This window comes from Serratia sp. TSA_105.2 (genome assembly GCF_052692115.1).
Genome location: NZ_JBQZFT010000001.1, coordinates 1,243,651 through 1,298,402, shown reverse-complemented (window position 1 = coordinate 1,298,402; position 54,752 = coordinate 1,243,651). Strand labels below are relative to the sequence as shown.

Annotated in this window: 57 protein-coding genes and 2 tRNA genes (2 of these 59 only partly in view); 29 read left to right on the top strand and 30 right to left on the bottom strand. The window is 57.3% G+C overall.

Annotated elements, in window-relative coordinates; all coding sequences use genetic code 11:
• Positions 1-1,808, top strand: partial view of a DNA helicase IV gene (helD, locus tag ACUTSC_RS06175; protein WP_197768616.1) — the 3' portion only. The gene continues 247 nt to the left of window position 1, outside the view; only the last 1,808 of its 2,055 coding nucleotides appear in the window; the start codon falls outside the window, past its left edge; it ends in the stop codon at positions 1,806-1,808.
• 32 nt (positions 1,809-1,840) lie between these two features.
• Here the strand turns inward: helD and ACUTSC_RS06170 are convergent, their stop codons facing one another.
• Positions 1,841-2,299 (bottom strand): methylglyoxal synthase, encoded by a 459-nt coding sequence (locus ACUTSC_RS06170; protein WP_015377363.1) that lies wholly within the window; start codon positions 2,297-2,299, stop codon positions 1,841-1,843.
• Between the two features lie 122 nt (positions 2,300-2,421).
• Entirely contained in the window at positions 2,422-3,087 is a 666-nt protein-coding gene (locus ACUTSC_RS06165; protein ID WP_197768689.1) for a DUF2057 family protein, read from the bottom strand.
• Positions 3,088-3,342: 255 nt separating this feature from the next.
• Here ACUTSC_RS06165 and ACUTSC_RS06160 point away from each other — a divergent pair, with 255 nt between their 5' ends.
• Entirely contained in the window at positions 3,343-3,756 is a 414-nt protein-coding gene (locus tag ACUTSC_RS06160) for a CoA-binding protein (protein WP_197768617.1), read from the top strand.
• A gap of 57 nt (positions 3,757-3,813) precedes the next feature.
• Here ACUTSC_RS06160 and hspQ read toward each other — a convergent pair whose 3' ends face one another.
• Together hspQ and rlmI are read right to left on the bottom strand one after the other, a co-directional pair.
• Entirely contained in the window at positions 3,814-4,131 is a 318-nt protein-coding gene (hspQ, locus tag ACUTSC_RS06155) for a heat shock protein HspQ (protein WP_197768618.1), read from the bottom strand.
• Between the two features lie 60 nt (positions 4,132-4,191).
• Positions 4,192-5,376, bottom strand: a complete 1,185-nt coding sequence (rlmI, locus tag ACUTSC_RS06150) for a 23S rRNA (cytosine(1962)-C(5))-methyltransferase RlmI (RefSeq protein WP_171453725.1) — start codon at positions 5,374-5,376, stop codon at positions 4,192-4,194.
• A gap of 379 nt (positions 5,377-5,755) precedes the next feature.
• Between rlmI and ACUTSC_RS06145 the strand changes: the two genes are divergently transcribed.
• The 3 genes from ACUTSC_RS06145 to yccX all read left to right on the top strand — a co-directional run bounded on the left by ACUTSC_RS06145 (position 5,756) and on the right by yccX (position 7,922).
• A complete protein-coding gene (locus tag ACUTSC_RS06145; RefSeq protein WP_197768619.1) occupies positions 5,756-6,136 on the top strand; it encodes a hypothetical protein in 381 nt (126 codons plus the stop codon).
• A gap of 388 nt (positions 6,137-6,524) precedes the next feature.
• The gene (locus tag ACUTSC_RS06140; RefSeq protein ID WP_197768620.1) at positions 6,525-7,487 is read left to right on the top strand and encodes an acyltransferase family protein; all 963 of its coding nucleotides are present in this window, start codon (positions 6,525-6,527) and stop codon (positions 7,485-7,487) included.
• A 156-nt stretch (positions 7,488-7,643) separates the two neighbouring features.
• Positions 7,644-7,922 carry an acylphosphatase gene (gene yccX, locus ACUTSC_RS06135; protein WP_197768621.1) on the top strand — a complete coding sequence of 93 codons (279 nt, stop codon included), beginning with the start codon at positions 7,644-7,646 and terminating at the stop codon, positions 7,920-7,922.
• A gap of 34 nt (positions 7,923-7,956) precedes the next feature.
• Here yccX and tusE read toward each other — a convergent pair whose 3' ends face one another.
• Positions 7,957-8,286: a sulfurtransferase TusE gene (gene tusE, locus ACUTSC_RS06130; RefSeq protein ID WP_004928095.1), complete on the bottom strand. Its 330-nt coding sequence runs from the start codon at positions 8,284-8,286 to the stop codon at positions 7,957-7,959.
• Between the two features lie 111 nt (positions 8,287-8,397).
• Positions 8,398-9,057 carry an FtsH protease modulator YccA gene (yccA, locus tag ACUTSC_RS06125; protein ID WP_004928091.1) on the bottom strand — a complete coding sequence of 220 codons (660 nt, stop codon included), beginning with the start codon at positions 9,055-9,057 and terminating at the stop codon, positions 8,398-8,400.
• Between the two features lie 229 nt (positions 9,058-9,286).
• On the opposite strand from yccA, the gene ACUTSC_RS06120 reads away from it, so the two are divergent.
• The 8 genes from ACUTSC_RS06120 to ACUTSC_RS06085 all read left to right on the top strand — a co-directional run bounded on the left by ACUTSC_RS06120 (position 9,287) and on the right by ACUTSC_RS06085 (position 16,827).
• Positions 9,287-9,374 (top strand) — tRNA-Ser (locus ACUTSC_RS06120).
• Between the two features lie 227 nt (positions 9,375-9,601).
• Positions 9,602-9,814 (top strand): hypothetical protein, encoded by a 213-nt coding sequence (locus ACUTSC_RS06115; RefSeq protein WP_060419649.1) that lies wholly within the window; start codon positions 9,602-9,604, stop codon positions 9,812-9,814.
• 818 nt (positions 9,815-10,632) lie between these two features.
• Positions 10,633-11,229, top strand: a complete 597-nt coding sequence (locus tag ACUTSC_RS06110; protein WP_369803984.1) for a fimbrial protein — start codon at positions 10,633-10,635, stop codon at positions 11,227-11,229.
• 48 nt (positions 11,230-11,277) lie between these two features.
• Positions 11,278-11,973: a fimbria/pilus periplasmic chaperone gene (locus ACUTSC_RS06105; protein ID WP_197768622.1), complete on the top strand. Its 696-nt coding sequence runs from the start codon at positions 11,278-11,280 to the stop codon at positions 11,971-11,973.
• A gap of 14 nt (positions 11,974-11,987) precedes the next feature.
• Positions 11,988-14,483 carry a fimbria/pilus outer membrane usher protein gene (locus tag ACUTSC_RS06100; RefSeq protein WP_443003688.1) on the top strand — a complete coding sequence of 832 codons (2,496 nt, stop codon included), beginning with the start codon at positions 11,988-11,990 and terminating at the stop codon, positions 14,481-14,483.
• A 15-nt stretch (positions 14,484-14,498) separates the two neighbouring features.
• Entirely contained in the window at positions 14,499-15,563 is a 1,065-nt protein-coding gene (locus ACUTSC_RS06095; protein ID WP_197768624.1) for a fimbrial protein, read from the top strand.
• A 135-nt stretch (positions 15,564-15,698) separates the two neighbouring features.
• Positions 15,699-16,223, top strand: a complete 525-nt coding sequence (locus tag ACUTSC_RS06090; RefSeq protein WP_145958023.1) for a hypothetical protein — start codon at positions 15,699-15,701, stop codon at positions 16,221-16,223.
• Between the two features lie 82 nt (positions 16,224-16,305).
• Complete coding sequence (locus ACUTSC_RS06085) at positions 16,306-16,827, top strand: LuxR C-terminal-related transcriptional regulator (RefSeq protein ID WP_197768625.1); 522 nt, start codon at positions 16,306-16,308, stop codon at positions 16,825-16,827.
• Between the two features lie 53 nt (positions 16,828-16,880).
• On the opposite strand, the gene soxR is transcribed toward ACUTSC_RS06085, so the two are convergent.
• Entirely contained in the window at positions 16,881-17,345 is a 465-nt protein-coding gene (gene soxR, locus ACUTSC_RS06080; RefSeq protein WP_187322219.1) for a redox-sensitive transcriptional activator SoxR, read from the bottom strand.
• A 145-nt stretch (positions 17,346-17,490) separates the two neighbouring features.
• On the opposite strand from soxR, the gene ACUTSC_RS06075 reads away from it, so the two are divergent.
• Together ACUTSC_RS06075 and ACUTSC_RS06070 are read left to right on the top strand one after the other, a co-directional pair.
• Positions 17,491-18,576: an efflux RND transporter periplasmic adaptor subunit gene (locus ACUTSC_RS06075; RefSeq protein ID WP_197768626.1), complete on the top strand. Its 1,086-nt coding sequence runs from the start codon at positions 17,491-17,493 to the stop codon at positions 18,574-18,576.
• A gap of 10 nt (positions 18,577-18,586) precedes the next feature.
• Complete coding sequence (locus tag ACUTSC_RS06070) at positions 18,587-21,667, top strand: MexW/MexI family multidrug efflux RND transporter permease subunit (RefSeq protein WP_197768627.1); 3,081 nt, start codon at positions 18,587-18,589, stop codon at positions 21,665-21,667.
• Positions 21,668-21,716: 49 nt separating this feature from the next.
• On the opposite strand, the gene ACUTSC_RS06065 is transcribed toward ACUTSC_RS06070, so the two are convergent.
• From ACUTSC_RS06065 to ACUTSC_RS06045, 5 genes are all read right to left on the bottom strand, one after another.
• Positions 21,717-22,517 (bottom strand): DNA/RNA non-specific endonuclease, encoded by an 801-nt coding sequence (locus ACUTSC_RS06065; protein ID WP_197768628.1) that lies wholly within the window; start codon positions 22,515-22,517, stop codon positions 21,717-21,719.
• Between the two features lie 191 nt (positions 22,518-22,708).
• A complete protein-coding gene (locus ACUTSC_RS06060; protein WP_197768629.1) occupies positions 22,709-23,017 on the bottom strand; it encodes a hypothetical protein in 309 nt (102 codons plus the stop codon).
• Between the two features lie 236 nt (positions 23,018-23,253).
• Positions 23,254-23,853, bottom strand: a complete 600-nt coding sequence (gene wrbA, locus ACUTSC_RS06055; RefSeq protein ID WP_049201633.1) for an NAD(P)H:quinone oxidoreductase — start codon at positions 23,851-23,853, stop codon at positions 23,254-23,256.
• 86 nt (positions 23,854-23,939) lie between these two features.
• The gene (locus ACUTSC_RS06050; RefSeq protein ID WP_197768630.1) at positions 23,940-24,410 is read right to left on the bottom strand and encodes a helix-turn-helix domain-containing protein; all 471 of its coding nucleotides are present in this window, start codon (positions 24,408-24,410) and stop codon (positions 23,940-23,942) included.
• A gap of 117 nt (positions 24,411-24,527) precedes the next feature.
• Positions 24,528-25,103, bottom strand: coding sequence for a helix-turn-helix domain-containing protein (locus ACUTSC_RS06045; protein WP_197768631.1), 576 nt, complete (start codon positions 25,101-25,103; stop codon positions 24,528-24,530).
• Between the two features lie 67 nt (positions 25,104-25,170).
• Here ACUTSC_RS06045 and ACUTSC_RS06040 point away from each other — a divergent pair, with 67 nt between their 5' ends.
• Entirely contained in the window at positions 25,171-26,094 is a 924-nt protein-coding gene (locus tag ACUTSC_RS06040; RefSeq protein ID WP_060434822.1) for a DMT family transporter, read from the top strand.
• 51 nt (positions 26,095-26,145) lie between these two features.
• On the opposite strand, the gene cycA is transcribed toward ACUTSC_RS06040, so the two are convergent.
• Positions 26,146-27,546, bottom strand: coding sequence for a D-serine/D-alanine/glycine transporter (cycA, locus tag ACUTSC_RS06035; RefSeq protein WP_060419626.1), 1,401 nt, complete (start codon positions 27,544-27,546; stop codon positions 26,146-26,148).
• A 349-nt stretch (positions 27,547-27,895) separates the two neighbouring features.
• On the opposite strand from cycA, the gene ACUTSC_RS06030 reads away from it, so the two are divergent.
• Positions 27,896-27,971: transfer RNA gene (locus tag ACUTSC_RS06030), tRNA-Lys, on the top strand.
• Positions 27,972-28,191: 220 nt separating this feature from the next.
• Here ACUTSC_RS06030 and ACUTSC_RS06025 read toward each other — a convergent pair.
• Positions 28,192-28,695, bottom strand: coding sequence for a DedA family protein (locus tag ACUTSC_RS06025; RefSeq protein ID WP_100396520.1), 504 nt, complete (start codon positions 28,693-28,695; stop codon positions 28,192-28,194).
• Between the two features lie 74 nt (positions 28,696-28,769).
• Positions 28,770-30,095 (bottom strand): MFS transporter, encoded by a 1,326-nt coding sequence (locus ACUTSC_RS06020; RefSeq protein WP_445653176.1) that lies wholly within the window; start codon positions 30,093-30,095, stop codon positions 28,770-28,772.
• 371 nt (positions 30,096-30,466) lie between these two features.
• Between ACUTSC_RS06020 and ACUTSC_RS06015 the strand changes: the two genes are divergently transcribed.
• The gene (locus tag ACUTSC_RS06015) at positions 30,467-30,769 is read left to right on the top strand and encodes a putative quinol monooxygenase (RefSeq protein WP_047730753.1); all 303 of its coding nucleotides are present in this window, start codon (positions 30,467-30,469) and stop codon (positions 30,767-30,769) included.
• Between the two features lie 117 nt (positions 30,770-30,886).
• On the opposite strand, the gene ACUTSC_RS06010 is transcribed toward ACUTSC_RS06015, so the two are convergent.
• The 7 genes from ACUTSC_RS06010 to ACUTSC_RS05980 form a co-directional block, all read right to left on the bottom strand.
• Positions 30,887-31,441: a hypothetical protein gene (locus ACUTSC_RS06010; protein ID WP_197768633.1), complete on the bottom strand. Its 555-nt coding sequence runs from the start codon at positions 31,439-31,441 to the stop codon at positions 30,887-30,889.
• Positions 31,425-31,991 carry a GNAT family N-acetyltransferase gene (locus ACUTSC_RS06005; protein WP_197768634.1) on the bottom strand — a complete coding sequence of 189 codons (567 nt, stop codon included), beginning with the start codon at positions 31,989-31,991 and terminating at the stop codon, positions 31,425-31,427. The genes ACUTSC_RS06010 and ACUTSC_RS06005 overlap by 17 nt, the downstream gene beginning before the upstream one ends.
• Positions 31,992-32,113: 122 nt before the next feature.
• The gene (locus ACUTSC_RS06000; protein ID WP_197768635.1) at positions 32,114-32,833 is read right to left on the bottom strand and encodes an enoyl-CoA hydratase-related protein; all 720 of its coding nucleotides are present in this window, start codon (positions 32,831-32,833) and stop codon (positions 32,114-32,116) included.
• Entirely contained in the window at positions 32,826-33,998 is a 1,173-nt protein-coding gene (locus ACUTSC_RS05995; RefSeq protein WP_197768636.1) for an MFS transporter, read from the bottom strand. The genes ACUTSC_RS06000 and ACUTSC_RS05995 overlap by 8 nt, the downstream gene beginning before the upstream one ends.
• Complete coding sequence (gene hemA / locus ACUTSC_RS05990) at positions 33,995-35,206, bottom strand: 5-aminolevulinate synthase (RefSeq protein ID WP_197768637.1); 1,212 nt, start codon at positions 35,204-35,206, stop codon at positions 33,995-33,997. Before hemA ends, ACUTSC_RS05995 begins: the two co-directional genes overlap by 4 nt.
• A 15-nt stretch (positions 35,207-35,221) precedes the next feature.
• Positions 35,222-36,433: an acetyl-CoA C-acyltransferase gene (locus ACUTSC_RS05985; RefSeq protein WP_197773446.1), complete on the bottom strand. Its 1,212-nt coding sequence runs from the start codon at positions 36,431-36,433 to the stop codon at positions 35,222-35,224.
• A 9-nt stretch (positions 36,434-36,442) separates the two neighbouring features.
• Entirely contained in the window at positions 36,443-37,972 is a 1,530-nt protein-coding gene (locus ACUTSC_RS05980) for a 3-hydroxyacyl-CoA dehydrogenase NAD-binding domain-containing protein (RefSeq protein WP_197768638.1), read from the bottom strand.
• 335 nt (positions 37,973-38,307) lie between these two features.
• Between ACUTSC_RS05980 and ACUTSC_RS05975 the strand changes: the two genes are divergently transcribed.
• The 3 genes from ACUTSC_RS05975 to ACUTSC_RS05965 all read left to right on the top strand — a co-directional run bounded on the left by ACUTSC_RS05975 (position 38,308) and on the right by ACUTSC_RS05965 (position 40,482).
• On the top strand, positions 38,308-39,024 hold the full coding sequence (locus ACUTSC_RS05975) for an autoinducer binding domain-containing protein (RefSeq protein ID WP_197768639.1): 717 nt from the start codon (positions 38,308-38,310) through the stop codon (positions 39,022-39,024).
• A gap of 179 nt (positions 39,025-39,203) precedes the next feature.
• The gene (locus ACUTSC_RS05970; RefSeq protein WP_025302347.1) at positions 39,204-39,632 is read left to right on the top strand and encodes a universal stress protein; all 429 of its coding nucleotides are present in this window, start codon (positions 39,204-39,206) and stop codon (positions 39,630-39,632) included.
• Positions 39,633-39,801: 169 nt separating this feature from the next.
• On the top strand, positions 39,802-40,482 hold the full coding sequence (locus ACUTSC_RS05965; protein WP_445653175.1) for a hypothetical protein: 681 nt from the start codon (positions 39,802-39,804) through the stop codon (positions 40,480-40,482).
• Between the two features lie 46 nt (positions 40,483-40,528).
• Here the strand turns inward: ACUTSC_RS05965 and ACUTSC_RS05960 are convergent, their stop codons facing one another.
• From ACUTSC_RS05960 to ACUTSC_RS05940, 5 genes are all read right to left on the bottom strand, one after another.
• The gene (locus tag ACUTSC_RS05960; protein ID WP_443003173.1) at positions 40,529-41,542 is read right to left on the bottom strand and encodes an Ldh family oxidoreductase; all 1,014 of its coding nucleotides are present in this window, start codon (positions 41,540-41,542) and stop codon (positions 40,529-40,531) included.
• Between the two features lie 19 nt (positions 41,543-41,561).
• A complete protein-coding gene (locus tag ACUTSC_RS05955; protein WP_445653174.1) occupies positions 41,562-43,127 on the bottom strand; it encodes an APC family permease in 1,566 nt (521 codons plus the stop codon).
• A 44-nt stretch (positions 43,128-43,171) separates the two neighbouring features.
• Positions 43,172-44,788 (bottom strand): aldehyde dehydrogenase (NADP(+)), encoded by a 1,617-nt coding sequence (locus ACUTSC_RS05950; protein ID WP_445653173.1) that lies wholly within the window; start codon positions 44,786-44,788, stop codon positions 43,172-43,174.
• 55 nt (positions 44,789-44,843) lie between these two features.
• Complete coding sequence (locus tag ACUTSC_RS05945) at positions 44,844-45,764, bottom strand: dihydrodipicolinate synthase family protein (protein WP_445653172.1); 921 nt, start codon at positions 45,762-45,764, stop codon at positions 44,844-44,846.
• A 208-nt stretch (positions 45,765-45,972) separates the two neighbouring features.
• Positions 45,973-46,827 (bottom strand): helix-turn-helix domain-containing protein, encoded by an 855-nt coding sequence (locus ACUTSC_RS05940; protein WP_443003170.1) that lies wholly within the window; start codon positions 46,825-46,827, stop codon positions 45,973-45,975.
• A gap of 389 nt (positions 46,828-47,216) precedes the next feature.
• On the opposite strand from ACUTSC_RS05940, the gene ACUTSC_RS05935 reads away from it, so the two are divergent.
• The 4 genes from ACUTSC_RS05935 to ACUTSC_RS05920 are packed head-to-tail and all read left to right on the top strand — an operon-like array spanning position 47,217 to position 50,806.
• Positions 47,217-48,164 carry a 4-hydroxyproline epimerase gene (locus tag ACUTSC_RS05935; RefSeq protein ID WP_197768645.1) on the top strand — a complete coding sequence of 316 codons (948 nt, stop codon included), beginning with the start codon at positions 47,217-47,219 and terminating at the stop codon, positions 48,162-48,164.
• A complete protein-coding gene (locus ACUTSC_RS05930) occupies positions 48,164-49,288 on the top strand; it encodes an FAD-dependent oxidoreductase (protein ID WP_197768646.1) in 1,125 nt (374 codons plus the stop codon). Before ACUTSC_RS05935 ends, ACUTSC_RS05930 begins: the two co-directional genes overlap by 1 nt.
• Positions 49,285-49,545 carry a 2Fe-2S iron-sulfur cluster-binding protein gene (locus tag ACUTSC_RS05925; RefSeq protein WP_197768647.1) on the top strand — a complete coding sequence of 87 codons (261 nt, stop codon included), beginning with the start codon at positions 49,285-49,287 and terminating at the stop codon, positions 49,543-49,545. Before ACUTSC_RS05930 ends, ACUTSC_RS05925 begins: the two co-directional genes overlap by 4 nt.
• On the top strand, positions 49,538-50,806 hold the full coding sequence (locus ACUTSC_RS05920) for an FAD-dependent oxidoreductase (RefSeq protein ID WP_443003167.1): 1,269 nt from the start codon (positions 49,538-49,540) through the stop codon (positions 50,804-50,806). The genes ACUTSC_RS05925 and ACUTSC_RS05920 overlap by 8 nt, the downstream gene beginning before the upstream one ends.
• A 41-nt stretch (positions 50,807-50,847) precedes the next feature.
• On the opposite strand, the gene ACUTSC_RS05915 is transcribed toward ACUTSC_RS05920, so the two are convergent.
• Entirely contained in the window at positions 50,848-51,207 is a 360-nt protein-coding gene (locus ACUTSC_RS05915) for a hypothetical protein (protein ID WP_197768648.1), read from the bottom strand.
• Between the two features lie 543 nt (positions 51,208-51,750).
• On the opposite strand from ACUTSC_RS05915, the gene ACUTSC_RS05910 reads away from it, so the two are divergent.
• Positions 51,751-52,065: a hypothetical protein gene (locus tag ACUTSC_RS05910; RefSeq protein ID WP_197768692.1), complete on the top strand. Its 315-nt coding sequence runs from the start codon at positions 51,751-51,753 to the stop codon at positions 52,063-52,065.
• A gap of 169 nt (positions 52,066-52,234) precedes the next feature.
• Positions 52,235-52,666 carry a hypothetical protein gene (locus ACUTSC_RS05905; protein WP_197768649.1) on the top strand — a complete coding sequence of 144 codons (432 nt, stop codon included), beginning with the start codon at positions 52,235-52,237 and terminating at the stop codon, positions 52,664-52,666.
• A gap of 18 nt (positions 52,667-52,684) precedes the next feature.
• Here the strand turns inward: ACUTSC_RS05905 and ACUTSC_RS05900 are convergent, their stop codons facing one another.
• Together ACUTSC_RS05900 and ACUTSC_RS05895 are read right to left on the bottom strand one after the other, a co-directional pair.
• Positions 52,685-53,026, bottom strand: a complete 342-nt coding sequence (locus ACUTSC_RS05900) for a GlpM family protein (protein WP_445653171.1) — start codon at positions 53,024-53,026, stop codon at positions 52,685-52,687.
• A 121-nt stretch (positions 53,027-53,147) separates the two neighbouring features.
• On the bottom strand, positions 53,148-53,372 hold the full coding sequence (locus tag ACUTSC_RS05895) for a DUF2594 family protein (protein ID WP_004927950.1): 225 nt from the start codon (positions 53,370-53,372) through the stop codon (positions 53,148-53,150).
• Positions 53,373-54,081: 709 nt separating this feature from the next.
• On the opposite strand from ACUTSC_RS05895, the gene uvrY reads away from it, so the two are divergent.
• Together uvrY and uvrC are read left to right on the top strand one after the other, a co-directional pair.
• The gene (uvrY, locus tag ACUTSC_RS05890; RefSeq protein WP_004927947.1) at positions 54,082-54,738 is read left to right on the top strand and encodes a UvrY/SirA/GacA family response regulator transcription factor; all 657 of its coding nucleotides are present in this window, start codon (positions 54,082-54,084) and stop codon (positions 54,736-54,738) included.
• Positions 54,731-54,752, top strand: the 5' portion of a protein-coding gene (gene uvrC, locus ACUTSC_RS05885; protein ID WP_197768651.1) for an excinuclease ABC subunit UvrC. The gene runs 1,811 nt beyond the window's last position; 22 of the gene's 1,833 nt are visible here — the first part of the coding sequence; the start codon lies at positions 54,731-54,733; its stop codon lies off the right edge, out of view. Before uvrY ends, uvrC begins: the two co-directional genes overlap by 8 nt.

Sequence of the window (54,752 nt, the reverse complement as noted above, 5' to 3'; positions counted from 1 at the left end):
ATCTGCAGCAGGCGTGGCAGCAGTGGAGCGCCGAAATGAGTGAGGTCAGTGCCGGCGTCTTGCAACAGCAGGTGGCACAGATTCAGCGCATTGAGCAGCAAGATAAATGGTTCAAAAAGTCTGAGCTGGGCAAGCTGCAGCAGCAAATCCGTGAGGCTTTCTCCGCGCTGCCGATGCCGGTGGCGCGCCTGGAGGAATTCGATAACTGCCGGGCTGATTACCATCTGTGTCTGCAATGGCTGCAGCAAGGGCACCGCAGCGTTGAACAACGCAACCGGCAATGGACCGATCGCATGCTGGAGCAACATCACGACTTCTTCCAGACCGTCGAGAGCTCACCGCTCAATGACTCCCAGAGCCGTGCGGTCGTCAACGGCGAAGATTCCGTCCTGGTATTGGCGGGGGCCGGCAGCGGCAAGACGTCGGTGCTGGTGGCGCGCGCCGGTTGGCTGCTGCGCCGTCAGGAGGCGGAGCCGGGTCAAATCTTGCTGTTGGCGTTCGGTCGTCAAGCTGCGGGGGAGATGAATGACCGCATCAAAGCGCGTTTGGGCGATGTCGGTATTCAGGCCAAGACATTCCATGCATTGGCGCTGCAGATCATTCAACAGGGTAGCCGTAAAGCCCCGGCCATCAGCCGGTTGGAAACCGATGCCAACGCGCGCAAAGCGTTGCTGATTACCCATTGGCGCCAACAGTGCGCTGAGAAGAAAGCCCAGGCCAAGGGATGGCGTCAATGGTTGACCGACGAGCTGGAATGGGAAGTGCCGGAAGGCGACTTCTGGCAGGATAAACGCCTCGCGGATCGGCTGGCGGGCCGCTTGGAACGCTGGCTGGGGCTGATGCGCATGCACGGCGGCAGCCAGGCGGAAATGATTGAGCAGGCGGATGAAGACATCCGCGATCTGTTTTCGAAACGCATCCGGCTGATGGCGCCGCTGCTGAAAGCCTGGAAAAGCGCCTTGAAAGAGGAAGGGGCGGTGGACTTCTCCGGCCTTATCCATCAGGCGGTCAACATTCTCGACAAGGGGCGCTTCGTCAGCCCGTGGAAACATATTCTGGTCGATGAGTTTCAGGACATCTCGCCGCAGCGTGCGCTGTTGCTGGCGGCGCTGCGTCGGCAAAACAAGCAGACCTGCCTGTTTGCGGTGGGAGATGACTGGCAGGCGATTTATCGCTTCAGCGGCGCAGAGTTGACGTTAACCACGGCTTTTGCCACCCATTTCGGCGAAGGGGCGCAGTGCGCGCTGGACACCACTTATCGCTTCAATGAACGTATCGGCGAGGTGGCCAACCGGTTCGTGCAGCAGAACCCGCACCAGCTGAAAAAACCGCTCAACAGTCTGAGCAAGGGCAATAAAAAGTCGGTGACGATCCTGCCGCACGAGCAGTTGGAGCCCTTACTGGACAAGCTGAGTGGCTACGCCAAGCCGGATGAGCGGATCCTGGTGCTGGCGCGTTACCACCATCTTAAACCGGAAGCGCTGGCGAAGGCGGCCACCCGCTGGCCCAAGCTGGATTTGGAGTTTATGACCATCCACGCCAGCAAGGGGCAGCAGGCGGAATACGTCATCATCGCCGGTTTGCATGAAGGGCGTGATGGTTTCCCCGCCGTGGCGCGCGAGTCGGTGTTGGAAGAGGTGCTGCTGCCGCCGCCGGAGGATTTCCCGGATGCCGAAGAGCGTCGTCTATTGTATGTCGCGTTGACGCGCGCCAAACATCAGGTATGGCTGTTGCAGGATCGTGAACGCCCTTCGGTGTTTGTCGATAACTTGCGGGAACTGGGCGTCCCGGTGCAGAAAAAACCGTAAGTTTGGGCCTGGCGGTAGCCAGGCCGCGAGGACTATTTCAGGCGGTCTTGCAGGTAGCGCTGATAGTCGGGGATAGCGATCTCTACCTCGCTTTTGAACAGCGGAGAGTCGATCAGAAAGTCCGCAGTCGAGCGGTTGGTGGCCACCGGAATATTCCATACGGTCGCCAGTCGCAGCAGCGCTTTCACGTCCGGATCGTGCGGCACCGCGTTCAGCGGATCCCAGAAGAAGATCAGCATGTCTATCTTGCCTTCCGCAATCAGTGCGCCAACCTGCTGATCGCCCCCCATCGGGCCGCTCAGCATGCTGGTGACCGGAATGCCGCTGGCGCGCTGGATCAGATTACCGGTCGTGCCGGTGGCGTACAACTGGTGCTGCGCCAGAATAGTCTTGTGGCTTTCTACCCACTCCAACAGGGCCTGTTTGCGGTGATCGTGCGCTACCAGCGCAATGTGTTTGCGTGCGGCGATAGTGCGGGTGGTCAATTCCATCTCGGTGTCCTTCGCTAATCGGGGATGTGCGACAGATTACTGAAACTGTTTTTCACTGCCTAGCGTTTGCGCCTGAAAATGCGAAGAAAAGGCGCCTTTGCGGGGAAAGACGCCGGGAAGGGTCAGCGAACCGGCTGTTTATTGGCCCAGCGCAGGAAGCGCTTTTGGGTTTCCTTGTCCGCTTGTTGAAACCAGTATTGCAGCATTTGTTCCGACACGTTTTCACCTTTCAACGTCACCGTCGGGGCGTTTATCGGCGTGCCGGCCAACGCGAGGGCTGAGGGATTGCCTGCGTTCACCTGAACAAAGATCGGAACGGAGGCTGGGCGGTTCTGGCGGTTGTAATCGGTCATCACCTTTTCCAAATCGGTATTGAAGGTGACGCTGTCGGGATGCAGCACATCATGCCGGAATGGCAGGGCGTTGCCGTCTTTATCGACCACCAGATAATTTAACGTTCTGTCAAAGCGTTGCGCATCACGATCGTTCTCGATGCGTGGGAGTTCAATCGCCACTTGGCTGATCTTTTGCGTATTGAAGGTGGCAACCAGCGGCAGGGACGTATAGGCCTGTGTATGCTGGCCGGCACGTACGGTTTTGGTCACTTTAAACAGCAACTGGTGCTGCCCGCCATCCAGTTCAAGGCTGTCGGCGCCTTTTAACAACGAACCTGTCATTTTCTTGCCGTCGACCACCAGCAGGTCGATGTCCGGGGAGAGTTTCAGGGTCGTAGCCGCGGCAGGCATACTGATGCTGAGCAACGCCGCAACCACCAGACCAAATTTCATCATTATCTCCTTATAAAGTGACGTAGCTCTAAGTGTTGAACACGGCATAGGTTGTGTCAAAATTTTTCAATCGGGTATTTTGTTTACATTTTTACATATTTTATCGCGATTAGACACGACCATGCGCAGCTGAACCGCGACAGCCTCTGACCATAAGATTGCAATGAAGTTTCCCTCGCATTGCGTTTAACCGAGCGAATGCCGATCGGTTACACTCGAAATGGAAAGTGATGCAGTGATAAACGGGAGTTGAAGATGCAAGATCAAGAAATTGTCGAGCTGTTGCAGCAGGTGAAAACTATCGCGCTGGTCGGTGCCAGCGATAACCCATCGCGGCCTAGCTATGGGGTGATGGCGTATCTGTTGGCACAAGGGTATCAGGTGATCCCGGTTAGCCCAAAACTGGTGGGGCAGACGCTGCTGGGGCAACAGGTTTACCCTACGCTGGCCGCTATCCCACAGCCGGTGGATATGGTTGACGTGTTTCGCAATTCGGAGGCGGCTTACGGCGTGGCGCAAGAGGCGATAGCAATCGGTGCCAGGGCGCTCTGGCTGCAGATAGGGGTGATTAACGATCAGGCGGCAGAGCTGGCGCAACAGGCCGGGTTGCGTGTAGTGATGGATCGCTGCCCGAAAATAGAAATCCCGCGCTTGGGGTTGGAGCGCTAAATAAAAAGGGCCAGGCGCGATGCCGGGCCCTCTCGGGTTTCTCAGGTCTTGGCGCGGTCAATTGCGCAAGCGTGGCGCCTGTAGCTGGTGACGGATGGATTCCGCCAGTTCGTCCAGCGATGGTTGCTCGGGGTGTGCCTCCAGGGCTTCGCTATCCAGCTGCGCTTCCGCCAGATAGGTGTGTACCGGTTGGCCTTCCTCGTCTTCCATCACCACGTGGTACCAAGGGGCTGAACGCAGTTCATCGTTCGCCGCTATTTCGTCAGCTTTGGGTTGTTCTAAAGAGTATTCTGGGTCGATATCGATCACGACGCCTAAATACCCCAGCAGTTTATGCCTAACCTGTTGTCCGATACCGAATTTGCTGGCAATCATGATGACCTCCTGAGAAACAATGCCTTGCTCATATATGGGGGCAAGGCAGCGCATTTCAAGTTACATCACCCGACAAGCGAATCCTTTCAGATACAGCCCCTCAGGGTATGTGGCGATCACCGGGTGATCGGCAGCCTGTCGGAACTGCTCTATAAATTGTACATCACGTCCGGCATCTACAGCGGCGTCGGCCAAAATTTTCTGGAACAGGTCGGTCGGCATCAAGCCGGAGCAGGAGAAGCTGAGCAGAATGCCGCCCGGATTCAGCAGCTGCAGCGCCAGCATATTGATGTCTTTGTAGCCGCGGCAGGCGCTGGCCAGCTGATTCTTGTTCTCGACGAATTTAGGCGGATCCATGATGATCAGATCGAATTTTTCGCCTTGAGCCCGGTAGTTGCGCAGTAGCTGGAACACGTCATCGCGGACGAACTCCGCCTTGTTCAGATCCAGCTTGTTGAGCTCGACGTTCTGTTTGGCGATATCCAGCGCCGCCTGCGAGGTATCCACGCTGATCACCTGCGCGCAACCGCCCATCAGAGCGGAAACGGCGAAGGCGCCGGTGTAGGAGAAGCAGTTCAGCACCCGGCGGCCGGCGGAGTAATTGCGCGCCGCCAGGCGGCTGTCGCGTTGGTCGAGGTAGAAACCGGTCTTGTGTCCCTGCTGAATGTCCACCAGCAGCTTCATGCCGTGTTCGGTGATCGGCAGCAGTTCCGGTGGCAGATCGCCCAGCACCGGGCCCTGCGCCAGCGGCAGGCCTTCTTTTTTACGTACCGCAACGTCGGAGCGATCGTAGATCGAACATTCCGGGTAGCAATGCTGCAGGGCGGAAAGCAGGGCCGGGCGCTGGTATTCGGCACCGGCGGACAGCAGCTGCAGCACCAGGAAATTCTGGAAGCGATCGATAGTGATGCCCGGCAGGCCGTCGGACTCGCCGGCGATCAGGCGGTATCCGTCCAGACCGTCGCGCTGTGCGACCCAATCACGCCAGCTTTGCGCTTGCTGCAGGCGGCGAATGAAGAAATCGATGTTAATCTCTTCATCTTGCTGAAAGGTCCAGACGCGTGCGCGGATCTGCGACTCTGGCGAATAGGCGCCGCGCGCCAGCCACTTGCCCTGGCTGTCGAGAATATCGATGGTTTCACCGGAGAGGGCTTTACCCTCAACGCGTTGAACGGCGCCGGAGAACACCCAAGGGTGGCGACGGAGTAAGGACTTTTCACGTCCTTTGGCGAGATGTAAGCGCATGGTTAAAATACTTTTTATTCAATGGGTTAATTGGCGGGTTTGAAGAGTTGCCAAAATAAGTTCGTCATCATAACTGAATCTTACGGTGTTCACTACCGCGTTGGCTCGGATTGTATCGCGTTATCTCTGCTGACGTCACACCGAAGAGAGAGAAAGCGCAGCCTTCAAACTGAAGAAATGACAGCTGAAATAGGTGTATTATAGCGAGGCAGAGATGAAAGCACGTCGTTCAGCGTGTGAAGACGCCTCGTTACCTGTAGGCGCCGATATTCGTCTGAGGCGTTATGCTTTATAGGGAATAAGGCTGAGTAGTTATATTTTATTTTAATTAAGAGTGTTGCTTATTGTTTGTACAATATGAATTAAAGGGAGTACACCAGTGAGATTTTTTTTGTTTTTAATTTTTTTTATGACGACTAACACAGTATTAGCTAACGAGTGGGTTTTTAGTGGTGATGAAAACGCTATAAGTGATGGGGTGTTAAAGATTTCGGTTCAGGCTGGGCATTATAAAATTTCATTCCCACCCACTGCGAACCCAAATTCAGGTGCTATGTTGATTAACGGCGAGCGATTTTACGGCAACCGTTATTTTGGATTCGACGGTGAGCAAGCGGACAGAATGATTGATAGGTTATTAAAGGTAAAGAATGCTCAGGTTGAATATGATGATCGTTTTAAAACGAAAGTCGTTCGCAAGTTGGTTGATTTTTCTGACATTGCATCATCCCTCGATAACTTGAAAAATAAAAGTCATTGACACCACTCACATAATCGTCAATAGAGAAGATGGCTTTACTCGAAATAGGAATAGCGCTGCCGCTTGGTTGCCCGACGGTAAGTGTAACTAACGACGACTGGTCGACGGTGCGCTTTCTTGTGAGCAAGCAGAGCCTATCATTTAGTGGGTGGATTGAAGGTTATTTTTTTAATAAATTGATTTTTATGGTTTTTTGTTAGTGGTCATAGTAATTGACTTCAGGCTACCGTTTGCCTCACGGAGGAAAGCCTATCTTCCGGTTGATGGGTTTGTAAGTGATTTGTAAGTTTTTTGTGAGTTTTAGGTTTTTTCGCATTGACAAAAATCTTAACTTAATCTGTTATTGAGCACCTGATGTTTATTATTTAGATGTTAGGATTTTTCTTAAATGACTAAAGAAAGAAGCTTATCGTTTGATTTTTTGAAAGGGTTGCTTATCTTGCTCGTCATTGTGGGGCATTTATTGCCAGGCAGTGCTGATGTTGGTTTACGTGGGGCAATATATTATTTCCATATGCCGCTTTTTCTAGGGGTGACGGGCTACTTTGTTCGGCGTTATTTTCTTGATGGCGGCGTGATTAGCGTGCTGAAAAAGTATCAGTGGCGAATGATAATTCCTTATGTGTTGGCGTTCGTTGTTTACAGTGTTTATTCTCTTTACTCCTCAGAAGAAGTAGGTTTAAAGCAACTCATCGGTCTGTTTCTTTACCCCTACTATCATCTTTGGTATATCCCAGCAGTGATCATATTTGTGCTATATACTATGGTCATTTATAAGAGTAATTTCTTACTCGGTTTCTTTCTGTTCACTTCCGCCGTATTGTCTATTGTCTGGTACTGTTACGCCGACGCGCTGGAAAACCAATATGCCTGGCTGAAATTCATTGGTGATAAGCGTTTCTATTATTACTACTCCTTCTTTTTATTAGGTTTCCTGGTGGGGGATAAGAATTCTTATGGTAACCCGCTGGCGTTGTTCGCTATCGCGTTGACCGTAGGCATATTAGGGTATTATGAACCGAACGGGGCACTGCTGGATGCCGCCTCATGGTTTGCATTTAATGCTGCGCTGTTGTTGTTGATGCTGAGTTTGTGTAAACGCCTGAAGCTGAGAATTGGGGGCCTTGTGGTTCAAGTGGGGCAGGTATCTCTGCCTATTTATCTTTGGCATGTGTTACCCATTTTGCTTGTCGGAGCAATGGTCGATAAGGATACGTTAGGTTTTTATCTCAGCGTAATGGCCATTATTTTCGCTCTGGTCATCATATTTATCCGCTTGCGTGGCAAAAGCAGATTTATCGACTCTTTCTTTTACGGGGAAAGGGCCAACTGGCTCCCCGCCGAAAAATAGAACGATTGTCCCGGCCGAGGGGACTCGGCCGTCTACTTTTTACGCAAGCCTCTATTAGACAAATTGGTGTCCTCTGGCTCCTTGTCTCTTTAACTTTTGATTGAGTTTCTATACTGAATACATACTTATTCTTTAGACAAGATAACAGGGGCGATTATGACACAAGTTTGCATAGCTGCGTATGTGTATGGCGTGGTGCAGGGAGTCGGGTTCCGCTATTCCACCCAGCGGCAGGCTGAGGCGCTGGGGGTGACCGGCTATGCGCGCAACCTCGATGATGGCAGCGTCGAGGTGGTGGCCTGCGGCACACCGGCGCAGGTGGACAAGCTGGTCGAATGGCTGAAACAGGGCGGCCCGCGCAGCGCGCGCGTCGAACGCGTGCTGGTGGAGCCGCAGGGCGTGGCCGATTACGCCGGGTTTGGCATTCGCTATTGAATGCCCGCCTGCCGCGGCGCTGTGGGCGGCGCGGTCAGATGCATTTTACCGGTTTCGGCAATCCGGCGATCTTGGTGGCTTGTTTGGCCGGCCCCTTCGGGAACAGGCGATACAGATAGCGACTGTTGCCTTTTTCTTCGCCATATTTCTGCGCCATGGCTTTGACCAGCATGCGAATAGCCGGTGAGGTATTAAATTCCTGATAGAAGTCGCGCACGAAGCGTACCACTTCCCAGTGTGCTTCGGTGAGCACGATCTCTTCCTGTGCCGCCAGCAATGGCGCCAGCCCTTCATGCCAGTCGGCGCTGTTTTTCAGATAGCCCTGCGCGTCAGTGTCGATAACCTGACCTTCAAACTCCAACATACTGCCTCGATAACGGATAATTCGGAACGGCCGCCAGTTTAGCAAATTTTTTCGGCCGCAAAAAACAAAGCCCCGCCGGAGCGGGGCCATGAAGGCATGCGTTATATGCGATCAGTTGCTGCGGGCGAAGCCCAGAATGCTCAACAGGCTGATGAACATGTTGTAGAGCGACACGTATAGGCTAACGGTGGCGCGAATGTAGTTGGTCTCGCCGCCGTGAATGATGTTGCTGGTTTCCCACAGGATCGCACCGGCGGAGAACAGGATGAACAGCGCACTGATAGCCAGATGCAGGGCAGGGATCTGCAGGAACAGGTTGGCGATCACCGCCACCAGCAGTACCACAAAACCGGCCATCATCATGCCGGACAGGAACGACATGTCTTTACGGGTGGTCAGCACGTACGCCGAGCAGCAGAAGAAGACGGCTGCGGTACCGCCCAGCGCCAGCATGATCAGGTCGCCCGCGCCGGCGTTCAGGAACGAGCTGAGGATTGGGCCAAGGGCGTATCCCATGAAACCGGTCAGCGCGAACGCCGCCAGAATGCCCGCCGGGCTGTTGGCAAGTTTATGGGTCAGGAACATCAGGCCATAGAAACCGACCAGCATCAGCAGCAAACCCGGAGCCGGCAGACCCAGCATCGTGCTGGCGGTTGCGGTCAGGGCTGAGAAGGCCAGCGTCAGGGATAACAGGAAATAGGTGTTGCGCAGGACTTTATGCGTGCTGAGCAGCGAGTCGCGCGAAGAAGATGAGACGACAATGCGGTCCATAATGCTCTCTCTTATCAAGCCATCACAAAATAATCCCGATAATAGGCAGCGCAAGCGCTTGATTAAAGTTTGTTTACCAATCTTTACCCTTAGTTATCATTGTTGCAACAGCAGGCGCTGCGGATGCGCGTTTGTTCGCCGTTTGCTGCGCCTTCGCCGATTTTTCGCGCGGTTGAACGCGCCCGGGCTTTACAAGCGAATAAGGTCTGTTTATAGTGCGCGTCGTTGCGGAGGGGTGGCCGAGTGGCTGAAGGCAACGGTCTTGAAAACCGTCGACGGGAAACCGTTCCAGAGTTCGAATCTCTGCTCCTCCGCCATACATTCTGACCCCGTGCTCTCTGAGCACGGGGTTTTTTGCTTTTGCGTGCGCAGAAACTGGGGCGCTTTTGCAGGAAACGCGATCGGTTATTGATAAGGGCCTCGTATCGGTGAGATTATGCGTTCATCAAGGTCGGCCGCTCGGATGCCTGCTGCTGTCAGGCGTGATCGATGCGATAATCAACGCCGCCTTATCTATTTCGCTTAATGCTCTATGGAGACAGAGATGAACTGGTATCAAGTCGCCTTATGGACCATGATTTTTCTGAAGTCTGGCGCTTTCCTGGTGTTCGTGTGGTGGTGGATGTTCAAGCGTGCGACCAAGCCTTATGTGCGCCCGCAAGACGTCGTAGTAGACGATAAGCCGTACGACGAAAATCTCACCATGGAAGAGGTGATGAAGAATCACGGCATCGTTCGGGCTGAAAAACAGCTCTGATCGTCGAATGTCTGTCTTGCTATAAACCCGAGCCGGTGTGTTCGGGTTTTTTATTCCTGCTCTTTCTCTTTCTGAGTTTTTCTCTACCCAACATTGATCAGCCTCTATAGCGTTTTATTGGAGTGATTTATCTCTCGGTATATTAAAAAATATACTTCAAAGATGGCTTTGTATTTATAACAAAAGATATATTTCAGTCTGACGCGTTTAGCCTCATCGACTGATAGAGGGAAATAATGGGGGTTATTCTTGATATGTGTAGATATCCAAACGTAGATGGTATCGCGTTTTTGTCCTACTCCTATATCGGTAGGTCAGACAATTTTAAGGTAGAAATAAGCTAACTCTGCGTGGGCGCTAAGAGGGTTAATTAAGAAATTTAAGATTTTATCCTGTGTATTTTTCTTTTTATTTTCAATGGTTTTTTGTTTTTATCTCACATCATACTTCATAAAAAAATGGGTGTACTCATTTACCCTGAGTAGTATGCATGCATACCATGCCCACTCTTTTATGATGCGTAGCTTCCCATCTATTGCCTGATTCATTTTTTTATTGTCGTGAAAATTATTTGATTCGATGTTGCAATCTTTTTGCCTTTGGAATTAATATGTTCTGCGTCTGGCGGTGAATGAGATTTTTCCCATTGCTGGATATATTTTTAAATACACTTGGATATATATAAACATATACCTTCAAATATAAACTTTGAGATGGCAGGATGCTGTCAATGCTCTGCTATTGTCTAAGCTTCGTTAGCCTCTGAACGGTTTAATGGTATAGGTCGTTTTATATATGCTCTTTCAGCGAAGAAAGTAATGGAGTTTATTATGATTAAGCAAGGTATCTCTTTGGCGGTATTGGCTGCCGCGTTAACTTCTGTGAGCGCAACGGCGGCAGATAATTCTGCCGGTGGCGTTATTTCGTTTAGCGGTGCCGTGACGGATACCACTTGTACCATCAACGGTGGAAAAAGCGCTGACTTTACCGTTGCGCTCAGCCCTATTTCCGTCACTGATGCGGGCACCGTCGTCGGGCCAATACCCAAAAACAAGAAAACTTTCTCATTGACGTTCTCCGGCTGTAAGCCGGCGGCATCGGAAGCGGATTCGAAGCTGAAGATCTACTTCTCTTCGGCGAATAATATCTCTACTGACGGAAAATATCTGTTAAACAGCTCTGTTAATGAAAGCGACGCCGCCGTAGCGAAAAACGTCGGTTTCTCTCTTGCCGAGCCAGGTTCATCTACGCCGATTCCGTTGAACGTACCTTATGTCACCAAGATCAAAGGCGATAAAACGGCGCCAGATGCCGAAACGCTGACGCTGGACGTCTATTACTACAAGACCAATGTGACTGCGGCGAAAGTAGGGGAATTGAGCTCCAACGTGACTTACACCATTTCTTACCTGTAATCGCAATTAAGCCAGGCCTGGGCCAGAGGCCTGGCTTCTGAGGTGACTATGAAACAATGCTTAATCTTTGTTGGGCTATTTTTCAGCAGCTTTTTCGCCGATGCCAATATTGTAATTAATGGAACGCGTGTTATTTATCCCGAAAAAAACAAAGATGTTATCGTTCAGTTGGTGAACAACGGTAACGATCCGGCGCTCGTGCAGGCATGGATTGATGACGGTGATATAAACTCGACGCCTGAGACGGCAAACGTACCGTTCTTGTTATCTCCACCGGTGGTGAAAGTGGCTGGAAATAATGGCCAGCAATTGCGCATACAGAAAATGGGTGCCGCGCTTCCTGGCGATCGTGAGTCTGTATTTTATTTGAATGTGTTAGATATTCCACCTACGCCGGAGAATTTGCAGGGGGTCAATACGCTGCAGTTAGCCATAAAATCGCGTATCAAGTTATTTTATCGTCCGGCAGGGTTAAGCAGCAACGCTAATGCCATTACGGATTTTATTGAGTTACAGGCGGCAGGAGCGGGATTTAAGGTTATCAACAAAAGCCCTTATTTTTTTACGTTGGCCAATGTTGATCAGAAGAGCAAGAAAAACCTGTTGGTCGATTCAGTGATGGTCGCGCCATTTTCCAGCCTATTTGCCGCGACGAAGTCTGGAGTGAGCCGAAACGTCCCTTATACCCTGCTGTATATCGATGACCTGGGGGCTTATAAATCCAAAGCCATTACTGCCCGCTAACGTGAAGAATAGCAATGAAGCTTAAAATAAAATTGCTTTCGATACTGACCGTATCTGCATTCATCTCGCCGAATAAAGCATCGGCAATGAAATTTGACACCTCTTTATTGGCAGGGGCATCCCGCGAGTCAGACCTATCGCGCTTTTACCTCAACAATGATATGCCGGCGGGAACCCAGACTGTCGACGTTTATGTCAACCAAAGCTGGAAAGGCCGATTCTCGCTGCTGTTCGGCGAGCACCAAGGCGATATCCGCATTGCCGGTCGCGATGCCGCTTTATTGGGCATCGATCTGGACGCATTGCCCGCCGTTGCGGACAACGACCTTATTCCCATTGATAAGTTGGTGCAAGGGGGGCGTTTCGATTTTGAAGTGGCAACGCTTAGCCTGAAGTTGACAGTGCCCCAGTCGCGAGTCATTCGCGCAGAAGCCGGCTATGTTGATGCCAAATTTTGGGATCGTGGCGTACCGGCGCTGTTGTTGGCTTATAACGCGACCTATTACCACGTGCAATCGTTGCAGGGCGATAAAGCGTCTGCGGACGATTTTTATACCGGCCTGGAGTCTGGATTCAACCTTGCGGGCTGGCAATTCAGAGACAGCAGCAATTTCCGTAGCAGTTCTCGGCAAGGTAGCGATTGGCAAAATAATACTCGCTATGTGCAGCGTGGCTTCGCTGCCATCAAATCAAACTTGACCATGGGCGATTTTTACTCGCCGGGCGATTTGTTCGACTCTATCCGGGTTCGGGGCGGCGCCTTAGCGTCTGACATCAATATGCGACCCAATTCACAGCAGGGGTTTTCTCCGATAGTGCGGGGTGTCGCACAGAGCAACGCCTTGGTGAAAGTGCTACAAAACGGCAACCTTATCTATCAGGAGAACGTCCCGCCGGGCGCCTTTACGTTGGACAACATCTTGCCTACCGGCTCCGCGGGTGATCTGCTGGTGGTGGTCAAGGAAGCTAACGGGCGAGAGCAGTCCTTTACCGTGCCGTTTTCCGCCGTACCCAATATGTTGAAGCAGGGCGTCAGCAAATACGGCCTGGTTGCCGGTAAAGTCAATCAGGCAAATACCGATTACTCTCCTGCTTTCGTTCAGGGCACGCTGCAGTATGGATTCAATAATCTGGTCACCGGTTATGCCGGCACGATCCTCAGTGAGGATTACCGCGCCTGGCTGCTCGGCAGTGGCTGGAACTTGCCGATCGGCGCGGTATCCGTCGATGTGACTCAAGCCTCGACGTCTTTGCAGGATCGCACAGAGGATGGGCAAAGTTTCCGCATTGCCTACAGTAAATTTCTGGATGCCACCGCGACCAACTTCACGCTGGCCGCTTACCGTTATTCGACTAAAGGTTATTACAGTTTCAACGATGCCATCTATACCCATCAAGGTTACCGAGAACGCGACAAACGCTTCCACGATTACTGGAATAGCCAAGATGACGATGAGCTTGCACCGCTGGATTTGAATACCTGGGATGCCGTTCGCGCCGCTCGTCCGCGCAATACCTTCAATCTGAACCTTAATCAGCGGCTCGGTGAGGGATGGGGAACGCTGTATTTTTCCGGCACCCAGCGTGATTACTGGTCGGATACCAATAAAAGCCGGGAATATCAACTGGGGTATTCAAATGCCTTTGAACGTATCAGCTATAACGTTTCCGCCAGCAGGGTAAGAAACTCCGATCGAAAAGAGGAGACGCGATTTTATCTTTCGCTGAGCGTGCCGCTGTCGATATTCGACAATAATGCCTATCTCAGCACCGGCTTGTCGGCTACCGATTCACATTATCAACAAAGTACGCTGAGCCTGAGCGGTAATGCGCTGGAATCGAACCGACTGAGTTATGCGCTTGCCGGCAGTAATCAAAGCGGTGGCAACAGCATGGCGAGTGTGAATGCAGCCTATCGCGCCAACGCGACGACCGTCGGCGGCTCCTACAGCGAATCCTCTGACTATCGACAATTGGGTATGAGCGCCCGCGGCAGCCTGGTGGCGATCCCTTGGCATTTGCTGGCGTCAAACGAAATGGGTAACACCATGATGGTGGTGGACGCGCCTAAAGCCAAAGGGCTGATGGTGAACGGTGACGAAAGTATTGTCACTAACGACGAGGGATTGGCTTTGGTGCCGTACGCGACGCCTTACCGGCAAAACTCCGTAACGTTGTCGGATTCCGGCAATAGCTCCGGGGCGGAGATCGTCGGCAATATCGCCAACAGCGTGCCTTATGCCGGCGCCGTCAACTATTTGAGATTCGAAACCGATCAGCGTCGGCCTTATACGCTTCGCGCCCTTAAACGTGGCGATGTGCCCTTGCCATTTGGTGCGGAGGTGGCGGATCAAAGCGGGCATGCCATTGGCTTCGTCGGGCAGGCCAGCGTCCTGTATCTGCGTGTGGAACAGCAACCCACGTCGCTGGAAGTCAGGCTGAATGACGGTATCTGCAAGATTGAACGTCCGCAAATCTCGATGGACAGCGCAGCCAACATTTGTCGATAAAAGGATAATTACACCATGCTCAGGATACTCGCACTGACGCTGTCCTTAGTGTTCAGCGGTTACAGTTACGCTTCATGTTACGGCAACGGCATCCAATATGCGCCGCCTATCTACGTCGACTTGTCAGATAAGCTCAGCGCCAAGACACCGGTCTGGGAAGGCAGTTTTTATACGCAATACAGTGGTTCATTTAGCTGTTCAACCTCGAGCAGCGAATTCGGCTATACCCGGATCCTGTCAACCGACAGCTCGAAAGCGACCATTCTGGGGTTCAGTAATGGAAAGTATTGGGTGCGAGCAGAGATAATCAATGATGTCGCTAACAAGAAACTCAGTGGCTGGGGAACGCACAGCGCCTCGGAATTGAATGAGCCGATGAATATTCGCTTCAGTCTGGTCAGCAAGACAGGCACATCGATACCCGGCGATACCGTCAGCCTTAAGGACGTGATGTTCGTGACCGATCTGAGTGGAATGTCGTTGCTGGAGATCATTTTATGGCCGGCCAAGCAGTTGCTGAAGATTTTGACCTGGCTGCTCAACGGTTTCAACTGGCCTTACGATCAGCGCGACATGTACGGGCAGCCGATGACTATCAAATATGCGCCTAAAATGACGACCTGTTCTTTCGACAACGCCGGCTTGGCGGTGAAACTGCCGACGCTGGGAGTGTCCCAGATAACTCAGGGCGCGCAAAATGGGCTGACGCCTTTTACGCTCAATTTCAGCTGTCAGAATCGACAAAGCGACGGCACGACCGATCGTGATATCAATATGTTTTTATCCAGCAACAACCTGCTGTCATCGGATAATTCAGTTTTGATTGACAAGAGTGCTGGGGCGGCGAGAGGTGTAGGTATTCGTCTGGTGAATGCTAAAACACCGGATACGCCCGTTATGTTAGCGCTTTCCAACACGGCACAAGGCTCGGCGACATCATTATTTCATGTTGGCGTCGGTAATGCGTTAGATGCGCAATTTTCCATCGGCATGGCGGCCTATTATTATCCTTACGACAAGGTTACCCTGAGCAGCGGGACAATTAACACATCCGCCACGCTTAATATTATATATAAATAAATCTTCTGTTATTTTTAATAATAAAAAACAGGTTGATGTGAATAAGAAAAATCTTAACATGGTAATTGATGGCAAATATTATTATTTGAATAATATTGGTTTTTAATCAGGATCTCTATGTTGAGGATGAACTGTATGACGGAACAAATCCAGATCGGTGTTAAGGTGGAAAAGTCGCTAAAAGATGAGGTTGACGTAATTCTTCGCGGTTTGGATATTAAACCGACGACGGCGATAAATGGACTCTATCAATATATTTCGCAACACGGTGAACTTCCTTTTGTCATATCAACCAGTGTGAAAACACCGAAGGATATCGCCGGAGGGTTGTTCAAAAACCTATTCTCCTTACAGAACACACTTCGCGTATTTTTTGATAAAGTCCAATTAAAACAAAGTATAAGTAGGGGAGAGGTGCTGATCATTCTCGATATACTGCACGATTTCGTCGTTGGATTCCGCCAGAATGCGCAATATCTAGGTATTTCGCCATTTGGCCAGCGTGTCGTCTGGAAGGATGCCGTATGTGCGGTAGAGGGTATTCATGAAATTTTAGAGAATAATGTAAAATACAGTGAAGAAGGTGTTATGTATCTGGATGATTTTTATCTTTCATCGTTGTCCGGGTTGTTGAGCTCATTATGTACTTCTCTGAAGTAAGTTAACCAACACCGATTAACTAACATCGCTTTCATGGGCTGTCTAAAAAACGGCCCATCACGAATGGCAACGGAATGACTTTATGCAAGTGGCTATTTTTTCCGACGATTACTATTTATTTTATGGGATGTCGCAGCTCTTGATACCTTTTGAGGGTATTGAGGTCATTAATCTCTACTCACCCGCCGGTGGTAGAATGCATGCCGTTTATTGTCATGCGGATATGGTTATTGTTTCTTTTTCTTCTATCTGCCGGATTATGAATTTTTTGTCGCATATTATAGACAGACCTGACCATGCTATCGTGCTGACCGGTGTGGAAACGCCGCGCCTGTCGAATTTTAATTGCCTAAAAAAAAACATCGGGTTGGTCGCGTTCACGGAGGCCATCACGTCGTTTGTTGCAAGCGCCAAAGGGCAGCGTCTGTCGTCGAGAGAGATTTCGGTATTGGCCATGCTGTTGGCGGGAAAACCCAATACTCGTATTGCCAAAGCATTAGGCATTTCCGAGAAAACCGTCAGCCAACATAAAATGAATGCCATGCGTAAGCTGGAGATTGAACGTTTTCATCAGTTCATTTTGGCTGCGGATGAGCGAGTTTAATCGCTATCCCACAGGGAGCGTTGGGCCGCAGGAAGAACACCTGTTCACCCATGTTAGCCTGGGCGTTCGAAAATATGTGCGCCGGCGCCCTGTTGGCCCAAAATATCGTTTGGGTTGCGCAGCGGGCAGTCGGTGAGCGACAGGCAGCCGCAGCCGATGCAGCTGTCGAGATGGTCGCGCAGCACCGTCAGCCGCTGAATGCGCTCATCCAGCGTTTTGCGCCAGGCGGAGGACAAAATTCCCCATTGTTCGGCGGTCAGCTTGCTGCCGGCAGGAAAGCGGCCCAGCGTGGCGCGGATCTCCTCCAGCGGAATGCCCGCGCTTTGCGCGATTTTGATCACCGCGATGTAGCGCAACACCACCGGCGTGTAGCGACGCTGATTACCGGCGTTGCGCGTTGCCTGAATCAGCCCCTTGCTTTCGTAAAAGTGCAGCGCGGATACCGTCACGCCGCTGCGCTTCGCCACTTCCCCCACGGTCAATAGCCGATAGGTGTCAATCGGTTCATTTCTTGCCATTCCACATTCCTCAGCTTGACCTCAAGTTAACCTGAGGTTTTATAGTGCAGCCAGCCGGGCTTGGCAACCGGCATCTCTCGTCACCTGCCTGCGCTGCGTCGGGGGAAGGATGGCTTTGGCTGTAAAATCAGGAAGAAACCGTTACATGATGAAACGATACCTCATTATTGCCGCGCTGCTGGCGGCGCTCGCCGCCGCCGCCGTTGCGATGCGATCCACCGCGCGGCAAAACGAAGGCGCGCCGGCCTATCCGCCGGTGAAAGTGGCGCTGGCGCCCGCCCTGCGTGAACAGGCGGCGCGCAGTTACGCCGGCGTGGGCGAGCTGGAGGCGGCCAGCCAGGTGGCAGTGGCGGCGGAGACCAGCGGCCGCATCACGCGCATTCTGTTCGAATCCGGCCAAACGGTGCGGCAGGGGCAACTGCTGGTGCAGCTCAACGATGCGGTCGAGCAGGCTGAGCTGGTGCGCCTGCAGGCGCAATTGCGCAATGCCGATCTGCTGTTGGCGCGCATGCGCAAGCTGATGAACCTCAACGCCACCGCGCGGCAACAGCTGGACGATGCGCTGGCCGAACGGGATATGGCGCTCGGTGCGGTGCAGGAAACGCAGGCCAAAATCGCGCAAAAGGCGATCCGCGCGCCGTTCGCCGGCACCATCGGCATTCGCCGCGTGCATGAAGGGCAATACCTCAACGCCGCCGACGCGGTGGCGAACTTGGTGGACGCCGATACGCTGCGCGTCAACTTCTCGCTGGACGAACAAAGCAGCGCCGGGCTGGCGCTGGGGCAGGCGGTGTCGGTGCGGGTTGGGGCGTATCCCGATCGCGCTTTCCCCGCCGCCATTACCGCTATCGATCCGATGATCGGCAAATCCCGCACCGTGCAGGTGCAGGCGACGTTGACCAACCGCCAGGGGTTGCTGAAGGCCGGCATGTACGCCGGCATTCGCGTCACGCAGCAGCAGCGCGTGGCGGTGTTGACGGTGCCGGAAACGGCGCTGACCTACACGGCCTACGGCGATACCGTGTTCCTGGCGCAGCAGGGTGAAAAGGGCATGACGGTCAAACGCGTCTCGGTCGCCGTGGGTGAGCGCAACGATGGGCGCGTCGAGATCGTCAGCGGCCTGCAGGAAGGCGCTCGGGTGGTGACCTCGGGCCAGCTCAAGCTGAGCGACGGCATGGCGGCCGAGCCGGTGGCGCAGGATACGTTGAACGCCGCCCAGGCTGGTTCTTGAGGAGAGACCGATGACATTTACCGATCTGTTCGTGCGCCGGCCGGTGCTGGCGCTGGTGGTCAGCACCCTGATCCTGCTGTTCGGCGCGCTGGCGCTCAGCCAACTGCCGATCCGTCAATACCCGCTGTTGGAAAACTCCACCATCACCATCAGCACCGACTATCCCGGTGCGTCGTCCGAGCTGATGCAGGGCTTTGTCACGCAGCCGATCGCCCAGGCGGTGTCGTCCGTCGAGGGCGTTGACTACCTTTCATCCTCGTCGGTGCAGGGGCGCAGCGTGGTGACGGTGCGCATGGCGCTGAACCGCGATTCGACCCAGGCGTTGACCGAAGTGATGGCCAAGGTCAACCAGGTGCGCTACAAGCTGCCGGAGCAGGCTTACGATCCGGTGATTGAGCGCTCCGCCGGTGAAGCTACCGCCGTGGCTTATGTCGGCTTTTCCAGTAAAACGCTGTCCACGCCGGCGCTGAGCGAATACCTGACGCGGGTGGTGGAGCCGATGTTCACCACTATCGACGGCGTCGCCAAGGTGGAAGTGTTCGGCGGGCAAAAAATGGCGATGCGCCTGTGGCTGGACAGCGATCGGCTGGCCGGCCGCGGCCTGACCGCCGCCGACGTGGCCGACGCGGTGCGGCGCAACAACTACCAGGCGGCGCCGGGCAAGGTGAAAGGGCAGTATGTGGTTGCCAACGTGCGGGTGAATACCGATCTCACCAGCGTGGAGGAGTTCCGCAATCTGGTGGTGCGCAACGACGGCAACGGCCTGGTGCGCCTGAAAGACGTCGGCACCGTGGAGCTGGGCGCCGCAGCCACGGAAACCAGCGCGCTGATGGATGGCGAACCGGCGGTGTTTCTCGGCGTCTTCCCTACGCCGACCGGCAACCCGCTGGTGATCGTCGACGGCATTCGTCACCTGATGCCGGCAATTGACAAGATGCAGCCGCCGGGCGTGAAGATGGCGCTGGCGTTCGAAACCGCACGCTTTATCCAGGCCTCGATCGATGAAGTGGTGCATACCCTGATCGAAGCGCTGGCGATCGTGGTGGCGGTGATCTACCTGTGTCTGGGGTCGCTGCGCACCGTGCTGATCCCGGTGGTGACCATTCCGCTGTCGATCCTTGGCGCTGCCGGGCTGATGCTGGCCTTCGGCTTCAGCGTCAATTTGCTGACGCTGCTGGCGATGGTTTTGGCGATCGGTCTGGTGGTGGACGACGCCATCGTGGTGGTGGAGAACGTGCATCGCCATATCGAAGAGGGGAAAACGCCGCTGGCGGCGGCGATGATCGGCGCACGCGAAGTGGCGGGGCCGGTGATCGCCATGACCCTAACGCTGGCGGCGGTCTACGCGCCGATCGGCCTGATGGGCGGGCTGACCGGCGCACTGTTTCGCGAGTTCGCGCTGACGCTGGCCGGCGCGGTGGTGGTATCCGGCGTGGTGGCGCTGACGCTGTCGCCGGTAATGAGTTCGCTCCTGCTGCCGGCCAAACAGAGCGAAGGACGCGTGGCGCGCGCCGCCGAGTGGTTCTTCGGTGGCCTGACGCGGCGCTATGCGCGCGCGCTGGATTTCTCGCTGCACCACCGTTGGGTGACCGGCGCGCTGGCGCTGCTGGTGATGATCAGCCTGCCGCTGCTGTACCTGATGCCGCAGCGCGAGCTGGCGCCGACCGAAGATCAGGCCATCGTACTGACCGCCATCAAAGCGCCACAGCACGCCAACCTGAACTATGTCGAGCGCTTTGCCTACAAGCTGGACGAGGTTTACAACCGCATGCCGGAAACCGAAAGCCGCTGGATCATCAACGGCAGCGACGGCACCGCGTCCGGCATCGGCGGCATCAACCTGACGCTGTGGCAGGCGCGCCAGCGCTCGGCGTCGGCGGTGCAGGCCGATCTGCAGCAGGCGGTGAACGACGTCGAAGGCACCAGCATTTTCGCCTTCCAATTGCCCGCGCTGCCGGGCTCCACCGGCGGACTGCCGGTGCAGATGGTGCTGCGCACGCCGCAGGACTACCCGCAGCTGTATCGCACCCTGGAAGAGGTGAAGCAGAACGCCAGAAACAGCGGCCTGTTTATGGTGGTGGACAGCGATCTGGACTACAACAACCCGCTGGCGGAGGTGCATATCGACCGCGCCAAGGCCAACAGCCTGGGGATCCGCATGAGCGACATCGGCGAATCGCTGGCGGTGCTGGTGGGAGAGAACTACCTCAACCGCTTCGGTATGGACGGGCGCGCCTATGACGTGATCCCGCAGAGCCTGAGCGAACAGCGGCTGACGCCGCAGGCGCTGGCGCGGCAGTACGTCCGCACGCAGAACAATACGCTGGTGCCGCTCTCCACCGTGGTGTCGGTGGCCGTTAAGGTCGAGCCGAACAAGCTGACCCAGTTCAACCAGCAGAACGCCGCCACCCTGCAGGCCATTCCCGCGCCCGGTGTTTCGATGGGCGAAGCGGTGGCCTTCCTCGAACGGCAGGCCAATGCGCTGCCGGCCGAATTTAGCCACGACTGGCAGGGGGATTCGCGCCAATATACCCAGGAAGGCAGCGCGCTGGCGTTCGCGTTCCTGGCGGCGTTGGTGATCATCTACCTGGTGCTGGCGGCGCAGTATGAGAGCCTGAAGGATCCGCTGATCATCCTCATCACCGTGCCGCTGTCGATCTGCGGCGCCTTGCTGCCGCTGGCGCTGGGTTACGCCACGATGAACATCTATACCCAGGTCGGGCTGGTGACCCTGATCGGGCTGATCAGCAAGCACGGTATTCTGATGGTGGAGTTCGCCAACGAACTGCAGATGCATCAGGGGCTGACGCGGCGCGGCGCGATTTTGCAGGCGGCGCAAATTCGCCTGCGGCCGGTGCTGATGACCACCGGGGCGATGGTGTTCGGCTTGATCCCGCTGCTGTTCGCCAGCGGCGCCGGGGCTGCCAGCCGCTTCGGCCTGGGGCTGGTGATCGTGTCCGGCATGCTGGTGGGCACGCTGTTCACCCTGTTCGTGTTGCCGACAGTGTATACGCTGCTGGCGCGCGATCATGCGGTGGCGTCGCCCCGGCAGCGTGAGTTGGCCGCCGCGCAAAAGGCGCTGACGGAATAAACCACCGGCGCCCGGATGAAAAATAAACCCGCCTCGGCGGGTTTTTTCGTCAGTTTTTGCAGCCCATCAGCTCCGGCAGGACGCCGGGCTTGCTCTTCAGCGAGGCCTGCACGTCGTCCGGCAGACCGGCCCAGATGATCAGGCCGGTACGTTTCTCGATCTCGTCCACCGTCACGCGGAATTGGCAGAAATCGGCGCCCTTCGGCGTGTTCTGATCGAACAGGAAGGCGGCATAGTGGTTTACCGCCGGGCTGTTGTTGATGAAAATCACCTTCCAGTAGGCGCTGGGGATGGTGTGCGCTTTCTGGGTGCCCGGCAGTTTGCCCATATCGCGCTCATACAGCGGCCCGGTCACGGTATAGACCGAGGAGATATCGGCGCGATCGATCAACTTGCGTTCCTGATCTTCCAGCCGCGCCCAGGCGCCCTGGTTAAGATCGGACTTTTGCGGCGTGATGTTGGACAGGTAGTTCAGCGATTCCCAGTCGGAAACGCCCGCCAGCGAGGCCAGCGGCGCCTGATGGCCGCGATCGACCTTCAGCGCCGCATTGGCGCCGGTGTAATCGGCGGGCGACAGGGTATCCGCCGGATTGAGCGCCGGGTCGGTTTTCCAGTTGCGCGTCTTGCCGCTGGCCGGCGTGTCTTTGGTGATGTGATAGGCCACCCAGTTGGCGAATTTGGTGGTGCTGTTGTTGTTCAACGTATAAGCATGACGCACGATCGACACGTTGCTGCTGCCGCCGGTCGGGCAGCCGACCGCGCAGTTGTCGATGGATTCGAGCGTGTCGGCCGACGCCTGTGCGGCGAACAGCAGGGCGGCCAGGGCCAACATCTTGTTGTTAAAGCGCATATTCATATCCTCAATAAGTTAAAAAATACTGTATATATTTACAGTGAATTAAACTTATCGCAGTGAAACGAATACAACAATGCAACACATTCGTGTTGTGAATGTGTCAGTCATAGTACAGCCATGCTGCACGTGAAATACGGCAGAAATGAAAACGGCGTCCAACAGACGCCGTTTCAAAGGGGAGAGGATTATTCCAGCAGGTCGTTGACCGTGCGGCGCACATAGTGCGTCATTTGCGCCAGATCGTCCGGCGACACCGGGCCGCCGCCGGCGCGCACCACCTGCTGTTCAATCTGGGCGATTTCCTGCTCGACCTTGTTGGCGATCTGCACTTTGACTATCTTGTCCACCGAAGACAGCAGCACCTTCAAAACCACTTTCAGCGCGATGTTTTCGCAGAACGAGTCGTAGTGATGAACCGGCGGCGGCGGGGCCGGCTCGGGCGCGCGCGGAGCCAGAGCCTTGAAGCTGTCTACATTTTCAATAATAAGATCCATGTCTCTTATTAGTTCATCAAAATCTTTAGACACTGACTTATTCCCTTCGCTGTGCGCAAAAAACAGAACGCCCGTCCTCGCGCCTAAGGCTGACAAGCGACGGGCAGAACGAATTCGGGCCTGGCCTTCAGACGCTGAATGGCCGGGGGAGGGGCATTCTAACCTTGCGGCGGGTCGGCAACAAGATGGGGCCGTGCGAATGCGCGGCCCTTTGAATCACAGGCGCAGGAGGGTGCTTAACTTTTCAGCTTGGCGGTGATTTTTGCCACGTGCTCGCCCTGATAGCGGGCAATGGTCAACTCTTCGTTGCTCGGTTGCCGCGAACCGTCGGCGCCGGCGATGGTGGTGGCGCCATACGGGGTGCCGCCGCGTACCTGCGAAACGTCAAACAGCTCTGGCGTGGCATAGCCGATCGGCACGATGATGAAACCGTGGTGCGCCAGCGTGGTCCAGGTGGAACTGATGGTGTGTTCCTGACCGCCGCCGGTGCCGGTGGAAGAGAAGACGCTGCCTACCTTGCCGTACAACGCGCCGGAGGCCCACAGGCCGCCGGTCTGATCGAGGAAGGTGCGCATCTGCCCGGCCATATTGCCAAAGCGGGTCGGCGTGCCGAAGATAATGCCGTCATAGTCCGCCAGTTCCTGCGGGCTGGCGACCGGCGCCTGCTGGTGTTGTTTGCCACCTGCTTTGGCGAAGGCCTCCGGCGTCATGGTTTCCGGCACGCGTTTAATCGTCACGTCCACGCCGTTAACCCGATTCGCGCCTTCGGCCACCGCCTGCGCCAGGTGTTCGATATGGCCGTACATTGAGTAATAAAGCACCAACACTTTCGTCATGTACTGTACTCCCGCTCAGATGATTAACAAAAACTCTTGATAAGCATAGAAGCGAATGACGAATTTGGTTTTGTCGAATGGCGGATTCAGGGCAAGCGCCGCAGCTTGTGCGCTAGCCGCTGTTCCTGCCAGCGGCTGAAGACATTGCGCAGCAGCAGGGTACGCACCGCCCGCATGACCAGCGCGAGGCTCATGCCGCCGATCGCCCACAGCGACCAGAGATATTGCGGGTGGGTAAACCAGTTGATGGCGAACAACATCACGCCAATCACGGCGAAACGCACCGCCATGCTCAGCAGTTTGCCTTCTGCCGCGATCTGGCGACGAATACGCTGTTCGTCAGGCGTCTCCTCCTCCATTGCCTGTTGCGGCTGCGCATTGAGATCGCTGACCTGCACGCCCAGCGCGGCAGCGATCGCGGTCAAGGTTTCCAGGCTGGCCTGTTCACCGTTTTCTATCCGCTGGACGGTGCGGGTGCTGAGGCCGGCGATCGTCGCCAGCTGCTCCTGCGACCAGCCTTTTTCCAGACGTAATGGCCTGATGCGGTACTTTTGCATGGTGCACTCCTGAGTTCGCTGTCACTGTCATTCAGTGTAGGGCGAGCGGGGGGGCGGCGCCACGACAGCGGCACGACAGCGACACGACATCCGCCGCCGATGCGGGCCGGCGGGCGGTCAGAAGGCGACGTTGCGGATAAAGCGCAGGAGCAGGTCGGCGTGGTTGGCGTAAGCGTAGCGTTGATTGCTGTTGAAGGTTTGCGCGGCGCCGGCGGTGAGCGTCAGCGTATCTTGTTCCAGTTCCAGCGTCAGGGTACCGGCAATCACGTAGATCATTTCGCTCCAGCCTTCGGCGTCCGGCGCAGAGTCATAGCGCTCGCCCGGCATCAGCGTCCATTCCCACAGCTCGGCCCGCTGCCGCGCCGGTACGCTGGCGGCGAACAGCGCCTGGCTGCCCGGCTGCGCGCCTTGCCAGGCCAATTCCCCGACCATATGGCTGCCGCGCGCCTCCGGTGCCTGGATCAGATCGGTAAAGGAAATCGCCAGGGCGGCGGCGATCTTGTCGAGCACCGCCAGGCTGACGTTGCGATCGCCGGCCTCGATGCCCGCCAACATGCGGCGGCTGACGCCGGAAAGCTCGGCCAGCGCCATTTGGCTCAGGCCCGCCTGTTGGCGGTAGCCGCGCAGATTGCTGCTCAGGTACTGCAGCACCTTGGGGGGATCGGTTTTTGCGTTATGCGCCGTATTGCTCATCGCCGGACTTTATCTCATACTGGCAGGATCTGTGCATTATATTGCACTCAGCAGGAAGGGCAAGCCGGTGTCAGCAGCAAAAAAATCCTTTATTTCCGCCGTGGTTCCGCAAATCAGGCTGCCGGAAGCGGTGTTGATTTTCATCACCATGATCTGGGGCGGCACCTTTTTGGCGGTGCATCACGCGATGCAGGTCAGCGGGCCGTTCTTTTTCGTCGGCCTGCGTTTCGCCACCGCTACGCTGGCGCTGACCCTGTTTTCGCTGCGCGTGCTGCGCGGCCTGACCCTGTATGAACTGAAGGCGGGCGGGCTGATTGGGCTGGCGATTATGTTCGGTTACAGCATGCAAACCGTCGGCCTGCAGACCATCACCAGCAGCCAATCGGCGTTTATCACCGCCATGTATGTGCCGATCGTGCCACTGTTGCAATGGCTGGTGCTGGGGCGGTTCCCCGGCATCATGTCGTGGATCGGCATTCTGTTGGCCTTTACCGGCCTGATGCTGCTGGCGGCGCCGAGCAGCACCGACATGACGCTGAGCCTCGGCGAAATTCTGACGCTGGCCGGTACCCTGGGGATGGCGGCAGAGATCATTCTGATCGGCGCCTTCGCGGGTAAGGTGAATATCCGCCGGGTGACCATCGTGCAGCTGGCGACCGCCTCGCTGGCCTCATTTTTGATGATGGCGCCGACCGGCGAGTCGCCGCCGCCGTATTCGGATTACCTGCTGTACAGCGCCATTGGGCTGGGGTTGGCCAGCGCCTTGATTCAGCTGACCATGAACTGGGCGCAGCGCAGCGTTTCGCCGACGCGGGCCACGGTAATTTACGCCGGCGAACCGGTCTGGGCGGGCATCGTCGGGCGGTTGGCCGGGGAGCGTTTACCGGGCGTGGCGTTATTGGGGGGCGCGTTGATCGTGATTGGGGTGGTGGTCAGCGAGCTGCGCGTGCGGCGCAAGGATAAAGCGGCGGTGGCGACGGAAGCCGATTAGCGCAGAGGCACAAAAAGAAGAAAGGGGCGGAGATATCCGCCCCTTTTTGCATCACGCGGTTTTCTTCTTGCGCAGGAACACGTAAGACAGGCCGAGCACGATGAACCACAGCGGGGTGACGATCAACGCCTGGCGGGTGTCTTCGCGCAGCGACAGCAGCACCAGCACGAACACGAAGAACGCCATGCACACCCAGCACATCAGTTTGCCGGCCGGCATCTTGTAGATCGATTTCTGGTGCAGCGCCGGGCGCTGTTTACGGTAGACCAGATACGAGCACAGGATGATGGTCCAGACGAACATGAACAGAATCGCCGATACGGTGGTCACCAGGGTGAAGACCGTCATCACGTTCGGGATCAGGTAAATCAGCACCACGCCACCCAGCAGGCAGATGCAGGAGAAGGTGAGGCCGTTGGCCGGCACCGCGCGCTTGGACAGGTTGGCGAACGATTTTGGCGCGTCGCCTTCCTGCGCCAGCCCGAACAGCATGCGGCTGGTGGAGAACACGCCGCTGTTGGCGGAGGAGGCGGCGGAGGTCAGCACCACGAAGTTGATCACGCTGGCCGCGGCAGGCAGGCCGATCAGCACGAACAGTTCAACGAACGGGCTCTTGTCCGGCACCACGGAGCTCCACGGCGTGACCGACATGATGACGATCAGGGCGAACACGTAGAACATGATGATGCGGATCGGAATCGAGTTGATGGCGCGCGGCAGCGATTTCTCCGGATCCTTGGTTTCTGCGGCGGTGGTGCCCACCAGCTCAATGCCGACGAAGGCGAATACCGCAATCTGGAAGCCGGCGAAGAAGCCGCTGATGCCTTTCGGGAACATGCCGCCGTCATTCCACAGATGGGTGAATGAGGCCACGGTGCCGGTCGGCGACTGGAACTGCATGGCGATCATCACCAGCCCGGCGACGATCAGCCCGACGATGGCGACGATTTTGATCATCGCAAACCAGAATTCCATTTCGCCGAACATCTTCACCGTTGCCAGGTTAAGGCCGAGCAGCAACAGTACGCACAGCAGCGAAGCGATCCATTGCGACAGCCCGGGGAACCAGAACTGGGCGTAGGCGGTAATCGCCACGACGTCGGCGATGCCGGTGACCACCCAGCAGAACCAGTAGGTCCAGCCGGTGAAGAAACCGGCCCACGGGCCGAGCAGATCCGCAGCGAAATCGCTGAACGATTTGTATTCCAGATTGGACAGCAGCAGCTCGCCCATGGCGCGCATCACGAAGAACAGCATAAAGCCGATGATCATGTACACGAAGATGATCGAAGGGCCGGCCAGGCTGATGGTTTTACCTGAGCCCATAAACAGACCAGTGCCGATGGCGCCGCCGATGGCGATCAGTTGAATATGTCGGTTAGTGAGGTTTCGCCGTAGATGATCTTCTGAAGCGGGCGTCGCGTCAGTCGCTATTTTAGAGTGATCTACCATCTGATGATGTCCTGTTTTACCTGTCATTAGTGAAGTCGCGAGCTCTGAAGTGGCTCTTTTTTATACATTTATCCGGTTGGCCCGGCTTTAGTAAGGTAGTGCAATAACGCCACCTTTGTGCAACATGTTTACAACATTTATACGCGGGATAAAAGTCGATCAATCTTTACACGGAGGAGGCAAATCGGACGTTCAGGGAGCGGAAGATTACTCTTCAAAAGGTGGGATTAATAGACCTTATGCGGCTTATCTCGTTGATTAAACAAAGGGTTGTAAAATTCGCATGAGAAAAAGTAATGAGTGTAAGCGTTTGACAGCGGCACTGACGAGGAGGACAATTTATCGCGTTGGGTCGTTAGCTCAGTCGGTAGAGCAGTTGACTCTTAATCAATGGGTCACAGGTTCGAACCCTGTACGACCCACCAACCAAATCAGCGTGTTACGCCCAGGTTTTTCTCTGCTTGTTTCCTCATTGCGCCGTTTTAAGCGCGCTTTTTGCAAAAAAATTCGCATTTTTCGACTGATGTTCAGAAAGGTGATCTGGCGCAAACTGCGGTGTTGCACGGCGGTTTATACGGCAAGAGAGGCTGTGCGCTGGCGCAACGTCGGCGCATGGGGCGGTCATTTGCCCAAGAATCTTTCAGGTCAAGATGCGGGGAATAAATGCGCAGCCGACATCAAGATCAGCGCCCAGGCGGCGGCCGAGAGTGCGGCGGTGGCATAGACGCGCCCCAGCGGCAGTTTCAGCATGCCGGCCATCAGCGGTACGGTATAGCGCATTACGGCCAGAAAACGTGAGGCGAACAGCAATGGCAACCCGCGCTTTTGCAGGGCGCGCTGGGCTTTGTGCAGCGGCGCATGAAAACGCGCCGGTAGCCGGCTGCCAAGATCGCGGCGGCACAGCAGTGCGCCGCAGTGGAACGACAAGATCGATCCCAGCGCGGCCCCGAGGGTGATGGCCGCCCAAACGGCGCTGACAGGCAGCGCGTGCTTGCCCGCAACGATGCCCATCAGCAGCGTGACCGAGGCGGGCGGCAGGACGGAGGAAACGAAGATCACGGATTTACCCAGCGCAAACAGGAAAATCAGCAGCAGCAACATCTCCGGCTCCGGGGTGTATTTGGCGATAATGTGCGTCAATTCATCCATTTAACACCTGTGGGCGAGGGGGCTGAATGCCAGTGTCCCATCCGCAGGTTCAATAATGGCTAAATAACGCGCCGCTATCCGGCAATCTTTGCGTCTTGCTTGCTCACGTCGGCGCGCCGGTTTTTGAGCGCCCACAACAGCGCGGCGCACAGCAGTGCAAAGGCAGCCAGCACCAGCGGCCCGGCATGCGGGCTGTGAAAACGCTGTTCCGCCTCGGTGCGGATAAGCGGGGCTAAAAAGCTGAACGCCGCGCCGAGCGTGGTGCAAAAGCCGATGCCGGCCGCCAGCGCCGGGCCGGTAAGCACCTGAGCGGGAAACGTCCAGAAAATCGGCTGTACCGCCAGGAAACTGACTGCACAACAGCTGAGTGCGGCGATAGCGAGCAAAGGACCGGCATAGGAAGAGACCACCAGCCCCAGCGCCGCCGCGACCATGCAGGCGACGGCGATCGGTAGTCTTCTGGCGGGGTTTCTGTCGGCAAAGCGCGGCAGGAAATAGACGCCCAGCGCAGAGAACGCCCAGGGAATGGCGGCCACCAGCGAGGCCTTGAAGCCGAGATGGGTGCCCATCAGCGAGGCGACCTGCGAAGGCAGGAAAAACATCAGGCCGTACACGCCGATCTGCAGGGTGCCGTAGATCAACGCCAGATGCCAAACTTTGCCGCTTCTCATCGCAGCTTTGACGCTGCTGGTTTCGGTCTGCTGCTGTTCGGCAGCCAACTGTGCGACCAGCGCCGTGCGTTCTTCCTCAGTCAGAAAGCGGGCCTGCTGCGGGCTATCGTCGAGATAGAAAAAGGCGAAGACGCCGAGGGCGACGGCCGGCAACCCTTCCAGCACGAACATCCAGAACCAGCCGGGCTTACCCAGCACGCCGTGCATCTCCAGCAATGCCCCCGACAGCGGGGAGCCGAGCGTCAGGGCCGCCGGCACGCCGAGCACGAAAATGCCAATGACCGAGGCGCGCACCTTATTGGGAAAATAGATCGACGCGAGCAGCAGGATGCCGGGGTAAAACCCGGCCTCGGCGATCCCCAGCAGAAACCGCAGGACGATAAACTGTTGTTCGTTGGTCACCAGCCCGGTGCAGGCCGACAGCGCCCCCCACAGCGCAGTGGTGGCGCTGAGCCAGCGTTTGGCGCCCCAGCGGTTCATCAGCAGGTTGGCCGGGATGCCGAACAGCGCATAGGCGGCAAAAAATATCCCCGCGCCGAGCGCAAAGGCGGATTGGGACAGCGCGATATCGATGGCCATCGCGTCCTTGGCAAAGCCGACGTTAACCCTGTCGATAAAGGCGACAAAGTACATGGCGAACATCAATGGCACCAGCCTGCGCCAGGTTTTGCGAATGGCGACGTTGAGCGCAGGAGCGGCATAGGTGGTGTGATTCACTGGCGTTAACATCTCTTCTGAGAATGACAAGCGTCGGTCACAGGACCGTCCTGATGCCGTTGCCCTCAACACGACGGTAACCACGGTTTCTTTTCGCGATCCTTAAAGGTCTAAAGGACTAATGGTCAGGCCTTTGAGGGCGAAAAAAACGCCGCGTATCGGGTCGGCAGGTTGGTGCAGACATCACCATGGTAAATGGTGTGTTGCTTTTTTGTTAACCGGAAGTTCACACAGGGCCAGGGTAGGTTCAAGCGCTTTGATCGAGATCTGTGTGCGCTATCACCGAATTGGCAACCCGGCGATAGGCCTGGAGTAGGGTGCTTTCATCTCGGGAGTGAGGACGATAAGGTGAGGCACGGCAAAACAGAATGCAGGAGCGCAACATGCTGAAGGTCATCGCTGAAGACTTTATCCACCCGGAACACATTGAAACCGTTATGCCATGGTATCGCGAGCTGGTGGAGAAAACCCGTCAAGAGCCGCTGTGCATCAGTTATGAACTGTGCATCGACCAGCAGGACCCCGGGCATTTTATTTTTATCGAAAGCTGGCCGGATCGCGCCGCCCTGGATGTGCATTGTCAGACCGAGCATTTCACCCGGCTAGTGCCACAGATTAATCAGCACCAGCGCAAGCCTTGCACCTTCCTGTTTATGCAGGTATTTCCCGGTTTGAACGGTGACTAGATGAAAAAAGCCCCGCAGGGGGGCGGGGCTAATGGCTTCTCAATGCATCTTGTAATGGTTAATAAATAACCTTATTGCTTGAGGCATGCTCTGAGAATGCTCCTAAATGTATTCACCCTATGAATGATTATGCGCGGTGGCCTCGCTGGCGGTCCTGATGTCGCGCAACATACGGCGGCGTATCAGCCCGCTGACCAGGCGAATAGTATACCAGTAGGGGGTGAACCGCCGTCGGCTGGCGTCGTCGGGGCAGAAGATGCGCGTTTCCGTTACCAGGCGGCAGTGGCCGCTCGGCAAAGGGGTCACGACGTAACCCAACGCCAGTTTGGCGACGCCGGGCTGAGCGAAGGCCAGAAACCCCGGCCCGTCGGCGACGTCCTCCAGACCGTATTCGGCCTGCCAAAAGCGGCCGATCAGGCCATAGACCAGCGCCGTTTCATCCCGCTCAAGCAGGCAAAAGTTATGCAGGCCAAACGGCGGTGGGCTGGGTTTATCGCGCGGTATCAGCCGTGCGGGCAATTCGCGCAGCGCTATCATGCTGCGGAAAAAGCGATCGTGCTTGGGATCGTAAGCGGCCACGGCCGCCAGGATCCGGGCCGGTGGTGCGGCGATGGTAATGGCATGCCGCTCCGAGAATTGGTATTGCCCAAGGTATTTATTCAGCAGCGCCATGCTTTGCATTCTCCCGCCATTCGCTTTGCAGCAGAGCGAAACCGAATTCGTCGCCCCACGCGCCTTTAAAAAACACGTTTTGCCGCCAATGGGCCTCGCGCCGAAAACCCAGCTTGCCGAACAGCGCGGCGGCGCCAAGATTACGGGCGTCCACCACTGCGGTAATGCGGTGCTTCGCCAGCGGCCCGAACAGCAGGGCGATGACGGCGTTCAGCGCCTCGTGCGCCATCCCTTGCCGCTGATGGCTGGGCGCGAAGGTCACGCCCAGTTCAGCCTGGCGCCCCACATCGAAGAAATGCACCGCGACATCGCCGAGCAACGCGCCGTCCTCGCGGCGCTCGACCGCCAGTTGAAACCAGCTATCGTCACGGTTGAACTCGAGCCGCCGCTGCCGTTCGAAAAAGGCCTGCGCATCGGCGGCGCCGTAGTCGCTCCAGCTTTGATAGCGCGCCACGTCCGGGTGGCTGCGGTAGGCGGTAAAGTGGGGCAGATCGTCGGCCGTGAACGGGCGCAGGATCAGCCTGGGGGTCAGCAGAGGCAAAGGGCGCATTGTTTTTCCTTATCAGCGCATTAGGGCTACCGGCAGTGTAGCCCAGCACCGAGAGGCGGGCTGCGTAAATTGAGCTGTGGCGGAAAAGCGGAAATGCCGGTTCAGGCGAACCGGCAGGGGTATTATCGGCGGGCGGCAGCCTGACGCAGGCGCTCGACCGGGCCTTGTTGAAAATCGAATGAGGGAGCTTCCTGCCGTGCCAGCCCCTGGCGCACGATGGCCTTAACCGTTTGGCTGGCGGCAAGATCTTTTCCGGCGATCTGTTCGGCGATGCGCAGTGCTTCTTCCCGGGCCGTCCCCTCGCTGATACGGGAAATGGCGCCGTGTGATAACGCCTCCTGCGCATCGACGATTCTGCCGGTCAGCAGCCAGTCGAGCGCGACATAGGGAGAAACTCGCGCCGGCAAGCGCGCGCACCCGCCTTGTGCGGCGACCAATCCGAGCCCGGTTTCGGGGAAGCTGAAGCGTGCGCCCTGGCCAGCGACGATCAGATCGCAGGCCAGGGCGAGCTCAAAGCCACCTCCGTAAGCGATGCCATCAACGGCGGCGATGATCACCTTGGCGATCTGTGCATGGATCAGCCCGCCAAACCCCTCCGGCGTGACAATGGGCAGTTCACCCTGATGAAAGGCGTTGATATCCATGCCGGCGGAAAATACCGCCGGTTGACCGGCCAGGACGATCGCGCGCACCGAGTCATCGTTATCTGCCTGCCGCAGGTAGGTGCGGATCAGCTCGGCCATCTGCAGGTTGATGGCGTTCTTTTTTTTCGGCCGATTGAGGGTGATGACCGCAACCTGCTCGCCATGGCGCTCATAAAGCACCGGGAGGGCTTCATTCATTGTTGGTCTCTCCCCGGAAAAACAGCAGCGTCAGCAGCAGGGCGATGGCGCCGAGCGGCAGCGAAAACAGCGGCAGGTAATGGGCCGGCAGCGCGTAGAGCGTCAGGCCGCCCAGCATGCCGCCCGCCGCGATGCCGGCGTACAGCACCGAGCTGTTGAGCGACACGGTCAGCGCGCCAAAGCGTTTCGACAGCGACAACAGGTGATGTTGGATCGGCACCAGATACATCCAGCCGGTAATGCCCCAGACCAGGAAGATGGCCAGTACCCACCAGGGGGAAGTGACATTAAAGGCCAGCAGAAACAGGGACAGCGTCTGGAGCGCCACGGAAAACAGCAGCACAAACTTGCTGCCGAGGGCATCGGTTAACGCACCGGAGGCAAAATTGCCGATCACCGCGCCAATACCGAACACCAGCAGCGCGAGGGGCAGAATCGCCTGCGGGCCGAACTGGGTGTTTTTCAGCAAGACGCTGACGTAGCTATAGACGATGTGTTCAGAGCAAACGGCAAAAAAGGTGATCAGCAGCGTAGTCAGCACCGCCTTTTGCCGCAGCGGGGCGAGCCGCTCTTTCAGCGAATGCTTGCCCGGTGGCGCAATGGCGCGCAGCGCCAGCGAAAGGCCCAGCAGCGCAATTGCCCCCAACAGGGCGATGAACAGGAATATTTCACGCCAGCCGATCAGTTTGGCGAGAAAGGTACCGAATGGAATACCGAGCGCAATAGCCAACGTCATGCCCCCATAGACGATGGAAATGGCCAGGCCGCGGCGTTTTTCCGCTACCAGCCCCACCGCAGCGGCGGCGGCCTGCGGCGTGTAACAGGCCGCTCCCAATGCGGCCAGCACTCTGCCGAACGAGATCTGCAGGTAGCTGGTGGCCCAGGCGCAGGCCAGATTGCCGGCGATGAACAGCACCAGCGCCAACTGCAGGATATGCTTGCGGTTGACGTTGCCGAGCAGCCAGGCGGTCAGTGGCGCGAACAGCATATAAGCCAGTGCGAATACCGATATCAACTGCCCCGCTTGCGCGGGGCTGACGGCAAAGGTATCGGAAATGTCACTGAGCACGCCGGCCACGATAAAGGCGTCGGTGCCGATGGCGAACGTACCGGTCGCCATTAGACAGAGCGTGACCAGATGGCCGTTATAATCCGCTAACTTCATCCTGCCCTCCGCAGATCGTTCGCTGTCCAGACCCGTCCCAGCGCCGCCAGGAACGTCTCCACGTCGGCATGGGAGTGCGCCGAGGTTGGCGTTACCCGCAGCCGCTCGCTGCCTGCGGGCACCGTCGGCGCATTGACCGGCTGCACGTAAATATCATGCTCATCGAGCAGTACTTTGCTGATGTGTTTGTTGCGGTGCGGATCGCCGACCCGCAGCGGCAGGATATGGCTGTCGGCCGACACCAGCGGAATGCCGGCTGCGCGCAGACCGGTTTTCAGGTGATCGACGATCGCCAGCAGGTGCTTGCGCTGGGTGTCATGCTCCAGGTTGTATTTAAAACTGGCCAGCGCGGCGGCCACCACCGGCGCCGGTGACGAGGTGCTGAAGACGAATGCCGGGGCCCAGCTGCGCACCGCCTCCACCACCGAGCGGGGGGCGGCGATATAGCCGCCCGCCGCACCGTAAGACTTGCCGAAACCGCCCTGAATAATGGTGATTTTATCCAGCAGGCCCAGCTGTTCGGCGTAGCCCAGCCCCCGTTCGCCATAGACGCCGGCGGAGTGGATCTCGTCGAGATAGGTCAGCGCCTGATACTGTTCCGCCAGCGCCACGATCTGTGCCAGGGGAGCGAAGTCACCGTCCATGGAATACAGCGACTCGAAGGCGATCAGCTTTGGCCGCGCCGGATCGGCGGCCTGCAGCAGCTCGGCGAGGTGTGCCACATCGTTGTGGCGGAAGATCTTTTTCTCCGCCTTGCTGTAGCGGATCCCGTAAATCATCGAGGCGTGATTCAGCTCGTCGGAGAATACGATCAGATCGGGAATGGCGTCGCACAGGGTGGATAAGGTGGCGTCGTTGGCGCCGAAACCGGTAGTGAACAGCAGCGCCGACTCTTTGCCGTAAGCGCTGGCCAGCAGCGTTTCCAGCTCGCTGTGGTAGACCGAGGTGCCGGAAATGCTGCGGGCGCCGCAGGTGCCCAACCCGACCCGGTTAACCGCTTCGGTGGTGGCCAGCAGCACTTTGGGGTGGTGGCTCATCGCCAGATAGTCATTCGAGCACCAGACGTTGAGACGGCGCTCACCTTGGTGTCCGTGGCTGGTGGCCCAGGGTTTGTCCTGTACGCCACGTTCAAGGTTGAGGAACTCGCGAAAACGCCCCTGTTTTTTGGTTTCCGCCAGCTTTTCTTCAAGAATGTTCAGTACGCTCATCGCATATTCCTTGTGTTAAACGGCTTTAAGATTTAATGACAGACCCTGGCCGACGCCGACGCACATCGTCACCAATGCGTTGCTCGCCTGTCGGTCGCGTAATTCCAGCGCCGCCGACAGCACCAGGCGCGCACCGGACATCCCCAATGGATGACCGAGCGCGATGGCGCCGCCGTTCGGGTTAACCCGCGCGTCGTTGGCGTCGATACGCCAGTGTTTCAGCGCCGCCAGGACCTGTGAGGCGAACGCTTCGTTAATCTCGATGATGTCGAAGTCGTTCAAGGTGAACCCGCCGCGCTGCAGTAAGCGCTCCGTGGAGGCGATCGGCCCCAGCCCCATCAGCGCAGGTTCAACCCCGGCGGCCGCGCTGTCGCCGATCTCCGCCAGAGGTTGCCACCCCTGACGCTTCACGTAGCGCCCGGAAGCCAGCAGCAGCACGGCGGCGCCGTCGTTGATGCCGGAAGCGTTGCCTGCCGTGACTGAACCGCCGGCGGAGAACGCCGGTTTCAGCGTCTGCAACTGTTGCAGCGTGCTGAGCCGGGGAAACTCGTCCTGCGCGAATGTGCGGGTCGTTTTACGATCCGCCGGCACGTCTACGGGCGTGATTTCCCGCGCCAGCCGGCCGCTGTCGATCGCCCGGCGGGCCTTTTGCTGCGAGGCCAGCGCGAACAGATCCTGTTCCTCGCGTGAGATATGCTGCCGTTGAGCCACGTTTTCCGCCGTGATGCCGAGTGGATCGCTACCGTAGCGCTCCGCCAGCCGCGGATTAACAAAGCGCCATCCCAGCGTGGTGTCGTACAGCTTTACCCCCTTATCGAACGGCGTTTCGCTCTTGCTCAGCACATAGGGCGCGCGGCTCATGCTTTCCACGCCACCGGCCAGAATCAGTTCGCTAAGGCCGCTGCGGATTTTTGCCGCGGCGTAGATCACGGCATCCAACCCGGAGGCGCAAAGGCGGTTGAGGGTGATGGCCGGCACCGACGGATCCAGTCCGGCAAGCAGCGCCGCCATGCGGGCGACATTGCGGTTGTCCTCGCCGGCCTGGTTGGCGCAGCCCAGAACCACTTCGTCCAGGCTCGCTTCCGCCGCCGGATGGCGCTGCAGCAGACTGCGAATGATCGTTGCCGCCATGTCGTCGGGGCGGGTATGCGCCAGGCTGCCACCATAGGTGCCGATCGCCGTGCGCGTGCCGTCGATCAGATAAACGCCGTCATCTTGAATGCTCATCATTAATCCTTAAGGCGTGGTCGTCAGCGCCGGTTGCGCGGCGTGCAGAAGGGTGTAATGCGGCGCATAGCGCGCCGCGTGCAGCAGCTGCGCCAGGTTGCTCAGCGTCGTCATGACGTTTTTTTCCCCCAGGCTATCGAGCCAGCCAAAAATGCCATCGGCGTAGTTAACGCCGGCGACGGCGGCAACATCGATGTCTTCCCGGCTGCAGACGCCGCTTTCCACCATGATCACCGACTCGTTGATCAGGCTGCTGAGGACGCGGGCGACGATCAGCGCCGGGGAATCCTTGATAAATTCAACCTGCGGGATTGCCGTGTGCAGCAGGCGTAAAAACAGCGCTTTATTGGCCGCAGAGGCGTGGCGGCTGTGGGCTGCCACCAGATACGCCGTGTCGGCGTAATTCAGGGCGACATCGACCACAAAGGCATCCGCCGCCGTCTGCTCGGCCAGCTGGTTTGCCGTGCGGCCATCGGTGATGCTGATGGTGAAAGCGTCATTGATCCGGACGGCCGGCCCCAGGCCCGGCAATGCTGGCCGTTGTTCCACGCGCAGCCGTGGCCACTGAAGCGCGGCCCGCTGTTGTAACAGGGTAAAAAAAGGGTGTTCGCCGTAAACGTGCAGCGTCTCAATGTCTGCATCGGTGGCGGCCATCACCGGCGGGGCGTTTTCTTCGGCGGCAAAATAGGAGCGGCCGTTCTTTTTTCCCAACAAACCGGCATCGACCAGCGAACGCTGCAGGTGGCCGGGGGTATAGCGCGCGTCGTATTGCATGTCCTGCCAGATTTGCCGGCTGACCTGATAGTTGATGTCTTGGCCGATAAAATCGGTCAGCTCGAGCGGCCCCATGCGAAAGTGCCCGCCGGCCTTGAGGGCACGGTCGATCTGCGGCGCGCGCGCCACGTGTTCTTCCAATAGGCGGAACCCTTCCAGGTAGTAGGGGCGGGCCATGCGGTTGACGATAAACCCCGGCGTGGCCTGGCAGACGACATCGCGTTTCCCCAACGTGGCCACCAGTTGACGACAACGCTCCGTGGTGGCGTATGCGGTAAAGTAGGCCGGGATGATTTCAATCAGTTTCATCAGCGGCGCGGGGTTGAAAAAGTGCAAACCGATAAACCGCTCGCTGTGCGTCACTGCGGTTGCCAGCTTATTTAGCGACAGTGAGGAGGTATTGGTGGCGATCAGCGTGTCGGGCTTGACTGCCGCGGCGATGGCCGCCAGCACCTCAAGTTTGGTTTGCTCTTGCTCGGCGATGGTTTCTATCACCAGCTCGCTGTCGGCAATGGTCTCAAACGCCGAGGTGAACACCAGATTGGCCAGCACCGCGCCTTTATCCTGCAGCGCGATCTTGCCCTGTTCGACTTTCTTGTTCAGGTCTAGCTCGATATATTCGCGAGCCTGATTGAGGGTATTGCCGTTGCGATTATAAAGCACCGTGCGAATGCCTTTTTGTGCGAAAAGATAAGCGATGCCTCTGCCCATCGTTCCCGCGCCGATAATCGCAGCCGACTGAATTGCTGCATTACTTTCTGCCATAGAAAATCCCCGTCACTGTATGCCATGCGAAATTCGCAAATGCTTATTATCTCTTTGGATTTACGGCGGCACTGGGTGCCTGTCTGGAAAGTAATTGGCGGTGTCCTGGCTGTCTAACGGTAGAAATGACAGGTTTACGTGCCGAGGAGATTATGCTATTCGCGTAGTTTTCCTGTTCGGGGAAATAAAAAGGCTTATTTTAAAGGGAATAGCTGTTTTCGTTATAGCGTTGGTATTTTTTATTATATGAAACGGCTACTGGCGCCGGGCGACGATATTCTATAGTGAGTTTGACCTATCGATAAATCGGCATCGCTATCTGGAGAACCTGCGTTATGGATACCCGCACTCAACGGCTCATGGCGGAGGTGATTGGCAGCCTGGCCGATCGCGAATGCTTTCTGACGCAGCTGGAGCCCTGCGCCGAGGCGTTGGGGTTTGATTACTTCTCCTACATCGTGTTTTCCTGTTATCCGGCCAGCCGCCCCAAGATGCTGATCGAAGGGAATTTTTCAGCGAATTATCTCGAGGACTATCGGCGGCAGCGGGTGTATTTGCAGGATCCGGTTATTGAGCGCGCTCACCATTCCACGCTGCAGTTCCAGTGGGACGAAAGCTTTTATCACGAGCGGCCGACGCTTTGGCGGCGTATGGCGCAATTCGGCCTGTGCGCCGGTTGGTCGCAGTCGGTCAAGGATTGCTATGGCCGGCTGGGGATCCTGACGTTTGCCGGTAAAGCGCTACCCGAGCAAACGCCGCAAGCGCGCGCAGTAAATGAAACTTTTTTCCTTTGGCTGGCGCAAACCGCCCATAAAACGCTGCGTGAAGCCTTGATTTCGGTGAACGACGACGCGATAAAATACGTGCTGACGCTGCGCGAAAAAGACATTTTACGCTGGTGCAGCGAAGGGAAAACGGCGGAAGAAATCGCGCTGTTGATGGGGGTGAGCGAGCGCACGGTCAATTTCCATATCGGCAACTCGATTAAAAAACTTTCTGTCGCCAATAAGACTGCCGCCACCGCCAAAGCGGTTTATTTACAGCTGATTTAATCTCGAGTAATAAATAATTAAGCGCCTATTCGTTATCGGCGTGATGTTTATATTTTGTTAAATTAAAAACTATCCTTATCAGTATTTACCCCCGATCACAAAAGCATGATAAAGCGATTCACCGCGGCCGCGCGCGGCAGTACTCTGTAGGCACCCGGTTTACATAGAAAGGATGTGATATGTACAAGACTATTTTAGTGCCGATCGATATTGAAGAGGACCTGTTGACCGAGCATGCGCTGAAGCATGTGGAATATTTGGCGAAGATGTCCGGCGCTAAAGTGCACTTCTTCCATGCGCTGCCGGATGCCTCGGCGTTTGTTACTGCCTATTCGTTCGGTCTCAAGGAGTTTGAGAATCAGGCGGAAGTGAAGGCGGTGGATAAACTGAAGAAAATCATGTCCGAAATCGATCTGCCGTTGGATCGCCTCAATTACACCGTCAGCTTCGGTTCCGCGCGCGATCAGGTGTTGGAACTGGCGGAAGAGATCGATGCCGATCTGATCATCATCGGTTCGCGTCGCCCGAGCGTGAAAACCTATCTGCTGGGGTCTAACGCCGCCGCTATCGTTCGTCATGCCAATATTTCGGTGATGGTGGTCAGATAATCCGTCTCCGTTTTCGGGTGCGTTCTGTAGTTGCCTGTCGACTGCAGAGCGTGCCTGGTGTTTTATTGCCATCTCAGCTTGAGCTGCTACGATTTTAGCTGACGTTTTTATGCCGACCGGGCCACCGGCCTTGCGCGTATTCTTCATTTCAGCCAGAAGAGGGGCAGCTATGCCATTAGAAGTCGATGGGATTATCAGGGGCGATCGGGGCAGTGAACCGAGCCGTTGGCAACATGCGTCAACCAAACCGCTTATCACGCTGACCTGGCATCACACCATTCCCTGGAACTGTTTGCGTAATGTCTGGAATGGTTTGGTGGCGGGGCAGCATTGGGACGCGCTGGACGAGTTTATGAACCTTATCGGTGTGCCAAACCGCGCCGAAGTGCTCAAACAGATCAAGAATAAAAACCTGCAGGATCGCGATGGATTACACACTCTGGTGACCTGGCAAGGATGGAATATCGTCGAGGGGCCAGGTAATGAGTACCGCGCGCAGGGGGACGATCCCGGTGAAAACTTCGACGGTTGGTCGGGTAAGGGGATGAGCACTAATCAGCAAGCGACGCTGCAGCAGGTCAACGTGTTGTATCAGGTGATGGCGCCGCTGGGAAGCCGTGCGCTGGACGCCGCCAGACAGGCGCCGTCCATTACCGCCGAGGAAGCGGACGTCTTGCAACGGACGATTAAACAGACCCGCCCAACGTTGCGAGGAAAGGAACCGATCCGGTGGCAAGAAGACATGTGGCATCAGGTGCAGCCGGGTAAAGAGGCGAAACACTTCGCTCGCTGGGACACCAAACCGGTGTGGCGCAAGCGCCTGCACAGCGATCTGGCTCAGGCAGGATAAGTCTCTCCCCGCGCCGGATTGCCGGCGCGGGGGAATCAATCCGGTGCTAATCGCACAGCGCCACGATTTCGTCGTACAACGTCCTGGGAATTTTCACGCCGTCTTGTTCGCTCTGGCGCCGCTGCCGATAACGGCGTTCGCCGGGGATGCGTGCGCCTTGCGCCAGCATATCGGCAAACATCGCCTCTGCGCTGGCGAAATATTTCGCCTTATCCGCACCGAGAAAACGCTCAGGATCCAACGCGATGATCAGCTCACCGCCGTAAGGCGACGAACCGGAACCGTCGTCGTAGGCCAGCGATTCCTTGCTGGTCATATCGCCGATCAGCGGCCCTGCCAACAATTCAACCATCGCCGCCAGCGCCGAGCCCTTATGTCCGCCGAAGGTCAGCATCGCGCCCTCCAACACGCTGGCGGCATCGGTGGACGGATTGCCTGCCTCATCAATGCCCCAGCCTTCAGGCAGCGGGGTGCCTGCTCGGCGGTGTAATTCGATTTCGCCGCGCGCCGCCGCACTGGTGGCCATGTCGAACAAAAACGGCGGCCGATCCGGGCGCGGCCAGCCGAAGGCGATGGGGTTGGTGCCGAACAGCGGGCGCGAACCGCCGGCCGGCGTCACCCACGCATGGCTGGGCGTGCAGGCCAAGGCCACCAACCCCTGCTCGGTCAGCGGTTCGATATCGGCCCACAACGCGGAGAAGTGCACGCAGCGGTTGATCGCCAGCGCGGCGATACCGTTGGCTCGCACCTTCTCGATAAAGGCCGGCAGAGCGGTGCGGTAGGCCAGCAGGGAAAACGCGCCGCCGGCGTCGGCACGCAAGATGGCCGGTGCCTGGTCGAGCAACCTGGGCATTGCATCGGCAGAAACCTTGCCTGCCCGCAGCGATCGCACACAGCCCAATAGTCGGTACAGCCCGTGCGAAGCGCAGCCGTCGCGTTCGCCCTGGGTGACATTTTGAGCTACCGCCTCGGCATGCGCCTGATTGAAACCGTTGCTGCGCAGTGCGCGCAACGTCAGTTGATAAGCCTGTTCCAGCGACAGAACGTGCATGGATGTCATTTCGATGTCCTCCCTGGGTTCATTCTTCTTCATCGCCGATAAAATTGGCCTGGGGTAAACAGGTATAGGCGCCCCAGTAGTAAACCGCCAGCGCAATCACCGCCATGGTGAGGGTGTCCCACGGGTGGGCAATGGCGCCGATGCCGCCGAAGCTGCTGAGGTAGGAGAGTGCGATCACCAGCGCATAGAAGACGATCAGCCACAGCGAGGACCAAATTTGCTGTCGGAGGCTAACGGCGTGGGTCGGCACCTGATTCTTGAACAGGATGTAGATGAAGAACATCAGGATCTGCAAGCCGAGCAGCCAGGAAACGGTATCCCAGCCGGACCAGAAGACCATCAGCGCCGAAATGATAAACGACAGCGGGCCGAGCACGCAGAAAGCGCGCACCCGGAACGGACGCGGCATATCGGGCGCATTGCGCCGCAGCCCGGCGGCGGTGACCGGGGCGATGGCGTAGCTCAGCACCAGCGCGGCGGACACCACGCCGATCAGCTTTTCCCACGACGGGAACGGCAGCGTCCAGAATACCGAGAGAGCGAAGGTCAGCCACAGCGCCGGGCGGGGAATGCCGGACTCGCCATCCACCCGGGTGAACAGTTTGAAGAAGGTGCCGGCGCGCGCCCAACCGTAGATCACGCGAGGCGTGGTGTTCATATAGATGTTGCCGGTGCCGCTCGGCGAAACGATCGCGTCGCTGACCACCAGAAATGCCAGCCATCCCATGCCCAGCGTGATGGCGATATCGCGGAACGGCAGGGAGAACTGTTGGCTGATGCCGGCCCAGCCGCCGCTCAGCATCTCGCTGGGGATACTGCCGAGAAACGCTATCTGCAGCAGCACATAGATGATGGTGGACAGCACCACCGACAGGATAAGCGCGATGGGAATGGTGCGTTGCGGCCTTTGCACCTCGCTGGCGACCGAAATGATCGGCGTCAGGCCGAGGTAGGCGAAGATGATGCCACCGGCGGAAATGGCGGCCTCAACCCCGGCTGAACCGAAGGGGGCAAAGCCCTGGCTGTGCAGGTTTTCCGGTTTGAAAAAGCTGAACAACACCACGATCACCAGCAGCGGCACCAGAAACTTCAGCACGCTAATCAGGTTATTGGATTTAGCGAAGGTTTTGACGCTGTAATAGTTGAGCGCGAAGAAAAAGCACAGCAGCGCCAGCTGCACCAGCCAGCCGATCGGCGTAGGGTCGCCGGAACCCGGCTGGCTGAGGAACGGGAACCAGGCGGCGGCGTATTGCCGGGCTGCGACGACTTCGATGGCAATCAGGCTGGAGAAGGCGATCAGCGTGATAAACCCCAGCAGATAACCCATCAGTTCGCCGTGCGAGAACACCGGATAGCGAATGATGCCACCGGCGCGCGGCAGGGCGGCGCCCAGCTCGCAGTAAACGATACCGAGCAGCAGTACCGCCAGGCCGCCGATCAGCCAGGAATAGATGCCGGCCGGGCCGGCGATGGAGGAGACATGGCTGGCGGCGAACAGCCAACCGGAGCCGAATATGGCGCCCAGACCGATGAACGTCAGATCGGTGAGCGTAAGCTGCTTCTTGAATTTGCCTTGGGTTGTCATGGTATTACCCTTTTGTTATTGAGTGGCAGGCAGATGCGGCCGGGCTAATTTTGGGCAGGTGAAATCAGGGGATCTCGGGTGAAAACGCCGTTCACCAGCCGCAGCAGGTTGAGCGGGTTGGCGTCCTGCAGCAGTGGCGGCAACAGCGCCGCAGGGGTGTTTTGCAAACAGACCGGCCGCAGGAAACGTTCGATGGCCAACGTGCCGACCGAGGTGCCGCGTGCGTCGCTGGTCGCCGGGTAGGGGCCGCCGTGCACCATGGCGTCGCACACTTCTACCCCGGTCGGATACCCGTTGAACAGCACCCGGCCGGCTTTGCGTGCCAACAGTGCCGTCAGCCCGGCGGCCATATCGAGATCGCCGTCATCCGCCAGCAGCGTAGCGGTCAGCTGACCTTGCAATGCCGCCAGCGCCGCATGCAGCTGCACTTCGCTATCTACCGCGACGAGGATGCTGGCCGGGCCGAAGACCTCCTGTTGCAGCAGTGGATCGGCCTGCAGCAGCAGTGCCTCCTCCGCTTGATACAGCTGTGCCGTCGCCCGATGAGGGGGCGTTTCACTGCGGCCCGCCAGACGGCGCATACCCGGGTGCGCATCGAGGGCTGCCACCCCGTGACGGTAATGCTCCAGCGTACCGGTATTCAGCATCGGCTGCGGCTCGGCGGCGTTGACCAAGGCGCTCATCGCTTCGGCCAGCCGATCGAAGGCGCCGCCGCGCAGCGCGACGATCACGCCGGGCTTGGTGCAGAACTGACCGCAGCCGAGCGTAAAGGAAGAGACCAGTTCCTGCGCGATGTGCTGCCCGCGCCGCGCCAGCGCCTGTGGCAGGATCACTACCGGGTTGATGCTCGACATTTCGGCGAAGACCGGGATAGGTTGAGGGCGTTGCATCGCCAGATCGAAGAGCGCTCGACCGCCTTGCAGCGAGCCGGTGAATCCCACGGCCTGAATCGCCGGATGTTGTACCAGGTCGGCTCCCACGCGGTTGCCGAAGATCATGTTGAAGACGCCGGCAGGCATCCCCGTGCGATTCCGGGCGCGCTCGATCGCCTGAGCGGTCAGCTCGGCCGTGATCATATGGCCGCTGTGCGCCTTGAACACGACCGGGCAGCCGGCGGCGAGCGCGGCGGCGGTATCGCCACCCGCAGTGGAGAACGCCAGCGGGAAGTTGCTGGCACCGAATACCGCCACCGGGCCGAGCGCCGTGCGGTATTGACGCAGATCGGGGCGCGGCAGGGGGGAGCGTTGCGGCAGCGCGCAGTCGATGCGTACGCCCTCGACGTCGCCGCGCCGCAGTAGCGTAGCGAATAGACGCATCTGGCCGCTGGTTCTGGCGCGTTCGCCGCTCAACCGCGCCGGCGGCAAGGCGGTTTCCTGCATGGCTAAGGCGAAGAAATCCTCATCCAACGCGTCTAACTCCTCGGCAATGGCGTCGAGAAAGTTCGCGCGCTGTTCCGCGCTGAGCTGCGAATAAGGTGCAAAGGCCGCGGCGGCAGCTTCTGCGGCGGCGGCTGTTTCTGCCGCCGTGGCCTGGTGGAAGCGGTAGCCGGTCGGCTGACCGTCGTCGGCGCGCAGGCTGAGCAGCGCCGCTTCCCCTGCGGCGCGGCGCTGGCCGCCGATAAATTGTTGGCCGCTGATGGCGGCATAGCGAGCGTTGGGCATCGGTTCCCCTCGGTAGAGAAAGCATGACGCCCGGCATGGCCGGGCGATGAAGGCGTTACAGGCCGACGTTCGGCAGCACAGGGCGAGTGGCCAGCGCTTTATCGATCACGGCGTTGATCTCGGTGAGCGTTTTGCCCTGCAGCGCCAGGCGCGGCGGACGAGTGACGGCGCTGCCGCGGCCGACCCGCTGTTCGCAGAGTTTGATGCACTGCACCAGATCGGGGCGGGCATCGAGGTGCAGCAGTGGCATAAACCAGCTGTACAGCGCCAACGCTTCCTCATAGCGTTTTTCCTTCGCCAGCCGGAACAGCGTTTCTCCTTCGCGCGGGAAGGCATTGGACATGCCGGAGATCCAGCCTTGCGCACCAACGGCGAGGCTTTCCAGCACCACATCGTCCAACCCGGCAAACAGCACGAAGCGATCGCCGACTTCGTTGCGCAGATCGATAAAGCGGCGGGTGTCGCCCGACGAGTCTTTGAAGCACACGATATTTTCGCAGTCGACCAGCGAGGTCAGGATGTCTGGCGTGACGTCATTTTTGTAAATGGGAGGATTGTTGTAGACCATGATCGGCAGATCGGTCGCGCCGGCGACGCTGCGGAAGTGCGCGGCGGTTTCGTGCGGCTTGGCGGAGTAGACCAGCGCCGGCATCACCATAATCCCGTCGACGCCGGCCTTTTGCGCTTCACGCGCCATGTTCTGCGCGAAGGCGGTGGTGAACTCGGCGATGCCAGCGATCACCGGCACTTTACCGTCGGCGGCGTCTCTCGCCACTTCGATCACCGCCAGCTTCTCTTGCACCGTCATTGAGGTGTTTTCACCGACGGTGCCGCACACCACCAGGCCGGAGACGCCGTCGCGCACCAGGTTTTTGATCACCGTATGGGTGGCATCGAGGTCCAGAGAGAAATCGTTGCGGAACTGGGTCGTCACCGCCGGGAATACGCCGCTCCAGCTTATGGCTTTATGGCTCATCGTGTTTGTCCTGTCGTCCGAAAGTGTTAATGAAAAGTGAATCTTTGGTAAGGCTCACCGACAGATTGACCGGTATTGCGTGGGGAGGCTTGACGCTTTTCACCGATTGCCGCGACGAAATTGGCACAATGGCGCCGAAAAGCGGACGTGAAAAAACCGGGCCCGGTACACCGTGAAAAGAGGAGGGTTAACCAGATAAATCAGCGCATTAAGCGGAAAGCGTCAGGCGGAAATCGCGCGGCGTAGAGCCGGTCATCGCTTTGAATTGACGGCTGAAGGCGCTGTGATCGGTGTAGCCGCACAGCAGCGCGATGTCGGTGATCGGCAGATCGCCGGCCAGCAGTTCCGTGGCCTTTTCCAACCGCACTTTGTGGATCATCTGGCGCGGGGTGAGGTGGAAGATACGTTTGCAGTAGCGTTCGATCTGCGCCACCGACAACCCGGTCAGCGCCGTCAACTCTTCAAGCGCGATCGGTCGGGCGTAGTGGCGGCGGATATGCACGTCGATCGCCGCCAGCCGTTGGTAGGCCGGGTGATTGGCCCTGGCCTCCTGCAGATCGTGAGAAATACCCGCCATACCGATGATTTTTCCCTGCGCGTCGTACAGCGCCAGCTTTTGCGTCAGGCACCAGCCGGTTTCTCGGGCATTGTACAGGTGCATCTCCAACTGATCCTGGATCAGCACGCCGTGGCGCAATACCCGCAGATCCTGCTCGGTGTAGCCGGATCCGAGCTGAGCGGGAAAAACGTCGGCGGAGGTCTTGCCCAGCAGCGGCGTGACGGTTTTGAAACCGCAGCGCCTGGCCAGCGTCAGGTTGGCCAGCAGGTAGCGAGCCTGGGCGTCTTTGATAAAGAACACCACGTTGGGGATCGCGTTCAGCAGTGGCGCGATCAGCGCCAGCGTATTCAGCAGATCGCGCAGGTTGTTCGGGCGCTGTTGCGCCAGTCCGTCGCACAGGCGCGACAGATGTTCGACGGCGAAAACGTCCTCCTGCTCCGGCAGCGCCACAAGCGAAGGCGGCGAGAGAGAAACCGGAGGCTGATAGTCTGAGGTGGATCGCATAACAGTCCCTTTTCGGTCGTTAGCCGGAAAAACAGGCGGGCCAGGTTGGCGCTTTCGCATCAATATTAACTTTTATGTAACGAAGCAAGCGCTATTTCCGGCCGGCTGCCAAATATGCGGATTGCCGCATACTTTTGCCGGGCGGTGTTTGGCAGTTGCTTGAAAACTGCGGCGTTTCTCGCTACACAAAGGTTTAGCATGAAAATAACAATATGATAAATAAGTCATTGTTATGGCATTCGCTAAGCGCATACCCGCGACGCGTCAGGCCTGACTTTTGTCACTGTGCTGATTTCTTCATTCGCCGCGCCGAAACGCATCAAGCCGTCATGCTCACATTCGTTCAGGCTAATGCCATTGGTAACATCTCATTAACTCAGGAGACGCCGATGGCACTTTCTGCGCATATCGCCGCTTTGCGGGCGATCGATTCTCATACCGGCGGAGAGCCGACCCGTCTGATCGTGGAAGGTTTTCCCGATCTCGGCGAGGGCAGCATGGCGGAACGGCGGGCGCATTTCGCGCAACATTATGACGATTGGCGCTGCGCGGTGATGCTCGAACCGCGCGGCAATGACGTGCTGGTGGGGGCGTTGCTGTGTCGCCCCTGTTCGCCACAGGCCACCGCCGGGGTGATCTTTTTTAACAACAGCGGCTATCTGGGCATGTGCGGGCACGGCACTATCGGGCTGATTGCTTCGCTGGCGCACCTGGGGCGCATCCACGCCGGGCGCCATCTGATCGAGACCCCGGTCGGCCCGGTAAACGCCACGCTGCATGACGACGGCAGCGTCACGGTAGAGAACGTGGCGGCTTATCGTTACCGCCGCCAGGTGCGGCTTGAGGTTGCGGGTTACGGGCCGGTGACGGGTGACATCGCCTGGGGCGGCAACTGGTTCTTCCTGATCGGTGAGTCGCCGTTGCCCATCGATAAACGAAATCTGGAGGCGTTGACCGCGTTCACCTGGGCGGTGCGGCAGACGTTGGAACAGGCGGGCATCCGCGGTGAAGACGGCGGAGCGATAGACCATATCGAACTGTTCGGTGACGATCCGCAGGCCGACAGCCGCAGTTTCGTGCTGTGCCCCGGCAAAGCCTATGATCGTTCTCCGTGCGGCACCGGCACCAGCGCCAAACTGGCGTGCCTGGCGGCTGACGACAAGCTGCCACCGGACACGCAGTGGCGGCAGGCCAGCGTGATCGGCAGCGAATTTCAGGCCTACTATCGCCGGAATGGCGATCGCATTACCCCCTTTATTCGCGGGCAGGCCTATGTGTGCGCCGATAGCCAACTGCTGCTCGACGAACGCGATCCCTTTGTCTGGGGAATACGCTGATGGGCGCTGAGCGGGGAGCCGATGTCATCGTGATCGGCGCCGGCATCATCGGCGCTGCCTGTGCCTGGCGGCTGGCGCGGGAAGGTTATCGTGTCTCGGTAGTGGACGATCGCCGCGCCGGCGCCACCGCCGCCGGCATGGGGCATCTGGTGTGCATGGACGATAATCCGGCCGAGCTGGCGTTGAGCGCTTATTCGCTGCGGTTATGGCGTGAAGTGACGGGGCGCATGCCGCAAGCGTGTGCCTGGCGCGACTGCGGTACGCTATGGCTGGCGGATAAAGCGGATGAAATGGCCATCGCCGAGCAAAAGCGGGCGCGGCTGGCGGAGCAGGGCGTGGCTGCGGAGCTGCTGACGGCGGAGCAGATCGCCGCCATGGAACCGATGCTGCGGCACGGCTTGGCCGGTGGGCTGCGGGTGCCGGGCGACGGCATTCTGTATGCGCCGCTCGCGGCTCGCTGGCTATTGGCCGATGGTGGTGCGGCGATCGACGTGGTGCATGGCGAAGCGGCAGTGCTGGAAGAGGGGGCCGTGCGGTTGGCGGACGGCAGGCACTTGGCTGCGCCGCTGGTGGTCCTGGCCTGCGGCCTTAGGGCCAATAGCCTATTGCCGCAGACTTTGCTGCACGCCAAGAAGGGCCATCTGGCGATCACCGATCGCTACCCGCCTCGGGTGCGGCATCAGTTGGTGGAGCTGGGATATGGCGCCAGCGCGCATGCCAGCGACGGCACGTCGGTGGCATTCAATGTGCAGGCACGGCCCACCGGGCAATGGTTGATCGGCTCTTCCCGCCAGTTCGACGCCGTCGATCCGGCGTTGGACATGCCGCTGTTGGCGGCAATGCTCACGCGTGCGCAGCATTTCTTGCCCGCATTGGCGCAGATGAACATCATTCGCTGCTGGACGGGGCTGCGCGCAGCCTCTGCTGACGGGCTGCCGCTGTTAGGCGCGCATCCGCGGCATTCCTGGCTGTGGCTGGCGCTGGGGCACGAGGGATTGGGCGTCACGACTGCCCTCGGCAGCGCCGCGCTGATTACTGCGCAGATCGGCCGGCAAACGCCGGAAATTGACGATTCCCCGTATTTGGCGGCGCGGGCGTTAGCCGCCGAGGAGCTGCCTGCATGAATGAAAGACAAAATATGCTCTCGTTGAGTATCGATGGAGAGCTCCGGCGGGTACCGGTTGGCCTCAGCGTTGCTGCGGCACTCAGCCTGTGTGGTGACGATCGTTGTCGGTTATCTGTTTCACACCAACCGCGCGCCCCCTTTTGCGGCATGGGCGTCTGTCAGGAGTGCCGGGTGAACGTTAACGGTCTGCGTCGCCTGGCGTGCCAAACGCTGTGCCAAGCCGGCATGCGCATTGAGAGGTGCGATGATGAGTAACTTCGACTGTGAGGTGCTGATCGTCGGTGCCGGTCCGGCCGGAATGGCGGCGGCGCTGGCCGCGGCGGAAAGTGGTGGCCAGGTGCGAATGATTGATGATAATCCGCATCCCGGTGGGCAAATCTGGCGCGATGGACCGCAGGTGGCGTTGCCTGAAACGGCGAACCGCTATCGACAGGCGGTGGCGACGAAGGAAAATATTGCGCTGCAGACCGGCTGCAAGCTGGTGGCGCAGTGTGGCGCTAAGCGATTGGCCTATGAAGACGCCGAAGGCTGCGGCGTGATTCGCTATCAGAAGCTGATTTTATGCAATGGCGCGCGTGAACTGTTGTTGCCGTTTCCCGGCTGGACACTGCCGGGGGTGACCGGCGCCGGTGGTCTACAGGCGCAAATCAAGCAGGGGTTGGCGATCCGTGGCGAGCGAGTGGTGATAGCCGGCAGTGGTCCGCTGCTGTTGGCGGTGGCGGACAGTGTGAAACAGGCCGGCGGCGAGGTAGTGCTGGTGGCGGAACAGGCGCCGATTTGGCGGTTGGCGGCGTTTGCCGGCGGCCTGTGGCGCTGGCCAGCCAAGCTACGTCAGGCGTTTTCTCTGATGCCGCATCGCTATCGTGCCGGTAGCCGGGTGCTGGCGGCGTTGGGGCAAGAACGTTTAACCTCGGTGCACGTCAATAACGGCGGGCGGCAAAGAACGATCGCCTGCGACAGGCTAGCCTGCGGTTTTGGTCTGGTGGCGAACATTGAGTTGGCGATGCTGCTGGGGTGCCGGATAGAAAACGACGCCGTAGCGGTGGATCATTGTCAGCAAACCAGCCAGGCGCAAATTTATGCCGCTGGGGAGTGTACTGGTATCGGCGGCAGTGAATTGGCGCTCACCGAAGGCGCCATTGCCGGTTATGCTGCCACCGAGCAGTGGAAAAAGGCAGAGCGCCTGGTGGCGCAGCGGCGGCGGTGGCGGCGCTTCGCCACGGCGACGGCAAGTACCTTTGCTCTCGATGAGCGCTTGAATTCGCTGGCCAAACCGCAAACGTTACTGTGCCGCTGCGAAGACGTCACGCTGGAACAGATTAGCCATCAGCCGGATTGGAACACGGCCAAGCTGAGCAGCCGATGTGGCATGGGGGCTTGCCAGGGCAAAGTCTGTGCGACGGCGGCGAGGCAGCTTTTGGGCTGGCCTTTACCGTCGCCGCGTGTGCCTTTAACGCCGGTCAGGGCGGAAACACTGGTTGCACTGGGGCTGAATCGATGTGATGACGACGGTTGAATGGGGTAGCGGCATTTCGCCCCCAGGCAAATGCCGCCACATCACCATTGCGGCCAATAGTAGGTTTTCTCTCGCCAGCCTTTGCCGTACATACAGGCTTCGATGATGGCGTCCCGGGCGGACTGATTGCGATCGGTCTGCACTGTTTTAATCGACGGCTCCTTGTCGTAGCGGTATCCCGATGGACAGTCTTTCTTATTCTTCTCGCAAGGAATGTATTTGTTTTCGTAGCTGAACTCCACGTCCCGCACTACGTCCGGCGGAAAACGATCGTATCCGCGGCTGCGGCATTCGGCATATTCGGCATCCCGGGTACTCTCAACCGCGCCGGGCCTTTCCCATTGGGTGCAGGCGGTCAACATCAATAACGGCAAAACAATCAAACAACGGCAATTCTTCATGGTGTCCCTAACTCTTTCTCTATCCTGAGGTTCGCAACCTAGGAATTTTCCTAACTGGCGAGGTAGGAAAGTGTAATAAACTGACGGAACAATTGGAAATGATAATGGTTATTGTTTAGGAGTGATTGAGAAAGTGCCGCGCTGAGAGAGGATGTGGCACATTGAGGGGAGTCTGTAGGGATCTGCGGCCTCACGAGGAAAGGGGGTGATGTGGCGCTGGTTTTATTCGTTCTCTTCATGCCGTAATGATTCGATCGCAATTGCATCGTATTGATGAGGTAAATAATACGCAAGCTAAGTATATTCTTATCTGGTCTGACTATTATTTTTATTTAGGATATTTACCTATACCAAGGATTTAATGCTCAGTATTAATACCCTATTTTTTTATTTCTGTTTTTTTATTGGGGTTTTATTTGCAGTTTTTTTACGTGAAAGTATTTTGGGTTACAGGGAATTCATTTGCATTTTAAATTTGGATTTTTTAAATTCATTTTAGAGAAAGGATAACCGTACGCGACAGAGTCAAAAAAGGAGTTTATTTTGTCTGGGATAAAGAAAACGCCTGAAAGTCATGACGGTTTACCTTCACCATCAGAGGATTATGATACTTTTAAGCACCTCTCCGATGTCGGTGCCGTGTTGGGATATGGGCGAACTCGCTTTTATCAGTGGTGCCGGGGACGCGGATTTCTAACCCCGATGAACGTTCCGTCACATGAAATGATCAGCCTGGGATATATGGTGGCGGTGTTATCAGAGACCGGCCATCCCCGGGTTTACGTCACGCAGGATGGTTTCAGTTACGTCAGCGGTGCTTTTGCGACAGATATCCAACGTGGCATGATAAAGTTTTAAATCTGCAAGAATCGCCTTTATTTCAATGGCTTTAATGCAGAATCTTCTTATCCTGTAGGTTCGTGGGGGAGTGGGGAGTTATCCGATTTTTTCGTCTCTGCGGTATGAATGCTGCTGAAGACAGCTATTCTCTTGTTACGATAAGCATTATTTTCTTCAGGAGCCAAGGATGAAGCATTACGCCGCGCTGTTATTTGCCGCTGTACTGTTGACGGGGTGTGCGACTCAAGCCGTACCACCGCAACAGGCTGAATTGCCGCCCCCAAGCCGTCTGATGCTCTATCAGAATATCCCGGATACGCCTTACGCCACGGTGGTGGTGGTACGCGACAGCGGAATGCTGGCGGGCAGCTGCCGTACCGGCGTCTATGTGAATGGGGAGTTTGCCGCTTCACTGGAGTCGAAAGAAAAAGCGGAATTTCGCGTGCCGCCAGGCAATATTACGGTCAGTATCGGGCAAGATATGATCGAGAATAACCTGTGTATTTGGCGTGAGACCGGCGGCAGCGTACCTATGACGCTGCGCGCCGGTGAAAGCCGCTATCTGCGTATCGCCGGTGATCGGCAGCGTGGCTTCGTTTTGCAGGCGGGGCGACCGTAATCTGCCTTGGCAAGGGCGTTAACGCCCTTGCCACCATCCCCACAGCGTAATGAGTAGCCACGCTGCCGCAATCCAGCACAATACCGCCGCCCCCAGAGCCAACGACAGCCGCAAACTGTTGATCAGGAAATACAGCGAGATCAAATACACCAGGTAGGGCACCACCGCCCACATGCCGAAAATCAGCGTAGTTTTCAGCGCCGCAATGGAACGCTCGTTGCCGACAATGTAATGCGCAGTCAGGGCGAAAGTGGGAAATAGCGGGACTAAACCGGCGATATAATAGTTGCGCGTTTTGGCCAACAGGCCGATCAGAACCACGACCAGCGCGCCGATCAGCGCTTTGACAAGGATGCCCATAACGGTCTCGGGTGTGGGGGAAAGTCAACACACTGCCCGAAAGCACGTGCAAGATCAATGGGGTGTGGTGTAGCGCGGTGAGAAGCAGACCCACAAGAAGTGCGGGTCTGGGATGCAACGCTTATTGACGGTAAGCGTGCTTGATTTGCTGAATGCTGTTCTTGAAGATTTCCGCCTGGGTTGGATCTTCAATCTGAGCGATGAAACGTTCCATGTTGATGATAACTTTCCCGGCGTCGGCCTGGCCGATCGATTTCAAGATCAGCGTCAGCGTTGCTTTGAGGCAGGCAACCTCGGTCGCCAAGATTTCCGGGTTTGCAGACGTAGTGAAATCAACGTTGCTCATTTTCTCTCCTGATTTTTTGAGGCCGTAGCCTGATACAAGCTGCTTTGGCGCACCGCGCGCGGGCTACTAAAAGGTTGCCCCGCGCGCGGCGGCGAATTTAACTGGGCGCGGAGTATAGCATAGCATGCGTCTGTCATCTGCACCGGGCTTGCTCAGGTCACGCGGGTGGGCAATGTTCGCTCATTGCTTATCTGAATCATCTACTCTCGGCAAGTTATTTCGAGGTGGTTAACAAGTATTTGTCCGGTACGTTATTGTTGAACAATGGGGGTTATTATAATTATTTGGGGCGGGGGACACCGATTTTACCGGCGTTTGCCGAGAATAATAGTTTCGACCGCGGGTTGCCAGACACAGGTTGGCAGCGGATTTTGTTACGTCTTTAAATATCAAATGATTACAAACAGCCAACGGCCGTGTTAATATTATTCATGTCGTGATTGCTTACACAGATTTCTCACTCGTAGCATGATTATCGCGCTATCCTGTGTCTGGTACAACGCCGCGGAATTATTTTCGTCGTCCGATCTTTTCCGACGTGACGATTTATCGGCGGCATAGACGGCTAAAATTGAAAAAATCAGCTCTGCTCCGCAAAGTTATTCGGAAGTATGTATTAATCTGTGTTCATTCTTGTCTGAAAAACAAGTAATATCTCTGGCGAAAACAGAGGCCGATTGCGTTACTCCCTTTTTTTGGAGATTTTTCCTTGATTAGCGTTCTTCTTGTTGATGACCACGAACTGGTGCGCGCAGGGATACGACGCATTCTTGAAGATATCAAAGGTATAAAAGTTGTCGGTGAGGCTCAGTGCGGTGAAGATGCCGTAAAATGGTGCCGTGGCAACGCTGTCGATATCGTGCTGATGGACATGAATATGCCGGGCATTGGCGGGCTGGAAGCCACGCGCAAGATTGTGCGTTATGCACCCGACGTCAAAGTCATCATGTTGACCATCCATACTGAAAATCCTTTGCCCGCGAAGGTGATGCAGGCGGGTGCCGCCGGTTACCTGAGCAAGGGCGCCGCGCCGCAGGAAGTGATTAACGCCTTGCGTTCCGTGCATGCGGGGCAGCGTTATATCGCGTCTGATATCGCCCAGCAGATGGCCCTGAGTCAGCTGGAACCGCAGGCCGAAACGCCGTTCAGCTGCCTGTCTGAACGCGAGTTACAGATCATGCTGATGATCACCAAAGGCAAAAAAGTGAATGAGATCTCGGAGCAACTGAGTCTCAGCCCGAAAACGGTGAACAGTTACCGTTACCGCATGTTCAGCAAACTGAATATCAGCGGCGACGTCGAATTGACTCACCTGGCCATCCGACATGGATTGTTCAATGCGGAGACATTGTTAAGCAGTGAATGACCGTTTTGATGCCA

Excerpts from the sequence above, each read along its gene's own strand:
- ACUTSC_RS06170 (WP_015377363.1), bottom strand. The coding sequence starts at position 2,299 with ATGGAATTGACCACCCGCACTATCGCCGCACGCAAACACATTGCGCTG.
- ACUTSC_RS06165 (WP_197768689.1), bottom strand. The coding sequence starts at position 3,087 with ATGAAATTTGGTCTGGTGGTTGCGGCGTTGCTCAGCATCAGTATGCCT.
- ACUTSC_RS06160 (WP_197768617.1), top strand. The coding sequence starts at position 3,343 with ATGCAAGATCAAGAAATTGTCGAGCTGTTGCAGCAGGTGAAAACTATC.
- hspQ (WP_197768618.1), bottom strand. The coding sequence starts at position 4,131 with ATGATTGCCAGCAAATTCGGTATCGGACAACAGGTTAGGCATAAACTG.
- rlmI (WP_171453725.1), bottom strand. The coding sequence starts at position 5,376 with ATGCGCTTACATCTCGCCAAAGGACGTGAAAAGTCCTTACTCCGTCGC.
- ACUTSC_RS06140 (WP_197768620.1), top strand. The coding sequence starts at position 6,525 with ATGACTAAAGAAAGAAGCTTATCGTTTGATTTTTTGAAAGGGTTGCTT.
- yccX (WP_197768621.1), top strand. The coding sequence starts at position 7,644 with ATGACACAAGTTTGCATAGCTGCGTATGTGTATGGCGTGGTGCAGGGA.
- tusE (WP_004928095.1), bottom strand. The coding sequence starts at position 8,286 with ATGTTGGAGTTTGAAGGTCAGGTTATCGACACTGACGCGCAGGGCTAT.
- yccA (WP_004928091.1), bottom strand. The coding sequence starts at position 9,057 with ATGGACCGCATTGTCGTCTCATCTTCTTCGCGCGACTCGCTGCTCAGC.
- ACUTSC_RS06115 (WP_060419649.1), top strand. The coding sequence starts at position 9,602 with ATGAACTGGTATCAAGTCGCCTTATGGACCATGATTTTTCTGAAGTCT.
- ACUTSC_RS06110 (WP_369803984.1), top strand. The coding sequence starts at position 10,633 with ATGGAGTTTATTATGATTAAGCAAGGTATCTCTTTGGCGGTATTGGCT.
- ACUTSC_RS06105 (WP_197768622.1), top strand. The coding sequence starts at position 11,278 with ATGAAACAATGCTTAATCTTTGTTGGGCTATTTTTCAGCAGCTTTTTC.
- ACUTSC_RS06100 (WP_443003688.1), top strand. The coding sequence starts at position 11,988 with ATGAAGCTTAAAATAAAATTGCTTTCGATACTGACCGTATCTGCATTC.
- ACUTSC_RS06095 (WP_197768624.1), top strand. The coding sequence starts at position 14,499 with ATGCTCAGGATACTCGCACTGACGCTGTCCTTAGTGTTCAGCGGTTAC.
- ACUTSC_RS06090 (WP_145958023.1), top strand. The coding sequence starts at position 15,699 with ATGACGGAACAAATCCAGATCGGTGTTAAGGTGGAAAAGTCGCTAAAA.
- ACUTSC_RS06085 (WP_197768625.1), top strand. The coding sequence starts at position 16,306 with ATGCAAGTGGCTATTTTTTCCGACGATTACTATTTATTTTATGGGATG.
- soxR (WP_187322219.1), bottom strand. The coding sequence starts at position 17,345 with ATGGCAAGAAATGAACCGATTGACACCTATCGGCTATTGACCGTGGGG.
- ACUTSC_RS06075 (WP_197768626.1), top strand. The coding sequence starts at position 17,491 with ATGATGAAACGATACCTCATTATTGCCGCGCTGCTGGCGGCGCTCGCC.
- ACUTSC_RS06070 (WP_197768627.1), top strand. The coding sequence starts at position 18,587 with ATGACATTTACCGATCTGTTCGTGCGCCGGCCGGTGCTGGCGCTGGTG.
- ACUTSC_RS06065 (WP_197768628.1), bottom strand. The coding sequence starts at position 22,517 with ATGCGCTTTAACAACAAGATGTTGGCCCTGGCCGCCCTGCTGTTCGCC.
- ACUTSC_RS06060 (WP_197768629.1), bottom strand. The coding sequence starts at position 23,017 with ATGGATCTTATTATTGAAAATGTAGACAGCTTCAAGGCTCTGGCTCCG.
- wrbA (WP_049201633.1), bottom strand. The coding sequence starts at position 23,853 with ATGACGAAAGTGTTGGTGCTTTATTACTCAATGTACGGCCATATCGAA.
- ACUTSC_RS06050 (WP_197768630.1), bottom strand. The coding sequence starts at position 24,410 with ATGCAAAAGTACCGCATCAGGCCATTACGTCTGGAAAAAGGCTGGTCG.
- ACUTSC_RS06045 (WP_197768631.1), bottom strand. The coding sequence starts at position 25,103 with ATGAGCAATACGGCGCATAACGCAAAAACCGATCCCCCCAAGGTGCTG.
- cycA (WP_060419626.1), bottom strand. The coding sequence starts at position 27,546 with ATGGTAGATCACTCTAAAATAGCGACTGACGCGACGCCCGCTTCAGAA.
- ACUTSC_RS06025 (WP_100396520.1), bottom strand. The coding sequence starts at position 28,695 with ATGGATGAATTGACGCACATTATCGCCAAATACACCCCGGAGCCGGAG.
- ACUTSC_RS06020 (WP_445653176.1), bottom strand. The coding sequence starts at position 30,095 with ATGTTAACGCCAGTGAATCACACCACCTATGCCGCTCCTGCGCTCAAC.
- ACUTSC_RS06015 (WP_047730753.1), top strand. The coding sequence starts at position 30,467 with ATGCTGAAGGTCATCGCTGAAGACTTTATCCACCCGGAACACATTGAA.
- ACUTSC_RS06010 (WP_197768633.1), bottom strand. The coding sequence starts at position 31,441 with ATGGCGCTGCTGAATAAATACCTTGGGCAATACCAATTCTCGGAGCGG.
- ACUTSC_RS06005 (WP_197768634.1), bottom strand. The coding sequence starts at position 31,991 with ATGCGCCCTTTGCCTCTGCTGACCCCCAGGCTGATCCTGCGCCCGTTC.
- ACUTSC_RS06000 (WP_197768635.1), bottom strand. The coding sequence starts at position 32,833 with ATGAATGAAGCCCTCCCGGTGCTTTATGAGCGCCATGGCGAGCAGGTT.
- ACUTSC_RS05995 (WP_197768636.1), bottom strand. The coding sequence starts at position 33,998 with ATGAAGTTAGCGGATTATAACGGCCATCTGGTCACGCTCTGTCTAATG.
- hemA (WP_197768637.1), bottom strand. The coding sequence starts at position 35,206 with ATGAGCGTACTGAACATTCTTGAAGAAAAGCTGGCGGAAACCAAAAAA.
- ACUTSC_RS05985 (WP_197773446.1), bottom strand. The coding sequence starts at position 36,433 with ATGAGCATTCAAGATGACGGCGTTTATCTGATCGACGGCACGCGCACG.
- ACUTSC_RS05980 (WP_197768638.1), bottom strand. The coding sequence starts at position 37,972 with ATGGCAGAAAGTAATGCAGCAATTCAGTCGGCTGCGATTATCGGCGCG.
- ACUTSC_RS05975 (WP_197768639.1), top strand. The coding sequence starts at position 38,308 with ATGGATACCCGCACTCAACGGCTCATGGCGGAGGTGATTGGCAGCCTG.
- ACUTSC_RS05970 (WP_025302347.1), top strand. The coding sequence starts at position 39,204 with ATGTACAAGACTATTTTAGTGCCGATCGATATTGAAGAGGACCTGTTG.
- ACUTSC_RS05965 (WP_445653175.1), top strand. The coding sequence starts at position 39,802 with ATGCCATTAGAAGTCGATGGGATTATCAGGGGCGATCGGGGCAGTGAA.
- ACUTSC_RS05960 (WP_443003173.1), bottom strand. The coding sequence starts at position 41,542 with ATGACATCCATGCACGTTCTGTCGCTGGAACAGGCTTATCAACTGACG.
- ACUTSC_RS05955 (WP_445653174.1), bottom strand. The coding sequence starts at position 43,127 with ATGACAACCCAAGGCAAATTCAAGAAGCAGCTTACGCTCACCGATCTG.
- ACUTSC_RS05950 (WP_445653173.1), bottom strand. The coding sequence starts at position 44,788 with ATGCCCAACGCTCGCTATGCCGCCATCAGCGGCCAACAATTTATCGGC.
- ACUTSC_RS05945 (WP_445653172.1), bottom strand. The coding sequence starts at position 45,764 with ATGAGCCATAAAGCCATAAGCTGGAGCGGCGTATTCCCGGCGGTGACG.
- ACUTSC_RS05940 (WP_443003170.1), bottom strand. The coding sequence starts at position 46,827 with ATGCGATCCACCTCAGACTATCAGCCTCCGGTTTCTCTCTCGCCGCCT.
- ACUTSC_RS05935 (WP_197768645.1), top strand. The coding sequence starts at position 47,217 with ATGGCACTTTCTGCGCATATCGCCGCTTTGCGGGCGATCGATTCTCAT.
- ACUTSC_RS05930 (WP_197768646.1), top strand. The coding sequence starts at position 48,164 with ATGGGCGCTGAGCGGGGAGCCGATGTCATCGTGATCGGCGCCGGCATC.
- ACUTSC_RS05925 (WP_197768647.1), top strand. The coding sequence starts at position 49,285 with ATGAATGAAAGACAAAATATGCTCTCGTTGAGTATCGATGGAGAGCTC.
- ACUTSC_RS05920 (WP_443003167.1), top strand. The coding sequence starts at position 49,538 with ATGAGTAACTTCGACTGTGAGGTGCTGATCGTCGGTGCCGGTCCGGCC.
- ACUTSC_RS05915 (WP_197768648.1), bottom strand. The coding sequence starts at position 51,207 with ATGAAGAATTGCCGTTGTTTGATTGTTTTGCCGTTATTGATGTTGACC.
- ACUTSC_RS05905 (WP_197768649.1), top strand. The coding sequence starts at position 52,235 with ATGAAGCATTACGCCGCGCTGTTATTTGCCGCTGTACTGTTGACGGGG.
- ACUTSC_RS05900 (WP_445653171.1), bottom strand. The coding sequence starts at position 53,026 with ATGGGCATCCTTGTCAAAGCGCTGATCGGCGCGCTGGTCGTGGTTCTG.
- ACUTSC_RS05895 (WP_004927950.1), bottom strand. The coding sequence starts at position 53,372 with ATGAGCAACGTTGATTTCACTACGTCTGCAAACCCGGAAATCTTGGCG.